The 57671-nt window shown below is 38.8% G+C and carries 48 protein-coding genes and 3 riboswitches (1 of these 51 running past the window's edge); of the genes, 15 read left to right on the forward strand and 33 right to left on the reverse strand.

Translation table 11 applies throughout. The features are described 5' to 3' along the window. The coding region (locus M3600_RS22105; protein ID WP_164849711.1) for an IS3 family transposase at window positions 1-88 on the forward strand (88 nt) is incomplete at its 5' end. Window positions 89-159: 71 nt separating this feature from the next. Here the strand turns inward: M3600_RS22105 and M3600_RS22110 are convergent. Together M3600_RS22110 and M3600_RS22115 are read right to left on the reverse strand one after the other, a co-directional pair. Further along, window positions 160-447 (reverse strand): YxcD family protein, encoded by a 288-nt coding sequence (locus tag M3600_RS22110; RefSeq protein ID WP_233316060.1) that lies wholly within the window; start codon window positions 445-447, stop codon window positions 160-162. After that, the gene (locus M3600_RS22115; RefSeq protein ID WP_237942359.1) at window positions 435-875 is read right to left on the reverse strand and encodes a hypothetical protein; all 441 of its coding nucleotides are present in this window, start codon (window positions 873-875) and stop codon (window positions 435-437) included. Before M3600_RS22115 ends, M3600_RS22110 begins: the two co-directional genes overlap by 13 nt. Before the next feature lie 513 nt (window positions 876-1388). On the opposite strand from M3600_RS22115, the gene M3600_RS22120 reads away from it, so the two are divergent. Then, on the forward strand, window positions 1389-2828 hold the full coding sequence (locus M3600_RS22120; protein WP_237942120.1) for an NAD(P)-binding domain-containing protein: 1440 nt from the start codon (window positions 1389-1391) through the stop codon (window positions 2826-2828). A 37-nt stretch (window positions 2829-2865) separates the two neighbouring features. Here the strand turns inward: M3600_RS22120 and M3600_RS22125 are convergent, their stop codons facing one another. The 3 genes from M3600_RS22125 to M3600_RS22135 all read right to left on the reverse strand — a co-directional run bounded on the left by M3600_RS22125 (window position 2866) and on the right by M3600_RS22135 (window position 6964). Continuing rightward, a complete protein-coding gene (locus M3600_RS22125) occupies window positions 2866-5343 on the reverse strand; it encodes a DEAD/DEAH box helicase (protein WP_251647643.1) in 2478 nt (825 codons plus the stop codon). 94 nt (window positions 5344-5437) lie between these two features. Next, window positions 5438-5881, reverse strand: coding sequence for a VOC family protein (locus tag M3600_RS22130; RefSeq protein WP_251647644.1), 444 nt, complete (start codon window positions 5879-5881; stop codon window positions 5438-5440). A gap of 117 nt (window positions 5882-5998) precedes the next feature. Continuing rightward, window positions 5999-6964 carry an iron-hydroxamate ABC transporter substrate-binding protein gene (locus tag M3600_RS22135; RefSeq protein WP_233316064.1) on the reverse strand — a complete coding sequence of 322 codons (966 nt, stop codon included), beginning with the start codon at window positions 6962-6964 and terminating at the stop codon, window positions 5999-6001. A gap of 213 nt (window positions 6965-7177) precedes the next feature. Here M3600_RS22135 and M3600_RS22140 point away from each other — a divergent pair, with 213 nt between their 5' ends. The 3 genes from M3600_RS22140 (at window position 7178) to M3600_RS22150 (ending at window position 9990) form a co-directional block, all read left to right on the forward strand. Beyond that, entirely contained in the window at window positions 7178-8209 is a 1032-nt protein-coding gene (locus tag M3600_RS22140; protein ID WP_233316065.1) for a FecCD family ABC transporter permease, read from the forward strand. Continuing rightward, window positions 8209-9216, forward strand: coding sequence for a FecCD family ABC transporter permease (locus tag M3600_RS22145; RefSeq protein ID WP_233316066.1), 1008 nt, complete (start codon window positions 8209-8211; stop codon window positions 9214-9216). Before M3600_RS22140 ends, M3600_RS22145 begins: the two co-directional genes overlap by 1 nt. 510 nt (window positions 9217-9726) lie before the next feature. Continuing rightward, window positions 9727-9990: a hypothetical protein gene (locus tag M3600_RS22150; RefSeq protein ID WP_251647645.1), complete on the forward strand. Its 264-nt coding sequence runs from the start codon at window positions 9727-9729 to the stop codon at window positions 9988-9990. A 109-nt stretch (window positions 9991-10099) separates the two neighbouring features. Here M3600_RS22150 and M3600_RS22155 read toward each other — a convergent pair whose 3' ends face one another. Next, window positions 10100-11707 (reverse strand): glycosyltransferase family 2 protein, encoded by a 1608-nt coding sequence (locus M3600_RS22155; RefSeq protein ID WP_251647646.1) that lies wholly within the window; start codon window positions 11705-11707, stop codon window positions 10100-10102. Window positions 11708-11889: 182 nt separating this feature from the next. After that, complete coding sequence (locus M3600_RS22160; protein WP_251647647.1) at window positions 11890-12564, reverse strand: DUF975 family protein; 675 nt, start codon at window positions 12562-12564, stop codon at window positions 11890-11892. 283 nt (window positions 12565-12847) lie between these two features. Here M3600_RS22160 and guaC point away from each other — a divergent pair, with 283 nt between their 5' ends. The 3 genes from guaC to M3600_RS22175 all read left to right on the forward strand — a co-directional run bounded on the left by guaC (window position 12848) and on the right by M3600_RS22175 (window position 17883). Next, a complete protein-coding gene (gene guaC, locus M3600_RS22165; RefSeq protein ID WP_251647648.1) occupies window positions 12848-13831 on the forward strand; it encodes a GMP reductase in 984 nt (327 codons plus the stop codon). Between the two features lie 240 nt (window positions 13832-14071). Next, window positions 14072-16744, forward strand: a complete 2673-nt coding sequence (locus tag M3600_RS22170; protein WP_251647649.1) for a DUF4084 domain-containing protein — start codon at window positions 14072-14074, stop codon at window positions 16742-16744. 236 nt (window positions 16745-16980) lie between these two features. After that, on the forward strand, window positions 16981-17883 hold the full coding sequence (locus M3600_RS22175) for a Gfo/Idh/MocA family protein (RefSeq protein ID WP_251647650.1): 903 nt from the start codon (window positions 16981-16983) through the stop codon (window positions 17881-17883). 31 nt (window positions 17884-17914) lie between these two features. Here M3600_RS22175 and M3600_RS22180 read toward each other — a convergent pair whose 3' ends face one another. Further along, complete coding sequence (locus tag M3600_RS22180; RefSeq protein WP_233316071.1) at window positions 17915-18910, reverse strand: DUF3231 family protein; 996 nt, start codon at window positions 18908-18910, stop codon at window positions 17915-17917. Window positions 18911-19142: 232 nt separating this feature from the next. Between M3600_RS22180 and acsA the strand changes: the two genes are divergently transcribed. Beyond that, the gene (acsA, locus tag M3600_RS22185; protein ID WP_251647651.1) at window positions 19143-20852 is read left to right on the forward strand and encodes an acetate--CoA ligase; all 1710 of its coding nucleotides are present in this window, start codon (window positions 19143-19145) and stop codon (window positions 20850-20852) included. A 46-nt stretch (window positions 20853-20898) separates the two neighbouring features. Here acsA and M3600_RS22190 read toward each other — a convergent pair whose 3' ends face one another. From M3600_RS22190 to M3600_RS29080, 5 genes are all read right to left on the reverse strand, one after another. Beyond that, window positions 20899-21639 (reverse strand): amino acid ABC transporter ATP-binding protein, encoded by a 741-nt coding sequence (locus tag M3600_RS22190; RefSeq protein ID WP_233316073.1) that lies wholly within the window; start codon window positions 21637-21639, stop codon window positions 20899-20901. A gap of 16 nt (window positions 21640-21655) precedes the next feature. Further along, window positions 21656-22402, reverse strand: coding sequence for an amino acid ABC transporter permease (locus tag M3600_RS22195; RefSeq protein WP_233316074.1), 747 nt, complete (start codon window positions 22400-22402; stop codon window positions 21656-21658). Window positions 22403-22466: 64 nt separating this feature from the next. Beyond that, on the reverse strand, window positions 22467-23300 hold the full coding sequence (locus M3600_RS22200; RefSeq protein ID WP_233316075.1) for a transporter substrate-binding domain-containing protein: 834 nt from the start codon (window positions 23298-23300) through the stop codon (window positions 22467-22469). A gap of 104 nt (window positions 23301-23404) precedes the next feature. After that, window positions 23405-23589, reverse strand: a riboswitch (Lysine riboswitch). A gap of 165 nt (window positions 23590-23754) precedes the next feature. Then, the gene (locus M3600_RS22205; RefSeq protein WP_251647653.1) at window positions 23755-29157 is read right to left on the reverse strand and encodes an OmpL47-type beta-barrel domain-containing protein; all 5403 of its coding nucleotides are present in this window, start codon (window positions 29155-29157) and stop codon (window positions 23755-23757) included. A gap of 84 nt (window positions 29158-29241) precedes the next feature. Next, window positions 29242-29341, reverse strand: a riboswitch (cyclic di-GMP riboswitch). 162 nt (window positions 29342-29503) lie between these two features. Continuing rightward, the gene (locus tag M3600_RS29080; protein WP_282581410.1) at window positions 29504-30328 is read right to left on the reverse strand and encodes a methyl-accepting chemotaxis protein; all 825 of its coding nucleotides are present in this window, start codon (window positions 30326-30328) and stop codon (window positions 29504-29506) included. A 129-nt stretch (window positions 30329-30457) separates the two neighbouring features. Between M3600_RS29080 and M3600_RS22215 the strand changes: the two genes are divergently transcribed. Further along, window positions 30458-31216: an SDR family NAD(P)-dependent oxidoreductase gene (locus tag M3600_RS22215; protein ID WP_233316077.1), complete on the forward strand. Its 759-nt coding sequence runs from the start codon at window positions 30458-30460 to the stop codon at window positions 31214-31216. A 151-nt stretch (window positions 31217-31367) separates the two neighbouring features. Further along, a riboswitch (SAM riboswitch) is annotated at window positions 31368-31467 on the forward strand. A 140-nt stretch (window positions 31468-31607) separates the two neighbouring features. After that, window positions 31608-32750 carry a 5-methyltetrahydropteroyltriglutamate--homocysteine S-methyltransferase gene (locus tag M3600_RS22220; protein WP_233316079.1) on the forward strand — a complete coding sequence of 381 codons (1143 nt, stop codon included), beginning with the start codon at window positions 31608-31610 and terminating at the stop codon, window positions 32748-32750. A 55-nt stretch (window positions 32751-32805) separates the two neighbouring features. Here M3600_RS22220 and M3600_RS22225 read toward each other — a convergent pair whose 3' ends face one another. From M3600_RS22225 to M3600_RS22235, 3 genes are all read right to left on the reverse strand, one after another. Next, window positions 32806-34080, reverse strand: coding sequence for a cation:dicarboxylate symporter family transporter (locus M3600_RS22225; protein WP_251647655.1), 1275 nt, complete (start codon window positions 34078-34080; stop codon window positions 32806-32808). Between the two features lie 139 nt (window positions 34081-34219). Continuing rightward, window positions 34220-35113: a response regulator gene (locus tag M3600_RS22230; protein ID WP_233316163.1), complete on the reverse strand. Its 894-nt coding sequence runs from the start codon at window positions 35111-35113 to the stop codon at window positions 34220-34222. Between the two features lie 10 nt (window positions 35114-35123). Then, window positions 35124-36386, reverse strand: coding sequence for an ATP-binding protein (locus M3600_RS22235; protein WP_233316081.1), 1263 nt, complete (start codon window positions 36384-36386; stop codon window positions 35124-35126). A 162-nt stretch (window positions 36387-36548) separates the two neighbouring features. On the opposite strand from M3600_RS22235, the gene M3600_RS22240 reads away from it, so the two are divergent. Continuing rightward, window positions 36549-37253, forward strand: coding sequence for a DUF421 domain-containing protein (locus tag M3600_RS22240; RefSeq protein ID WP_233316082.1), 705 nt, complete (start codon window positions 36549-36551; stop codon window positions 37251-37253). 29 nt (window positions 37254-37282) lie between these two features. Here M3600_RS22240 and M3600_RS22245 read toward each other — a convergent pair whose 3' ends face one another. From M3600_RS22245 to M3600_RS22255, 3 genes are all read right to left on the reverse strand, one after another. Further along, window positions 37283-37963, reverse strand: a complete 681-nt coding sequence (locus tag M3600_RS22245) for a YdeI/OmpD-associated family protein (protein WP_251647657.1) — start codon at window positions 37961-37963, stop codon at window positions 37283-37285. Between the two features lie 108 nt (window positions 37964-38071). Then, window positions 38072-39535: a protein adenylyltransferase SelO gene (locus M3600_RS22250; RefSeq protein ID WP_251647659.1), complete on the reverse strand. Its 1464-nt coding sequence runs from the start codon at window positions 39533-39535 to the stop codon at window positions 38072-38074. Between the two features lie 182 nt (window positions 39536-39717). After that, complete coding sequence (locus M3600_RS22255; protein WP_251647661.1) at window positions 39718-40746, reverse strand: polysaccharide pyruvyl transferase family protein; 1029 nt, start codon at window positions 40744-40746, stop codon at window positions 39718-39720. Between the two features lie 415 nt (window positions 40747-41161). On the opposite strand from M3600_RS22255, the gene M3600_RS22260 reads away from it, so the two are divergent. Beyond that, the gene (locus M3600_RS22260; RefSeq protein ID WP_233316164.1) at window positions 41162-41560 is read left to right on the forward strand and encodes a DoxX family protein; all 399 of its coding nucleotides are present in this window, start codon (window positions 41162-41164) and stop codon (window positions 41558-41560) included. A 38-nt stretch (window positions 41561-41598) separates the two neighbouring features. Here the strand turns inward: M3600_RS22260 and M3600_RS22265 are convergent, their stop codons facing one another. The 3 genes from M3600_RS22265 to M3600_RS22275 form a co-directional block, all read right to left on the reverse strand. Further along, the gene (locus M3600_RS22265) at window positions 41599-43524 is read right to left on the reverse strand and encodes an FUSC family protein (protein ID WP_251647663.1); all 1926 of its coding nucleotides are present in this window, start codon (window positions 43522-43524) and stop codon (window positions 41599-41601) included. A 200-nt stretch (window positions 43525-43724) separates the two neighbouring features. Continuing rightward, window positions 43725-44378, reverse strand: a complete 654-nt coding sequence (locus tag M3600_RS22270; protein ID WP_251647664.1) for a PspA/IM30 family protein — start codon at window positions 44376-44378, stop codon at window positions 43725-43727. A gap of 1 nt (window position 44379) precedes the next feature. Further along, window positions 44380-44787 carry a hypothetical protein gene (locus tag M3600_RS22275; RefSeq protein WP_237942144.1) on the reverse strand — a complete coding sequence of 136 codons (408 nt, stop codon included), beginning with the start codon at window positions 44785-44787 and terminating at the stop codon, window positions 44380-44382. Window positions 44788-44996: 209 nt separating this feature from the next. On the opposite strand from M3600_RS22275, the gene M3600_RS22280 reads away from it, so the two are divergent. Continuing rightward, on the forward strand, window positions 44997-46295 hold the full coding sequence (locus M3600_RS22280) for a globin-coupled sensor protein (protein ID WP_237942146.1): 1299 nt from the start codon (window positions 44997-44999) through the stop codon (window positions 46293-46295). 66 nt (window positions 46296-46361) lie between these two features. On the opposite strand, the gene M3600_RS22285 is transcribed toward M3600_RS22280, so the two are convergent. The 9 genes from M3600_RS22285 to M3600_RS22325 form a co-directional block, all read right to left on the reverse strand. Continuing rightward, a complete protein-coding gene (locus tag M3600_RS22285; protein WP_233316165.1) occupies window positions 46362-46784 on the reverse strand; it encodes a MarR family winged helix-turn-helix transcriptional regulator in 423 nt (140 codons plus the stop codon). A 71-nt stretch (window positions 46785-46855) separates the two neighbouring features. Continuing rightward, complete coding sequence (locus tag M3600_RS22290; RefSeq protein ID WP_251647667.1) at window positions 46856-47590, reverse strand: SDR family NAD(P)-dependent oxidoreductase; 735 nt, start codon at window positions 47588-47590, stop codon at window positions 46856-46858. A 223-nt stretch (window positions 47591-47813) separates the two neighbouring features. Continuing rightward, entirely contained in the window at window positions 47814-49619 is a 1806-nt protein-coding gene (gene cstA, locus M3600_RS22295) for a carbon starvation CstA family protein (protein WP_233316091.1), read from the reverse strand. Between the two features lie 193 nt (window positions 49620-49812). Further along, on the reverse strand, window positions 49813-50607 hold the full coding sequence (locus M3600_RS22300; RefSeq protein WP_233316092.1) for a tyrosine-protein phosphatase: 795 nt from the start codon (window positions 50605-50607) through the stop codon (window positions 49813-49815). Window positions 50608-50632: 25 nt separating this feature from the next. Beyond that, entirely contained in the window at window positions 50633-51406 is a 774-nt protein-coding gene (gene phnC, locus M3600_RS22305; protein WP_251647680.1) for a phosphonate ABC transporter ATP-binding protein, read from the reverse strand. Window positions 51407-51416: 10 nt separating this feature from the next. Next, window positions 51417-52262 (reverse strand): PhnE/PtxC family ABC transporter permease, encoded by an 846-nt coding sequence (locus M3600_RS22310; protein ID WP_237942149.1) that lies wholly within the window; start codon window positions 52260-52262, stop codon window positions 51417-51419. Between the two features lies 1 nt (window position 52263). Further along, complete coding sequence (gene phnE / locus M3600_RS22315; protein WP_237942151.1) at window positions 52264-53061, reverse strand: phosphonate ABC transporter, permease protein PhnE; 798 nt, start codon at window positions 53059-53061, stop codon at window positions 52264-52266. Window positions 53062-53073: 12 nt separating this feature from the next. Beyond that, complete coding sequence (locus M3600_RS22320) at window positions 53074-53856, reverse strand: phosphate/phosphite/phosphonate ABC transporter substrate-binding protein (protein ID WP_251647669.1); 783 nt, start codon at window positions 53854-53856, stop codon at window positions 53074-53076. Further along, a complete protein-coding gene (locus M3600_RS22325; RefSeq protein WP_251647671.1) occupies window positions 53828-53992 on the reverse strand; it encodes a hypothetical protein in 165 nt (54 codons plus the stop codon). The genes M3600_RS22320 and M3600_RS22325 overlap by 29 nt, the downstream gene beginning before the upstream one ends. Before the next feature lie 274 nt (window positions 53993-54266). Between M3600_RS22325 and M3600_RS22330 the strand changes: the two genes are divergently transcribed. After that, window positions 54267-54908 carry a GntR family transcriptional regulator gene (locus M3600_RS22330; protein WP_233316098.1) on the forward strand — a complete coding sequence of 214 codons (642 nt, stop codon included), beginning with the start codon at window positions 54267-54269 and terminating at the stop codon, window positions 54906-54908. A 282-nt stretch (window positions 54909-55190) separates the two neighbouring features. Here the strand turns inward: M3600_RS22330 and M3600_RS22335 are convergent, their stop codons facing one another. After that, the gene (locus M3600_RS22335; protein WP_251647673.1) at window positions 55191-55907 is read right to left on the reverse strand and encodes an FG-GAP repeat domain-containing protein; all 717 of its coding nucleotides are present in this window, start codon (window positions 55905-55907) and stop codon (window positions 55191-55193) included. Between the two features lie 790 nt (window positions 55908-56697). Further along, window positions 56698-57671, reverse strand: the 3' portion of a protein-coding gene (locus M3600_RS22340) for a PQQ-dependent sugar dehydrogenase (RefSeq protein ID WP_251647675.1). It continues 433 nt past the right edge of the window; 974 of the gene's 1407 nt are visible here — the last part of the coding sequence; its start codon lies beyond the right edge, outside the window; it ends in the stop codon at window positions 56698-56700.

The following is a 57671-nucleotide window of genomic DNA, read 5'->3' on the forward strand; positions in this document are numbered from 1 at the left end:
GATTTATTACAATTACTATAGATATCAGTGGAACTTAAAAAAGATGACCCCTGTTCAATACAGAGATCATCTTCTTAAAACTGCCTAGGCTTTTTTTAAATGTCCTTTACAAAGGGTACACTTTAAATTTCCTTAACGGCTTTTTACTATTTTTTTTGCTTATCGCGTTACAGCAATGATTCCTTGCTCGTCATCCAGCACTAATTTAATTCCGATATAAGGATCAATATTTAAATACTCATCCATCCATAGGCGCAATGCTTCAATGATATTTTGAGCAATCAGCACTTGCTTTCGGTCATGAACATAGGATTCAGCAGAAAAGCCGTAATCATCATCGTACATAAGCTCCACTTCTACTTCATCCGGACGGACTTGCTTCTTTCTTGAAATATAAACGCAAATTGCATTTATAATATCCTGCTCTGGAATGATTAGTTTCTCCAATTATTAGCTTCCTCTCTTTTTTTCTTTTTGAAATAAACAAAGATTTTTCTGATGACGCTAATTAGAATTACGATAGCCAAAACATTAATGATTAGACCTAAAATAGACCCAAGTACACCCATATTGGCAAAAAGGCCGCCAAACAGCAATCCTGCAAGTCCACCAATCATTAAGCCTCTCATCAAGCCGCCTGAAAAGAATCCTCTGTTGTTTGATTTAGAAGTTGTTGTTGTTGAATTATTGTTCTGCTTCTTTTGAAAGAAGGAGTTCGTATTTGTGTTTGTATTGCTGTTATTATTGTTAAAGCTTCGTTTTCCAGATTTATAAGATTTCGCTTCAACCGTTGTTGTCTGTTCATGGAACACTGCATTTCCGATAGGTGAAAAGATAAGTCCAAGTGTTAATACTGCTGTTAAGAGTTTCTTCATCATTATTTGTTTCCTCCACTTTTCTATTTTTTTTGTTATGACTCGCAATATATACAGTGATTATCTACCGCTTATATTACTATTCCCCCTTTTTTTAAAAACAAAAAACCTTTACCGGATTGGTAAAGGTTTGAAAATAGTCATATTTATCCCTTTACCGTTAATGGCAAAGGTCTCGCAAACAACATTCAAGTTGCCAGTTTGGCCGGTGGCATGTAAATTGCCACGTATTGACGACGTAACTGTTAGCTACTCCCCTTTGGAGTATTCAAATGTTCATGAGCTATTAGCTCTATGATGATTCTATTTTACTAAAAAGATAGGCTACAGTCAACACTTTCGGTAGTAAAGCGAAATAACTAAAAAAAGAGTGAAAATTTAGATATTTTATCCATACAATAAACATACAAAAATGATACCATTATTTCATAACGCAACTATGTAATAAAACCTAACATGAAATTATATTATTTACTATATTTACATGAAAAAGTAAGGAAGGGATGAGGATACATGAGCTTAGAGGCACTAAATGAACGAGTAAAAACGGATTTATCTTATATAAATTTTGGCGGACCAGATTGGATGAAGCCCCGTTCTCATAAGAATGGTCATGTTTATGACACAGTCATCATCGGCGGTGGACAATCAGGATTAGGAATTGCATTTGGTCTGCTGCGGGAACGGATCAGTAATATTCTCGTCCTAGACGAAAACCCTGAAGGCTATGAAGGTCCTTGGGATACGTACGCAAGAATGATTACATTGCGCACACCGAAAAATTTAACATCCATTGACCTTGGCATCCCTTCCTTAACCTTCCGGGCATGGTGGGAGGCTCAGGCAGGAGTGGAGGGCTGGGAACAGCTTGATAAAATCCCTCGGGGAGATTGGATGGATTATTTACGCTGGTATCGCAGAATCTTAAATCTACCTGTTATTAATGACACAAAGCTCCAACTCATTGAACCGCTTGGTGAGGGATTGCATTGCCTCCATGTTTGCAAACAAGGGAATGTTCAGGAAAAGCTGTTGGCGCGAAAAGTCATCCTTGCAACTGGAATTCAAGGCGGCGGTGAGTGGCATGTACCTTCCTTCTTATCAGAATCTTTGCCAAAAAGTCTTTATGCCCATACTTCTGAGTCCATTGATTTTACTGAACTAAAAGGGAAAAAGCTGGCTGTATTAGGAGGAGGAGCATCTGCTTTTGATAATGCCAATTACGCGCTCCAGAAAGGTGCCGGCGAGGTACATGTATTTGTCCGCAGAAAAGAGCTGCCTCGCATTAATCCAATCCGGCAAATGGAAGTTTCAGGGATGATTGAGCGTTACCCTGCCTTTTCCGACGCAGAGAAATATGCAGGAATGGCACATTTCTTTAAGCTCAACCAGCCGCCTACAAATGACATCTTCGAGCGGGCTAGCAATTGGCCAGGATTTCATCTTCATTTAGGGTCCCCGTGGCTTGAAGTTAAAGAGGAGCAAGGTGCAGCTGTTGTAACTACACCTCAAAGTAAGGCGAAGTTTGATTTCCTTATTATCAGCACTGGCCTGATAACTGATCCAGCGCTTCGCCCTGAGCTTAAATTAGTGGAAAAGCATATTACACGCTGGAAAGATTATTACCAAGCACCTAAAGATATTGCTAACCCGACTATTGATGCCCATCCATATTTAAGTAATGGTTTCTCCTTCATAAGTAAGGATAAAGCTGGAGAAGCGCTCCTTTACGGTTTGTTTGCCTTTAATTATTCGGCGCTTATCAGCTGTGGTTTGTCTGCTTCTGCCCTGTCCGGCATGCGCTACGGAATCCCAAGAATCGTTTCGGCTGTAGCAGATGAGCTGTTTCTTGATGATCGAAAGCAAAAGCTACATGATTTTCTCTCCTATGATGTAGAGGAGTTTGCAGGGGTTTGGCCTAAAAAAGAATCAGCAGCATCTACATTAAATTAAAAAGGAAGCCAAAGGCAAATTTGCCTTTGGCTGTTTTTTATCTGATGAAAAAGCACTCATTGCATATTTTATGTTTAAACCGGTGCGGCAGTTCTTTCCCGCAAGTTTCACATACATTTCTGCGTATTTTAACGCCAGATTTTAATTGTTCATGAATCAAATCACTTATTTCTTCACGAACTCTTTCCCAATAATAGGCTTCTGTCGCTTTGCCTATCTTATATAAAAAGAGAAGATGCAGGCCAACAGATTTGTATGAAAGTTCAAGTTCTTCTAAGCTTGATTTATTTATAATAGGATCAGGCAAATCGTTGTTTTCCACTATGGAAATCATTTTGCTTTTCCACTGTGCCCGCAAAACAGGCTCATTCGCAGAGAATGGAAGACGCAAAAACCCGAATAGATCATCTAAGGACAGCCTCGCCTCAACCAATGTGTCCTTAATCATATCATATAAGAGCATTTCATCAGCTAATGTTGCTTTTCTTGTACCTTCTGGATTTTTGAAGTTCTCCCATAGATAAAAAAACAAGCTTAAGCTGTTAGAATATTTTTGGAACCTCTTCAAAACAGCAGAAGTCGGCGCAATTGTGAAGCCAGTGATATCCTCATCCTTTTTCTCAAGCAGCACCTTCATCATTCTCGGCTCACTTGCGAATGCTACTCTGCCCACTTCATACAAACCTCTGCGTCCTGCTCTCCCTGCAATTTGTTTTACCTCTTGGGATGTGAGTATCCTTCGTTTAGTTCCATCGAATTTATCATTTTCCAGGAAAACAATCCGTTTGATCGGTAAGTTCAACCCCATTCCAATCGCATCCGTACAAACAATAACAGATGTTTCTCCATCAATAAATCGGTGCATCTGTTTTTTTCTCGTTTCTGGCGGCATACTGCCGTATATCATGCTCGTCTGCCGTCCCATCTTTTGAATTTGTGAAGCAGTCTCTAAAACGCCTCTTCTTGAAAAGCAGACAAGTGCATCACCTTTTCTCGTGTCGCTCAGCTTAAATGGCGAGGACTCTACCTTCAATGGGGTATCTCTTTCATATTCCTTCACTTCCACATCCGAATCTCCAAGCAAATCCAAAATCATCGTTTTTGCATGAAAGCTGCAAATAATATGTACTTCCTTTGCATTTGCTTTCGTGATTGCCTTATACCATGAGAAACCTCTGTCTTTGTCAGCAATCATCTGGGCTTCATCAATGACCACTACTTCATAAAAGTCCTTTTCACGAAACATCTCGACGGTACAGGAAAGATGCTTTCCTTCCTTCGCAAGTTTTTCTTCCTCTCCAGTTATTAACGAACAAGGGACGCCATCGTCATTCAGCCTTTCATATATTTCCAATGCTAATAAGCGTAATGGCGCAAGATACAGACCGCTTGCTGCTTCCTTCATTTTTTGGATAGCACGAAAGGTTTTTCCCGTATTTGTCTCACCCACATGGAGTTTATACTGAATATCCCGGCCAGTCGGAGGACTATATTCCATTCCAAAAATATCTTCAAGCATCTTTTTTTCTTTTTCTTTGCGCTTTCTTTTTTCTTCGCGCTCTTCCCGTTCGCGCCGCTCTCTCCACTCCTTATCTTTTATATAAATATCCCTATGGATTTCTAAATCAAAAGGAATATCAATCAGCTTCGTTAAATCTGCCAGCCTTTCTTCAAGAAGATCGGCGAAGAAGTCTGAAGCAATATCTTCAAATAATTCACTGGCTATTTCCCGTAAATAGGAAAGCGGAACTGGTTTCTCCGAGTACTTAAGATACTCGTCAAGCAGATGTTTAGGAAGATGCTGTTTCAGCCAATTTGGTCCAAAATCACCTAAATAAGCAATGATCATGTCCTCATAAGCCGCTGTTCTGTCCTCTACAAAATAAAACTGGTTATATGGCATGTCTAGTTCATTGTATAAATAATCTTCAAACATAATATCATCTGAAGACAGAATAATGCCATTCCCTTCTATTTCCACTTCTAAGTGACAGCCAATCAAGTAGCGAACATATAAATACAATTCCTCATAATGCTCTCCAAGCTCCTGTTCTATATAATAGGCAAATTTCCTGTTCAGCTTGCGGTTTTTTTCCTGTATTTCTTGCGTTGTTTTCCATTCAAGATATTTTTCCCGTACACTCGTATAAAGGGCTTCCCATTCCAGTTCCTTTCCTGCGTACAGCGTATCCAGCCATTCTTCAAACTTATAGGTTTTCGGTTCTCTTATTTCCTGTCTGAATAATTGCTTGATTACTTTCTTCGTTAAGCCCTCCGTCTCTATTCCCTTTTCCTCTAAATACTCTTTCTTTTCTCTGCCGGATGCCTCACTTCCAGTCATGTTAATCCACGTGTTAAGCCATATTTGGTGGATTAACTCTCCTCTTTCCCGCAAATATTGCTCATAGGAAGGCATTTTCTCTTTATCCTGCAGATATCTCTCTATATCCTCAATAATCAGCTTCTTTGTTTTCTCTACTGATTTGTCGTAATATCCTTCTAGTAGTTCACTCATTTAAACAACCTCTTCACATAAGTCTTTCCATTAGTCTCTTTCATTTAGGAAAATCAATTCAAAAAAGACCATTTTAATGGTCTTTCCCTTCCTCTTAGTTAATGACAAGCATATCCGATTCATCAAACTCCCAGTCTGACCCATATGCAACTTCCCAATAATAACCGTCCAAGTCCTTGAAATACCCGCTGTAGCCTCCCCAAGTTGTTGCTTGTGGCATTTTTGCTATTTCGGCACCAAGCTCAGCAAGCTTTGTGAAAATAGCATCCACTTCTTCAACAGATTTTGCATTATAAGCAAGCGTAAATCCGGGAAATCCTCCAGTCTCTACTATTGATGGCGGATTTTCTTCATTAATATCTTTAGCAAGCAGCTCAAGAGGATACAGCTCTAATTTAGAGCCTTGGTTTTTAAAAAACACAATGACTGGTTCTTCATCTGAACCGACGACAGATGCTTGAAACCCTATTGATTTATAGAATGCCAGTGAGTCTGCAATTTTTCTTACACCAAGTGCGATTAAATTGATTCTGTTCATATGTTTCCTCCTGTCATTTTTTCCTTGCTATATTATTTCGCTATGTCAGCAACATATCCCTTTGTTTACATCTCTTAAAAAAAGCACACTCCTGAAAAAGGAATGTGCCAATTTGGGTTATTTCGTTAAGCTTTCCACAACATCGTCAATAATTTGTGTGTTAGCAATAGAGCCCGAGTATAACCAGCTAGTATCAGGACTAAACTCGTAAACATTTCCGTTCTTCACTGCTGGGATATTAGACCATAGCGGATCTTTCAACGTTTCAGCAGCTTCGCCGTCACTGTTAATTAGGAATAAGTGATCAGCATCAAGCTCAGCAAGCTTTTCAAGTGAAACCGAAGACCAGTTGCCAGTTGCTGTTTTAGAAATTTCTTTAACTACTTCCGGTACTGCTAAACCTAAGTCACCGTACAATACTGCACCGCTTGATACATTTTCACCAACCATAAACAGCTGTCCGCCCACAAGCCAGATTGCTGCTGCTGATTCGCCTTTGGCAGCCTCTTGAATGCTTGCTTTTGCTTCTTCTGCTTTTTTATCATAATCAGCTAAAACCTTTTTAGCTTCGTCTTCTTTACCTAGCACTTCTCCAACTGTTTCCAGTCTTTTTCTCCAATCATTGTTGTTTTCTTCAGAAACAACATATGTTGGCGCAATATTTGTATATTGCTCGTATTTAGCACCTTCTACAGTAGCAGCTGATGTCATCAGCAGCAAATCTGGATTGAAGCTAGCAACAGCTTCGTAAGGAAGCTCTGAGTCAACTGTCGGCACATCCTTCAAGGAGTCTTGCAGATAATCCTGTACGCCTGCTCCATCTTGGATAGACCATTGTGCTGCAGGTGTTACACCTAGTGCAACAAGCTCATCTTCTAAATAAGAGCCAATTACTGCTTTTGGTTCAGCCGGAACAGTCACTTCATGTCCCATAGCATCTGTTAATGTGCGGTCTTTTGCTTCTTCCGCAGTATCTGTTCCTGTATCTTTATCTGAATCGCTTTCATTACCGCATGCAGCTAATATAGTAAATACTAATAATAAACTAGCAAACAAAAGCGATTTAACCATTTTATTGGACATCTATGTACCCTCCTGAGTGTTTATACAATCATTATAAGTGATAACAATTATCATTTTCAATAGACTATGTATTTTTTTATCATTTTCTAGTAAAATTTATTAAAGAAAACGACAAATTTTTTAACAGTCAATTGAAGATTATTATTATTTTGCACTAATTACATATTTTTATAAAAAGGAATTATGAAATCTGGTCGGAAAGTTGGTCCTTTTATGCAAAAAAATAAAACGGGTGTACAAAAAGATATTTACAGACCAAAAACAGCAACAGCTGTCATCTTTTTCGGTCTCGCCCTCTTGCTGGCATCGATGGGCTTATCCATCATATATGGTGCAGCTGATATCAGTATATCAACAGTGTGGCAAAGTATTTTCCATTATGACCCTCAGTCTACTCAGCATCAAATTATTCATCGTCTCCGCTGGCCGAGGGCGGTTGCGGCTGCTTTAATCGGAGCAGCTTTGGCAGTTTCCGGAGCTATTATGCAAGGGATGACAAGAAATGCCCTTGCCTCCCCTTCCGTTATGGGAGTTACAGCTGGAGCAGGCTTTATGATTGCAATTAGTTTTGCCTTTCTGCCATCCGCTTCAAATCTAGTACTTATGCTGCTTGCATTTTTAGGTGCAGGCTTAGGCACATTGTTAGTTTTTTCAATAGGCGCTTTATCCAAAAGAGGACTTACTCCAATTAAACTGGCGCTTGCTGGCTCAGCAGTAACAGCGCTTCTCAGTTCCATCTCAACAGGTATTGCCCTGTTCTTTGATATTGCCAAGGATATAAGCTTCTGGTATGCAGGCGGAGTTGCCGGTGTTCAGTGGATAAGCATTAAGCTGCTTCTTCCTGCTGTCATTGTCGGTCTGGTTATTGCCCTGTTTATCAGCAGGTCAATTACTGTTTTAAGCCTAGGCGAAGATGTTGCCGCAGGTCTCGGGCAGCGGACAGGTTTAGTCAAGTTTCTTGGCACTATCGCCGTATTAGTTTTAACTGGTGCTGCAGTTGCAGTCGGCGGAACAATCGGTTTTGTCGGTCTCGTGATACCGCATATTGTCCGCTTTATAGTTGGTCCTGATTACCGGTTAATCATTCCATGCTCGGCAGTAGTCGGCGCCCTTCTTTTAGTTATATCCGATGTTGGTGCGCGCGTCATAAACCCGCCGTTTGAAACGCCGTTAGGAGCCATCACCGTATTAATTGGGGTTCCATTCTTTCTTTATTTAGCTCGCCGTGAAGGGAGGGGGTTATAATGTCTCAGACAAAATGGACCACAAAGCGCTTTACTGTTACAGTTATAAGCTTAATTGCTGCGATTATTGTTGTTTTCCTTCTGAGCTTAAACTTGGGCATTATAAAAATATCGCCATCTGAGGTGCTGCAAGCCTTTTTAGGACAAGGCTCACCGCAAAGTGCGAACATTTTGTTCAACTTTAGACTGCCGCGAATGGTTATAGCCATTTTGATAGGTATAGGCATGGCTATTGCTGGATCTATCCTGCAAAGCGTCTCACGTAATGCCCTTGCAGACCCAGGTATCATTGGCATCAATGCCGGTGCTGGTTTTGCGGTTATTCTCTATATTTTCTTCTTCCAAGGATCTTTTGGCACTGCATCTGTTTTTATTATGCCTTTTTCTGCTTTGCTTGGGGCATTGCTTGCTGCTGGTCTTATCTATATGATTGCTTGGAAGGATGGCGTTTCGCCGGTAAGACTTGTGCTTGTTGGAATTGGTATTAATTCTGCATTTGGCGCGTTAATTATTATCTTCCAATTAATGATGGACCCTCGGGACTTCACACAAGCAACTATTTGGATTACAGGAAGCATCTGGAGCGCAAGCTGGGATTATGTCTTTGCAGTGCTTCCTTGGATTTGCCTGTTTGTACCTTTAGCTCTGTATAAGTCCCATAAGCTGAATTTATTACAGCTTGGTGAAAACACTGCTGCAGGGCTTGGAGTAGCAATTGAACGTGAAAGAGGCATCCTTCTCTTTATTTCAGTAGCTCTTGCAGGAGCTTGCGTATCTGTCGGCGGAGGAATCTCTTTTCTAGGCTTGATTGCCCCTCACTTGGCAAGACGAATAATCGGTCCTAGACATCAGACACTCCTCCCTGTTGCCGCATTAATAGGTGCCTTATTGCTTTTGACTGCTGACACAATTGGCAAAAACTTAATGGCACCGACTGAAATACCAGTAGGTCTTGTTGTCTCCTGCCTTGGCGCACCGTATTTTATTTACCTTCTTATAAAAGATTAAATCAAAAAAGGAAAAGGCATTCATTAAACTGGTACCTGTAGGTTAGGACTCTTGAAAAAGAGAGTGTTTTATCTACAGGTATTTTTTTTATATACTTAAATTTCAAGTTATGGGGATTAGGAGAGACAATATGAGTAAGATTACGTTTTCAGCTAAAGAAATCACAGTACTTGAATCCAAATGTTCAACGTGTTAGTGAACAGGCTATTACCTATACTGACTTCTTTAAAATAGATTTATGGATGAGTATCTAGCCGGTAAATTTCCGCGCCAAATTTTTAGGAGAACGGTTTCGATATAGAGGTTATAGGACAAAAGATAATGGAACAATCAGCTTATAGGTGAAAGAAGGCCTATGAAAAGAATGGGATAATTGGACTGACAGACACAAGGAAAACGAGTTATGGTAGACCATTAACTCGGGAGCTAACAACATCTGAAATTATCGTAAGGCAGGAAGCAAGAATTAAGCTTATCAAAGGGCAGGTAGAGCTATTAAAAAAGCTAGAATTGACCGAAAGAGGGCTACTAAACACAAAAGAAAATTTAGAACCGAGTAAAGTATATCAGCTGATTGATGAAACCATTGAAAAGAATCATTTTAAAGGAATGACCAGGTATTTTTGTGATCAACTAGATGTATCCCATTCGGGATATTATAGGTACCTAAAGGCATTCACTAGCCGAGAAGCAAGAAAAAAAACGGACTTAGAAGCAAAAGAAGTTATATTAAAAACCTTTAATCGTCGTGGATATAAAAAAGATGACTCCTAATCAGTATAGGAATCATCTTCTAGTTGCTTAATCTCTTTTTTATAGTGTCATTGACAATGGGTACCAGTTTACACCGCATTGCCCTTTTTTATAACCTAAAAAAGCACCATCAAGCTTTCATCATTCGCTTAATTTTATTAATAACCCGCTGTTTTCTGGTTAAAGGCTTCGTTTTCTTTTTAGCTAAAACTTGTAGCTCGAATGACAAATTTCCATGCTTTGTATTGTAGGTTGTAACCTGAAATGCACAGTTCTTCTTTCTTGTCGAATTAAATTTACTTTTATGGTGATTAGGAATTTCACCTAAAATACGAGCAAATGCAGTGTAGTTCTCAATTCTGCTTACAAGATGCATATCCACTATTCCTTTTTCCGCTTCAAGCCACTCTAAAAGTTCTACTGGTATAACAACATGGAACATAGAAACAATCTCTGCTTCCATTATTTTAGAATTGACTGGTATTGGACTATCTGCACGGTATAACCCTTTATGAACTGCCAGAGATGTTGCACGTTCACTATCCCTGTCGCTAAGCCTGATAAACAGCTGTTCCGCTGATGCATCAACATGAGAATGATAATGATAACCTTCAAGAAGCAGCCCTTCTTGAACCTTGCGAATACGTGTTACAGCAGCTGTCAGCTTATTAGAGCGATGAAATGATAGTGATTCAGCTTTAGCCAATTCATATGCTTTTTCAGCTTTAGGATAAATAAGACCATGGAAAACCAACATATTTCCTGGATGACGTTCTGCATACCAAAAGTTAATCAAGTCCTCCAAATCACCTTGTTCTATAATCCGTAAAAGTAGCTTTTCCCTTGTGTTAAAATTAGCATAAATTTCAAGAAAATTATGCTTTTTAATTAATACTTTCAGAGATTCAAAAATGAACCTCTTGTCTTCCATCTGGAAGGATCGTACTATAGTAGTTCGAAGTTCAATGTTAAGAACACGCGTGAGATACTGATAGTATGTACGCAGTTTTTTCTCCTGTGGTAGGTTTAAACTTTCAATTGCAGCAAGTGTCTCTTCGAACTGATACATATAAACTCGGCCTGTGACTGGTTTTTTTGTTAGCTGCTCTCTTCCTACAGTAAGGTTGTTAGTCAAATAATAACATGGATAATCCTTAACAATGGATATGGAATTTGAATAGGCATAGGCCTGAATAATAAATGGCTGATCCTCACCCAATGAATAATGTTCCGGAAAACGAATATTATGCTCACGAAGCAACTTGACCCGGAACAATTTCTGTACACTAACTGTATAAAGTGCATTTGAACCATAAAAATTAAAATTGTCTTCGTTTTTAAATATAGCCTGAGGAACTCCTCTATTAACACCTACATATTTTCCGACTACTATATCGCTGTCATATTGAAGAATCCTTTTTTCCATCCGCTCTAAAGCCTCTGCTCCTAAGTAGTCATCTCCATCTACAAAAAATATATAATCACCTGTAGCAAGCTCGATGGCCTTATTGCGCGGACCACTTGGTGAACCGCTGTTTTCTTGGTGAATTATACGGATGAAGCTGTACATATCACTGTATTCCTTCAGTATCTCTGGACTCTGATCTGTTGAACCATCATTCACACAAATAATTTCTAATTTATCTTTGCTGATTGTTTGATTAATAATACTATCTAAACAAATTCTAATGGTATTTTCATCATTATATACAGGTATTGCTATAGTAAATTTCATCATTACCTCCGATATTTCATAGTACTTCTATATATTACAACTATTTTGCATAATATGTAATATTTTAATACACAAAATTACTATTACCAGAGGAATGAACCTTCTTTGTATTAATTTTACAAAGCGAGTAATTCTATAAAGGCATTTGTGTAACTATAGGTTATTCATGTTCAATAAATAGGATCTCATTTCTTATCCATAAAATTATGCTTATTTTTATCTGAAATATGATTGTCGTAAAATACTGCAAGCGTTGTGCTGATATATGGTGCAAGCCACAGAAAACCAATGCCAAGTGTTAGGATAGACAGCAATCCCCAGCCAATAAAACTTAAATATAGAAGGAAATACTTCCACTTAAAGCCGACCATTCGTTTACGGCTTTCTGTTATTGCTTCAAATACGGAATACTCCGGATGATCCTTTAGTAAATAGTATGTTTGGGAATAAGACAATGATTTGATAATACCAGGTATGAATAATAGCAAAAACCAAAGAAATAAGAATATGCTCTGCATAATGGATGTACCAATTATTTTCAAGCCTAACCCAAGGTCTTTATATGGAAGGAATATATCTGCTACTTTAGGCAGTTTTCCTCGCACTAAGTCCAAAAAGTACCAAAGTACGGCAATTGATAACGGAACGAGCAGCACCGAGATGAGAGTGCTCACAATAGTTGCTCCTAATGGCGTTGTATCCTGCAGCACCCAAGCCTCAAACCCGCCGCTTAATGGCACCTCAAAAACTAAAGGAACAAAAGCGCTAATAACAAAAACAATAAAAGTTACCAGTACTGCTGGTCCCCAATTCCCTCTTAGAGCATGTAAAGCTTCTTTTTTAATAGTTCCTATTTTCATGTATTTATCTCCTCCTAAAAGACAAAGTGCAGCAATATTTTACATTATTGTATATAAATTTCCCGGGAAATTTACACCCTTCGTCAATTTATGACAAAGGCAAACTACAATCATTTAGGTGTACCCCCATACATTGTATTCAAAAGAAACCAAGCTAGAACAAATTATCAGCTACATAATTATCAAAAAACTTTGACATACTGTTAAAAATGAGTTAAAGTACCATAGGGACGAACAATTTTAATTAAACATACTAAAATATTCGTATTTAGGAGTGTAAACTATGGATAACGTATTTGATTACGAAGATATACAGTTAATTCCCGCAAAATGTATCGTGGATAGCCGTTCAGAATGTGATACATCTGTAACATTGGGTGGACATACTTTTAGATTGCCAGTTGTTCCTGCAAATATGCAGACAATAATAGATGAAAAGGTTGCTGAATATTTAGCGGAAAATGGATATTTCTATATTATGCACCGCTTCCAGCCTGAAACTAGAAAGGCATTTATCCAGGATATGCAACAAAAAGGATATATTGCATCAATTAGTGTAGGAGTTAAAGAAGAGGAATATGAGTTTGTTGAAGAACTTGCTTCCGAGAACCTAGTTCCTGAATTTATAACAATAGATATTGCTCATGGTCATTCTAATGCTGTAATCAGAATGATTAAGCATATTAAACAGCATTTGCCTGCAAGCTTTGTTATTGCTGGTAATGTTGGTACACCAGAAGCTGTCAGAGAGCTGGAGAATGCAGGAGCTGATGCAACTAAGGTTGGTATCGGACCTGGTAAAGTATGTATTACAAAAATTAAAACAGGCTTTGGAACTGGCGGCTGGCAACTAGCAGCACTTCGCTGGTGTGCAAAGGCTGCGAGCAAACCAATTATCGCTGACGGCGGTATCCGCACACATGGGGATATTGCGAAATCCGTTCGATTTGGTGCTTCCATGGTCATGATTGGTTCCCTTTTTGCTGGTCATGAGGAATCTCCTGGAGAAACGTTTGAAAAAGACGGAAAGCTTTTCAAAGAGTATTTTGGATCTGCTTCTGAATTCCAAAAAGGCGAAAAGAAAAACGTTGAAGGCAAAAAAATGTATGTAGAGCATAAAGGTTCCCTGCAGGATACATTAATTGAAATGGAGCAAGACTTGCAGTCTTCTATTTCTTATGCTGGCGGAAAGAAACTGGATGCCATCCGCAATGTTGATTATGTTATTGTAAAAAACTCCATCTTTAACGGAGACAAAGTTTATTAATTAAGAGAGCAAGCTGTCGTTAAGACGCTTGCTCTTTTAATTTACAAAAGTTTCACATGAAACATTCCTCGCCGCTTTTTGACAGGCATTAGCATCCTTCTCCCCCTTGCACATCACAACACTGCCAATTATTACAATCACCTAAAATTTAGTATGCAACGCCAAGGAAATCTTATAAGATGAAGAAAGGAAAAGCTACTTATCAGTATTGCTTTCACAAGTTTATCAAGGAGTTACATTATGGAAAGACAAAATACAATTCCTTTATTAAGTTTTACTTTTACTCTGCTTATTACTGTTATCTATTATATCTGGTTGTATTTATTTCAGGAAAATCAATCTGTACTGACATGGGGAGCAAACATTCTCTGTGTGTTAGGCAGCTGTGCCGCATCCTTATGGCTTTTACATGCTGCCAAAAGAAGCGAACAGCCTGTAAAAACGTTTTGGTATTTGCTGTTCATCGGAAATATGAGCTATATGCTTTCAGAGGTTTCTTGGTTTTTCCAAGAAAACATTCTTAAGCAGGAAATTCCATTTCCAAGCTTTTTGGATGTTCTTTATTTTATACAGGTTCTTGCCTTCTTTGGCGCATTTTTATATCATCTATCACTAGTCAAAAGAAAATTGCAGGTTGCCCGGTTTTTATTTGATGTTGCTATTTTAATGACTGTTGCATTTACTTTCAGCTGGCATTTTATCATTAGCCCTATTATTAATTCAGCACAAATGTCACATTTTGCTTTAGCAATAACACTAGCATACCCGATCGGTGATTTAGCTGTTTTAGCTGGAGTCATTCTCGTACTGTTCGGTCCAAAGTCGTTTCTTTCCGGTCAGAGCATTTTTTTTATTTTGACAGGATTAATAATTTATATTTTGGCAGACAGCTGGTATTTCTATTTACAATATCATGATAGCTATCAATCTGGGGATTTTGTTGATCCATTATTCTTGTTAGGTACACTGCTTGTCGGATTTACTGGCAATTTATATAGAAATGCTCCGCAGAAAAAGATAGAAGTACGAAAAAGTAATTTCATGCAGCGGGATGTTCTTCGCACAGCCATGCCATATGTTAATGTCATCATCTTGTTTATTTTTATGATTACAAATTCAGAAGGCATGGACGCATTAACAATTGGGACAAGCGTTTCCATTCTGCTTGTTCTATTAAGACAAATCCTGATTATCACGGAAAACAGACGGCTTGTTAACAGCCTTTATGAACAAACAGAAAAGGCTGAATTAAATAAACAGCATTATCAATCTCTTTTTGATTACCATCCAGATGCTGCCTTTTCTATGGACTTAGATGGAAACTTTGTGAGCGTGAATAATGCTGGGACAAGAATGCTTGGAATGGCAAATGAAAATATTAAAGGCTTGGCTAGCACAACATTCTTAATGTCGAAGGAAGACGAAATTCTAAAACATTATGAAAAGGTGCGAAAAGGCATTCCTCAAGTTTATGAAGTTGCCATCAATAGCCAATATGGTCATGGTTATTACAGCATCACTAATATTCCCATTGTCGTAAAAAATAAGATTGTCGGTATCTTTGGCATCGGCAGAGATATTACTGCATTCAAAAAAAACGAGGCAAAAATTCAGTTTCTTGCTTTTCATGATCCATTGACAGGCTTGGCAAATAGAGCAAGATTTGAGTCCTATCTCCTTGAGGCAATCGAAAAAGCACAGGAAAGGAAGGAACAGCTTGCAGTCATATTTGTCGACTTAGATAAGTTCAAGAGCATCAATGATACTTTAGGGCATGATATTGGCGATAAACTCTTACTCTCTGTAGCAAGCAGAATTAAGAACAGTCTTCCCCTGGCAGATCTGGCAGCTAGACAAGGCGGCGATGAATTTACTATTGTCCTAAAAGAAACAACTAAAGAGAGTGCAGAGCAATACGTTAAGGAGCTGCTAAAATCATTAAAGCTCCCTCATGATATCAACGGCCACCAGCTCATAAGTACACCAAGCATTGGGGTCGCCCTCTACCCTGATCATGGCACGACTTCTGTTGAATTAATGAAAAAAGCAGACACAGCAATGTATCAAGTAAAAGAGAACGGCAAAGGCTGTTATTTATTTTATTCTGATGCAGCAAAAGCTTATACGAGAAAACTGTTATTAGAAAAGGATATGCCTTATGCTTTAGAGAACAAGGAGTTTTTCCTTCATTATCAACCATTAATGGATTTATCTGCAGGAAAAATTACTGGCACAGAGGCGCTCATCCGCTGGAAGCACCCACAGCTTGGTCTGTTGCTGCCAGGTGAATTTATCCCAATCGCTGAAGAGTCAGGCTTTATCCACAAACTCGGTGCATGGGTGTTAATGGAGGCTTGCAAACAAGCAAAAAAATGGCATGATAAAGGCTACTATTTAAAAATGGGAGTTAACCTTTCTCCGAAACAATTTTATCAGGAAAATCTTTTGACCGATGTAGAACAAGCATTAGCTATCTCTAAATTAGATTCCTCCTTTTTAGATTTAGAGATCACAGAACAAACTGCTATTAATAATTTACAAGCAGTTCTACCTAAACTACATGCATTAAAAGCATTAGGTGTAACTATCTCTATTGATGATTTTGGGACAGGCTATTCCTCCCTTTCCTATCTAGCTGAGTTTCCAATTAATACAGTGAAAATTGCAAAAGAGTTCATAAATAAGCTCGAGGAAAATAAATCTAAGGAAACCATTATCTCTTCCATTGTTGATCTTGCACAAAACTTAAACTTAGATGTACTTGCAGAAGGTGTAGAAGAAGTAAATCAAGCATTGCTTCTGAAATCAATTAATTGCCATGCAATGCAAGGCTATCTTTTCGGAAGACCTTGTGGAAGCAGTGAAATGGAAGATTTGCTAAACAGGCAGCCTGATTTATCTATAAGTGACTGATTCACCAGAGGACTGGGAATTAAGTATGTAAAGCGAATGGCTGGAGCGCAATGAAACGAACTAATTTTAAAGCCATATTCTATTTAGTCACAAGCTTCATTTTTTAAATTTAGCTGTAATTTTATTATTCGTATTTCGATAGGCTATATTTTATTTTGTCTCAAGCCTTTTTTGTTATAGTTCTATTTGTTTTATACTTAAAAGCAAAGTAACTAATTACTTGGAGGACGATGAAGATGAGGGTTGGAGTAATTGGATTAGGTGATATTGCTAAGAAGGCTTATCTGCCTGTTCTGACAGAACGAGAAAATATAGAATTAGTACTCTGCACTAGGAATGAAGCTGTACTCCAAAAGCTTGCTGAAAAATATCGAATTCAGGATAGAGTGCAAACAGTTGAGGAGCTGCTATTAAAAAACATAGAAGCTGCTTTTATCTCCACAATAACAGAGGCTCATTTCCAAACAGCCGAACTATTGCTTCAGCACGGAATCCATGTGTATATAGACAAACCAGTGTCTTTACATCTGCATGAAACAGAGAGAATAGTCGAGCTTGCACATAAATATGGACTAATTGCCATGGTCGGCTTTAATCGCCGATTTATTCCTATGGTGGCAAGCTTAAAGGAAAAAGGCAAAGCTAATTTAATATTAATGCAAAAAAACCGCTTTGCATTGCCCGATATCCCAAGAAAAGTGGTGGTAGAAGACTTCATCCATGTTGTTGATACCTTGCGCTTTTTAATGGATGAAGAAGTCATTGCAGTTAATGTCGAGAGCTCTAAGACTGATGAAACCCTCAACCAGCTCATCGTTCAGCTTATCGGCAAAAACTGCATTGCCATCGGAATCATGAATCGAAATGGTGGAGTAACAGAGGAAATAATCGAGTATCATACTGGTCTTCACAAATATGTTGTTAGCAGTCTTGTTGAAACCGTTCATTATCATCATAAACAAATGAATGTGACGAAATTTGGCGATTGGGAGCCTACATTATTTAAACGGGGTTTTTACCAAATTACCGATCATTTTCTTGACTGTGTAGCAAATGAACAGATACCTGATCCGTCGATAGAGGATTCTCTTATAACACATCTTATTTGCGAGCAAATTGTTCAACGCATTAATAATTAAAAGCAGACAGCTGCCAGCTGTCTGCTTTTAATTATTTTGTTTTTATTTTACTTGTTTGCGGCGGCTCTTCCATCCAGCCATATTTAATCATAAGCTTTGCACCTTCATGGGCATATTCAAATACATCCTTCATGACAATTGAAAACTTGACAGGCAGGTCATTTCTTAAGCTAAAGGCAGTTCCAAGTGAATTCCCACCTAAGGAAAAACTGCAAAATAAGCTGATACAATACATCATAATTTTATCTGAAAAAGGCGCTACCGTAGATGTTGTCACATTCCCTCCTGAAAGCCCAGGAAGCTGGGTGTCATTCTTTAAGATAATATCTCCCAGGCTTGTGGCAATTTCCTTGGCAAGCTCCCCTCCTTTAGCAAAGTACTGACTAGTCTCTTTTTCCTTCGCGCACTGGGAAAAACCGTTGATTACCTGCATTCCAATCAAGTTTGTTTCAACTGCATGGTACATATGGGAAATTTCCACTGTATTTAACGATCTTTTTTCATTAAACAAATTGCTTCCACTTAAATAACTCTTTTCATTTACAAATTCGACCCCTTCTTCGACAGCTACATATGGGGCGCGCGGAAGCAGACCTTTTTCAAGCAAGTAAGATGTGCACCGGTCATAGTACTTTTGTGTTATTATCGTCATCTCTCTAAACAGCTGCATGATGTCACTCCGATAAGCCATCGTCAGATTGAGTGTATGCATGCCCATGCTGATTTCTTTTATGAGTCTGATAAACATAATGTCGAACCCATTATCGAACAGCTTTGGGGCTTCAGGGTTCACATCTTCACTGTTAAACCCTACCGGTACAGGCAGCTTTTCTTTTTCGTAAATTTTTCTTATTTTTTCACAATACGGTTTTGTTTCCTTATATAAATCAGTCATTATATCTTTTGCCTTTGGATCCTCTGCTTTATTAATGAGATATTCCAGCATACTGATAATCATTGTTTTTTGTTGATATGTCATCCAAAGTACGCCAATTTCTGATGACGTAATCGAAGGGTTATTTTGCATTTCCATTCCTCCATTATTTAGTTTCCGCCTGCTGTACTCATTCTTAATTACTATCATTGTTTGCTGTTGAGCTAAAAAAATACATAAACTAGTTAATTTGGCTATTGAATCATTTTGATACTTTTTTATAAAATAGTCATAATAAAGCGTTTTCATCATTAAAATTGTGTATATGGTTTTAAACAGCATTTCCGAGTAAGTCCAAGACTTGAGAGGAAGGATGATTTATCCTATGAAAATGGAAGCGTTTCCACCTGTTGAAGGCAATTATAATCTTGAAAACTATGATGTGATGTATGAACAATTTCAATGGCAACAAGCAGAAGAGCATTTTTCATGGCATACAACAGGAAAAGTCAACTTGGCTTATGAAGCGGTCGACCGACACGCAGAAGGTTCAAAGAAGGATAAACCAGCCCTTTGCTACCTCAGCAGCACACGAAATGAGACATACACATTTGGCGACTTAAAGCAGCTGACCAATAAGGCTGGCAATGTTTTAAGAGATAAAGCAAATGTAAAAAAGGGTGACCGTGTTTTCATCTTTATGCCCCGCTCACCAGAGCTTTATTTCGCCTTATTAGGAGCAATTAAAATCGGTGCAATTGTCGGCCCTTTATTTGAGGCATTCATGGAAGATGCAGTTAAAGACCGCCTTTATGACAGCTCTGCGAAAGTCCTCATCACAACCCCAGAGTTAATTGAAAGGGTGCCTGTCAAAGACCTTCCTGCCTTAGAAACGATTTTTCTCGTTGGAGAAAATTTGGAGGAGCAGAATAATTATCTTGATTACCAAAAGTATTTCCAGGAAGCATCAGATCAACTTGATATTGAGTGGGTGGACCGCGAGGATGGCTTAATACTTCACTACACTTCTGGTTCGACAGGTAAACCTAAAGGTATATTGCATGTCCATAATGCAATGATTCAGCACTATCAGACAGCAAAATGGGTGTTAGATTTACAGGAGGATGATATCTACTGGTGCACAGCTGACCCGGGCTGGGTAACAGGTACATCATATGGTATTTTTGGTCCTTGGCTAACTGGGACAACAAATATTGTGGTTGGCGGCCGCTTCAGTCCTGAGGGCTGGTATAAAACCATTGAAACTTTTGGTGTAACAGTTTGGTACAGTGCACCTACTTCCTTTCGCATGCTGATGGCTGCAGGTGAACCTAGCCATGATCTTTCCTCCTTAAGGCATGTCTTAAGCGTGGGAGAACCATTAAATCCAGAAGTAATCCGCTGGGGGGCAACAGCCTTCAAGCAAAGAATTCATGATACTTGGTGGATGACGGAAACTGGAGCACAGCTTATATGTAATTACCCATGCCTAGAAATAAAGCTAGGGTCAATGGGGAAGCCGCTTCCTGGCATAGAAGCAGCTATTCTTGATGATGAAGGCAACATCCTCCCTCCAAATCAGATGGGCAACTTGGCAATAAAAAAGGGATGGCCTTCCCTTATGCACACAGTTTGGAACAACCAGGAAAAGTACGACAGCTATTTCCCTGTCTCCGATTGGTATATCTCAGGCGACAGTGCTTACGTAGATGAAGATGGCTACTACTGGTTCCAAGGTCGTGTGGATGATGTCATCATGACTGCTGGAGAAAGGGTCGGGCCATTTGAAGTTGAAAGCAAGCTGATTGAATATCCTGCTGTCGCTGAAGCGGGTGTTATCGGTAAGCCTGACCCTATTAGAGGAGAAATCATTAAAGCCTTTGTTGCCCTTGCCGATGGATATACAGAGTCAGATCAGCTAAAAGAGGAAATACGGCAGTTTGTAAAAACCGGTTTAGCAGCACATGCAGCACCAAGAGAGATTGAATTTTGCCAAAAGATTCCTAAAACAAGAAGCGGCAAAATAATGCGCCGCGTCTTGAAAGCTTGGGAGCTTGGTTTGCCTACTGGTGATTTATCAACATTGGATGATTAATAAAAAGCACCCCAATTGTCTGCAATTGGGGTGCGATTTTTGATTCTTAGGCTTCTTTTAATGTGCGCTTCAAGAATTCCTTTGTGCGCTCTTGAGTTGGGTTCAGGAAGATTTGCTCAGGAGTTCCCTGCTCTGCAATAACCCCTTTGTCCATAAATACGATACGGTCAGATACCTCTCTTGCAAACTCCATCTCATGTGTTACGATCAGCATTGTAAGTCCTGACTCAGCAAGCTCCTTCATTACTTTCAATACTTCTCCAACCATTTCTGGGTCAAGCGCTGAAGTAGGTTCATCAAAAAGCAGAACATCTGGCTCCATTGACAACGCTCTAGCAATAGCAACACGCTGTTTCTGTCCGCCTGACAGCTGTTTTGGTTTGGCATTTATATAGCGATCCATACCAACGACCTTCAAATACTTCATCGCTATCTTCTCTGCTTCCGCCTTTGAACGCTTCAACACCTTGATTTGACCTACCACACAATTGCTTAAAACATTATGGTTATTAAAGAGATTGAATTGCTGGAACACCATTCCTAATCTTCTTCGATAAGCAAATATATCATGTTTATCATCAAGGATATTCTCTCCATTAAAGATGATTTGACCACCGCTTGGCTTTTCTAAAATGTTGATACAGCGAAGAAGGGTCGATTTTCCGGAACCTGAAGAGCCAATAATGCTGACAACTTCTCCTTTGTTTACTGAGAAGTCAATGTCCTTTAACACTTCATGGCTGCCAAAGGCTTTGCTTAAATGCTGAATATCTATGACTTTTTCCATTGTCTCTCCTCCTTCTTTATTGCTTCATTCCTGGCTGTGCATCCAATTCCTCGCCAAGCATTTTGTAGTTATCTGGTCCTTCTAATTTTCTTTCGAAGTAAAGCAATATTCTCGTAACAATAAATGTCATCACAAAGTAGATGATACATGCTACAAAGAATGATTCAAAATATCTAAAGTTATTGCCTGCAACAGATTTTGTCATGAAAAACAGTTCGGAAACGGAAATAACGTTTAGTACAGACGTATCTTTAATATTAATGACGAACTGGTTACCTGTTGCCGGCAGGATGTTGCGGACTACTTGCGGCAAGACAACATTCATCATTGTTTGGAAATGATTCATGCCGACTGCTTGAGCTGCCTCAAACTGTCCCTTCTCAACAGACACGATTCCACCGCGGACGATTTCTGCCATATATGCTCCCGTATTAATGGATACAACAATTACCGCTGCAAACATTACATTCATATCGATGTTGAAAGCTAATGCAGAACCATAGTAAATGACCATTGCTTGTACAATCATAGGCGTTCCGCGGAAAATCTCAATATATATAGAAAGTATGATATTAATAACTTTTAGAATAAATTTTTTAAAGCCGCGCTCCGGCACAGGTATTGTGCGGACAATTCCAGCGACTAAACCGATAACTGCCCCAATAATTGTACCTATTAATGCGATGTAAAGCGTCATGCCTGCACCGCGAAGAAACATTGGCCAGTTTTCGGAAATAATTTTTACTATCCATTCAAAACTCATCGTTTTCCTCCATTATTCATCATAAAACCGACTGCACAAAAAGACAGCCGGTCTTATGTTATCATTATTTTGCTGCAGGTTGGTTTACAATTGCATCATCCATGATTTTCGTACGGTCTTCTTCTGAGATGCCTTTTAATATTTCATTGATTTTATCTTTAAGATCACTGTCTTTTTTAAGCCCTACAGCAATGGCTGTATCATCTTCTGATGTTTCAAAGCCATCTTTAAATTCAACCATTGCAAAGTTATCATTTGCATTGGAAGCACTAACTGCCTCTGGACGCTCTGATACATATCCATCAATTACACCTGACTCAAGAGCAACACGCATTGACGGGAAGTTATCCATTGCCGTCTGTTTAGAAACACCTTTAATTTGGTCAATAACAGAGTAATGGAAAGTATTCAGCTGTGCTGTCACTTTGGCGCCTTTAAAGTCTTGGATAGATGTTGCGCCATCATATTTACCACCTTTTTTAACAACCATCACCAAGTTGGACTTGTAATAGTTATCTGTAAAGTCAATTGTTTGTTTACGCTCTTCGGTAGGAGACATACCTGCAATAATTGCATCAATTTTACCTGAAGTAAGTGCTGGAACAAGTCCATCCCACTCCGTTTTGACAATTACTAGTTTTTTGCCTAAACCATCAGCGATTTTTTTCGCAACTTCTACATCATAGCCGCCCGCATATTCTGAAGTGCCGTCTATTTTGACTGCTCCGTTGGAATCATCGTTTTGTGTCCAGTTGAATGGTGCATAGCCTGCTTCTAGTCCTACTTTAAATGTATCTGCATCATCCCCGGATCCGGACCCATTGCTTGTCCCGCACCCAGCTAAGAGAATAATAGCTGAAAGCAACAATAAAAATAAAAATGGTGCTTTTTTCTTCATTTGTTTTCCCTCCACATGGTCTGTTAGGCGCCTAAACAAAAAGCGACCTGAGATACACTCAGGTCGCAATATTATAGTTGCCCTAAAGTCCTCTCTTTGTTTCCAATTGAGATAGCACAACTCAATAAACTGGGAGTTTATTGAGACAGTCCTGCAGCTATTAACTGCAGACCCAGCAAGCAATACCTGAGATCTATTGCTCACTTCGGCGATATTTCCTTCTCTTTAGCATCATTGCATTCTCAAGCTCCGCTTAAAGACTGTTAAATATCGCGCCTCTACCTCACTGAAAAAAAGTGAGGTCTAATTCATTCAGTTATATCTTTTAGGCTACATGATGCTGCTAAATCTGTCAACCTCGTTTTCCCGTGAATATATTGGAAATTCTGTGACAGAACGCGTTTTCTGCCTTTTTTACTATATCCATTTCTGTTTGATTTATACATCTAAAGACCTACTTTATACACCAGAGCCAATCGAAGAAACAACCGAAAAGACAATTGCCCTTATAGCTGCAATCTTTCGCTTCTGCTGTTGTCTGGCCAACTACATAAATCTTATTATTTAGATAGCCGCTAAGCACAAGTTCTACATCCCCTGATTCCCAGTCAAAATCCTCTCGATCAAATTTGAACTGGCCTTTTTCTGCCTGCAATATTAGGCCTTTGCTGTCTAATTTAGGAGCAATTCCATTCAGTCTAATCGATGATACATCAAACTTTAAGGATTGATATTTTTTCGGCAAAGTTGCCTTCACCGTAAAGGTACCTTTATTCCCTTTAATCACTTTTGGCAACACTTCAAGTGATATAGGGACATAAACTTTAATTGTCTCTTCCTTTACAGTTGTCAGCCCAGCACCGTTTGTCAAACTTACACTTATCTTATATTCGCCAGGCTCGTTAAGTTGAACGGCATCACCTTTTTTATACGTTTTCCCATTAATAACAGCAATTTCAGTCGTTATTCCTGATAGATCATCACTGGCATCATAATCCAGTACAAATTTTGTGCCAAGTTCATAAAGAGATTGTTTATGGATTGTAAGGTCTGGTGCTGACTTGTCTATCTTGACTTCTGCTGTTTGCACTTCTTCATTATTGCCAGCAGCATCGACAGAGTAATAGGAGATTTCATTTGTTCCTTCTTTCTCCACTGTAAAGTCTGTTCCCTCCGCATACTCTGAGCCGTTGATAGAGTAGTATGTTTTTACAACTCCACTCATTTCATCTTTTGCAGTTAATGTGACTGCTACCTCTTTATTTGCCCAACCATCTTTAATATTGGCTTCAGTGGCTGGAGTTGACTTGTCTATCTTTACTTGTGCTGTTTTTACTTCCTCTTTATTGCCTGCAGTGTCGACAGAATAATAGGAGATTTCATTTGTTCCTTCTTTCTCCACTGTAAAGGCTGTTCCCTCCGCATACTCTGAGCCGTTGATAGAGTAGTATGTTTTTACAACTCCACTCATCTCATCTTTTGCAGTTAATGTGACTGCCACCTCTTTATTTGCCCAACCATCTTTAATATTGGCTGCAGTAGCTGGTGCTGACTTGTCTATCTTTACTTGTGCTGTTTTTACTTCCTCTTTATTGCCTGCAGTGTCGACAGAATAATAGGAGATTTCATTTGTTCCTTCTTTCTCCACTGTAAAGTCTGTTCCCTCCGCATACTCTGAGCCGTTGATAGAGTAGTATGTTTTTACAACTCCACTCATCTCATCTTTTGCAGTTAATGTGACTGCCACCTCTTTATTTGCCCAACCGTCTTTTATATTGGCTGCAGTAGCTGGTGCTGACTTATCTATTTTTACTTGTGCTGTTTTTACTTCTTCTTTATTGCCTGCAGCGTCGACAGAATAATAGGAGATTTCATTTGTTCCTTCTTTCTCTACCGAAAAGCTTGTTCCCTCAACATAATCAGAGCCATTGATTGAATAGTATGTTTTATCAACACCGCTCAATGAGTCTGAGCTTGTCAGCTGCACATCGACTATTTGTGCATATGCAGGCATTTCACTAATTGTAGTTACAGGTGACGTCTTATCCAGTTTAATATAGACAGTTTTCACTTCTTCCATATTTCCTGCTTTATCCAATGAATTAAAGCTAAGCTTATTAACGCCTTCTTGGTCGATATAGACTGATGTACCTGCCTGAATAATGCCCTCATTTAAGGAGTAATAAGTATTCGCTACTCCGGTTTCATCATCTTCAGCTTCTAAAAGGACAGAAAAATTTTCATTAATCCAATGAGCAGGTGCATTGCTCTTTGTCTCAGGTGCCTGTGTATCTACAATAAGCTTTGCGATAACCGTCTCTGAAGGTTTAGACTCTCCAAAGGAATTGCTATATGAAGTGACATAATATTCATGATTAGCAAGAGTCAGGTTTTTCAGTTCGTACGATAAATTATTCAAGTTCTCAACAAGCAAAACTGGCTTGCCATTTATAATTTCGTAAATATTATAGCCATTAGCATATGTGACAAAGTCCCAAGTAATTCTCGCACTTGTCTCACTCAGCAATGTTAGTGATGCCTTTGGTGCTTCCATTACTGGATAGACAATTGTCTGAACGAACGATTCAGACGGTAAAGACTCACCGAAACGATTGCTGTATGCTGTCACTTCAAAAGTGTGCGTATCTTCTGAGAGATTATAAACTTTATACGTAAGCGCCGTTCCGCTGTATAAAAGCTTTCTTTCCCCCTCTATCACTTCATATACTTTATAGCTATTAGCCCAATCCGCTGCTTTCCATGAGAGAGTGATATTGTTTGCATTAAAGACACTGCCGCTGACCACTGGTACTTGCACAGTCGGCCATGTTAAATTGAACGTAAGCGTACTCTCCTCTGGTGAATCTCCAAAACGGTCGCTGTACGATTGCACAATAAATGTATAGTCATCTTCAGCCATATCTTTATATGTTACTGATGTTCCTGTTACTGTGCTTTGCAACACTTTCTCACCATCAATAACTTGGTAGATTTTATAATTTTTTGCATAGGCAGATGCATTCCATTTCAGAACAATGTCATTGCCGTTTGCGATTGTTTTCGTTAAATTTTCTGGAGCCTGCATAATCGGCCACACTACATTAAATGTAAGTGTGCTTCCTTCTGGTGATTCCCCGAAGCGGTCACTGTATGAATATACAACATACTCATAATCGCCCTCTGGCATGTCTGTGAAGGACGCAGATGTACCTGTTGTCTTTTTGACTAAGGTTTTCTCCCCTTCAGCTATTTGGTAAATCCGGTATTCTTTTGCATAAGTAACACTATTCCATCTTAAAGTAATATCATTTCCATTGCTGATCGTTTTTGTTAGATTCCCTGGTGCCTGCATAACCGGCCAAGTTAGGTTAAATTCCGCTGTACTTCCTTCTGCTGACTCTCCAAAACGATCGCTGAAGGAATGAATAATATATAGATACTCCCCTTCAGGCATATTGGAAAATACAGCACTTGTGCCTGTTACTGTGCGTACAAGCTCTTTCTCGCCATCTTTGTATTGATAAATATTATAGCCCTTTGCATAAGTAACAGCATTCCACTTCAATGTAATATCATTTCCGTTAGTAACAGTTTTCGTCACGTTTTGGGGCTGTGCCATTTCTGGATAGTTGAGTGTATCCTTTGCTTCTCCGCCAACAGGTGACTCTCCAAACAGGTTGGAGTAGGCTTTTATAACATAATGGAAATCCCCTTCTGATACATTAGTGAGGGTTACACTTGTGCCTGTTACTGTGCGTTCTAACGTCTCTTCTCCGTCCAATAATTTATAAATCTTATATCCATTTGCATATTGAACCGATTTCCATTTCAGAGTAAGATCATTTCCATTTGCAATAGTATAAGTGACATCCTCAGGAGCTGCGAGTACCTGTCCGCTAAGCGTCACCTCAAGTACTTTTCCTTCTTCTGATTCACCAAAACGAGATGAATAGGAATAAACTTCATACTTATATGTTCCTGGCTGAATATTAGAATAGGTTACACTTGTTCCGTTCACATTGCTCTTCAATACTTTCTCGCCATTTATGAGCTGATAGACTCGATAGCTAGAGGCATATTCTGCTTGATTCCAGCTGAGTGTGAAGGCAGAAGGATTTAATATTGTCTGCGCTAATTCTGATGGTGGCGCAAGCTTCGGATAAATAACCGGAATGCTGAGCACTGCTGCTTTTTCTGACTCACCAAAGCGGCTGTTGTAAGCATATACCTCAAACGAATTGTCTCCTTCAGGCAAATTCGTAATTGTTGCTGTTGTGTTGGAAACCGTTGCTTTTAATGTTCTCTTCCCATCAATGACCTGATAGACTTTATAGCTGGCTGCATTTTCAACCTGCTTCCAAGTCAGCACAGCGTCATTCCCATTTTTCAGTTCATAAGAAAGCTCCTCAGGTGCGGCAAGCTTCACTTCATCTAGCTGTATCGACACTAATGTTCCGTTTTCTGATTCACCAAATCTTGTACTGTTTGTATGGACCTCAAACTGATAGCTTCCCGCTGCTAGATTCGTATAGGTAACAGTTGTTCCTGTCACAGTGCTTTTTACTATTTTTTCTCCGTCTATGATTTGATAAATTTTATAATTAGTTGCATTCTCTGCTGCAGACCAATTTAAAACAATATCGTTCCCATTTTGGACTTTATAAGTTAGTCCTTCCGGAGGATTCACCGCTACTGTTTCTATGCTGAATGATAGTTTTGAGGCTGTTTCAGACTCACCAAATCTATCACTGTATGAATATATTTCGTATTCGTGACTGCCACCGGCAAGCTTTGATAATGTTGCTGTTGTGCCCTTTACCGTTGTCTTTAATATTTTTTCACCATCTACTATTTCATAGATTTTATAAGCATTAGCATATGGAACTGTATTCCAGCTAAAGACAACATCATTTGTATTTTGTATTTTATAGGCAGCATTTTCGGGACCTGTCATAACGATAGAACTCACTTCTACCTCTGCTTGACTGCCCTCAATCGATTCCCCAAATCGGTCACTGAATGCAAAAACTTTATAAATATAATTTCCCGCTGGCAAATTTGTAAAAGAAGCACTTGTACCAGCAACAGTCTTCAGCAGTTCAAGCTGACCGTCCTTTACTTCATAAATTTTATAACTTGTTGCATAATCTGATGCTTGCCATTTTAGGTTAACATCTGTTCCATTTGTGATAGTAAATGTCAGATTTTCTGGTTCCTTTAACACAGGATGAACCAACTCAACACTCACCGGCTCACTTTCTGGAGATTCTCCATAAAGGGAATTATAAGCTGACACAGAGTAAGAGTATGCTCCTTCTTCTGCCTTTTCAATTGTATATGACCTTGCTGTCGTTGATGTCAGCAAAGATTTCTGTCCAGATTTTGTTATATAAATATTATACTTTTCTGCATAAGTTGCTGCTTGCCAAGAAAGCACAATATCATTCCCATTTTTCACTGTTGACACAATGTTTGTCGGAGTCTGCATATCTGGATATATTATTTCTGTACTCACTGGTGCAGAAGGCCCTGACTCGCCATCATTCGTTACTGTGGCAACAACGTACCTGTATGCTCCCTCAGGAAGATCGTTTACGCTGTAATTTACTGCTGAAGTCGTGCCAAGCAATGTTAACTGACCGTCCTTAATTTCATAAACTTTATATCCAGTTGCACCGTATACTGCACTCCATGTCAATTTCCCATCATCTGGTGAAGATGATTGATAAGCAAGATTGCTCGGAGGCAAGATGGTTTCATTTGCGGCTGCCTTTATTGCTCCAACTGGAAAAGCCAACTGGTATACAAGGAGCGTTAACAATAAAAAAGACTTTAAAAATATAGATTTTCCCCTCATCCGATATTCCTACCCTTCTTGTAAAAAAGGACAATAAAAAAAGACCCGCAGAAGGTCCATAGAAAAATGCCAACTATGACTTCTTGTGGTAACCGGCTGCCATCATATCACTTTTGAACAAATGATATGTATTAGGCCCATAGCTTTGCGTCTCACAGTTTCCCATGATTTGCCCTTTTCACTTTTAATTTTTTATTACTAAAATGTTAAAAAAGTTTGTTAACCAGTACTTTTTTACCACCTCTTCACCTAAATAGTATAATAGGACTATTAAATAATACAAGAAAATTTTTCAGCAGATTAAAAGAAATAAAAAGCCTGGAACTATAAAGTCCCAAGCCAGCGGTTATTGCATAATAAATTCTTCCATATATTTCTTCAGTTTATTAGATGTAGCCGTCAAATTCTCGATTTCTGACATAAATTCTGTAACAAGAGCTGCTTCCTCATGAGAGGATTTCGCTATATCAGTAAAGTCATCCTGCATTTGCTCAATTGATTCTTTGATCTTGTTTAATGTCTCTTCAATGTTGACAGTTGCATTTTTTGAATCGATAGCAAGACGTCTCACTTCTGTTGCTACAACACCAAACCCTGCACCAGCGCTGCCTACTCTTGCAGCCTCAATTGCTGCATTAAGTCCAAGTAGATTTGTCTGTTCACTGATTCCTTTAATCATTCCAGTAACACCAGTAATTTGTGTGGACTGCTCTACTGTTTCCTTTGTATTCTCGGAGATTTGTTCAGCTGTTGCTGATAATTCTTCTGAATGAGCAGCAATCTGCTGAACTTTCCCTAATAAGGAATCAGCAATAGTATCCATGTCCGTGACTATTTGCTTAAACATTTCTTGCTTCTTCGTGCTGATTGCGGCATTTACCGCTGCGACAACTGTACCATTATCATCTTTAATTGGAAAAGAAATGCTGTCAAAAGGAATACCAAACTCAGCTTCTGGTACTTTCACTATTGTAGTACCTGACTTGTTCACCATTGCATAATTTAAATATGACGGTGGCAAGGAATCCCCTGGTTTGTGATGAAAGTTTAAATCAGAACTCGGAGAGTAGTATAAGTATTTTTCATGATCAAAAACAGTAATCATTACTTCTTCTTTCATAATAATTTTCCAGTATGGTATAGAAGCTATAAATGCCTGTACGTTATCCAATTATATAAAACCCCTTTATTTAAACAAATTCTATGTATTATATCGGTAAATTTACCCAATAATAAAGCAGATTTGTTTATTTATAAAAAGTTTTTATGCATAATTAACTATGAAAGGGGATTTTTACATATGACAAATTACACAGATAAAGCAGTAATAATTACAGGCGGAGGCAGCGGCATCGGCCGTGAAACAGCACTTCTACTTGCTGCAAAAGGAGCTCGTATCGCCGTAGTCGACATCTCAGAGCAAGGCGGTAACGAGACTGTAGACCTTGTTAAAAATTTAGGTGCAGAAGCAATCTTCATTAAAGCAAATGTTGGAGCACGTGAGGATGTAAAAAACTATGTTGATAAAACAGTAGAGGCATTCGGCACAATTGATATGTTCTTTAACAATGCTGGAATTGAAGGAACTGTTACACCTTTAGCAGATTATCCAGAGGATATGTTTGAGCGAGTTGTGGACATAAACTTAAAAGGTGCTTTTTACGGCATGAAATACGTTCTGCAAGTCATGCTTAAAAATGGCGGCGGTTCTATCGTTAATACTGCATCAAATGCAGGCCTAGTTGGCTCTCCAGGTGTTAGTCCATATGCAGCAACTAAGCATGGCGTTATCGGATTAACTAAAACAGCAACTGGCGAATATGCAGCACAAGGCATTCGTGTCAACGCAATTGCTCCTGGTCCAACAGCAACTGGCATGATGGAGCGCTTTACACAAGGATCTGAGGAAGCAAAAGCAGCTGTTGAATCCGGAATTCCTGCTGGAAGATACGGAACTGCTAAGGAAGTTGCTGCCCTAGTTGTATTCTTGCTAGGCGATGAAGCAAACATTATCAATGGGGCTGTTTATCCAATCGACGGCGGTTTAACTGCACTATAATGAATGAAAGGAAGGGTAGCTCCTTCCTTTTTTGGTGTGTAAAATATTTTTAAATTTATTCTGAAAATTCAGTTGACAAATACCCCTTTTCCATTTAAATTAATATACAAGATTAGCAAACAGTTAATCTATTTAAAGTGAATAGCAAAAAATCTTATCTAGAGAGGTGGAGGGACTGGCCCTTTGAAGCCTCAGCAACAGGTTACTTTAACACTGTGCTAATTCCAGAAAGCAATGCTTGAAGATAAGGAGAGACATGAGTTCATTCAAACCCTCTTCTTATGATAAGAAGAGGGTTTTTTACTAGCTAATTTTTATTATGCAGTTTCCTTATCTGATAGAGTTCAACCGTTATAAAAAATACGAATCATAAAAGAAAGAGGGTAATTATATGTCAAATAAAACAATCCCATTCCGTGCAGATCATGTTGGTAGCTTACTTCGTCCGGAAACACTTCTTCAAGCAAGAGCAGATTTCCAGGATGGCAAAATTACAGCTGAAGCATTGTATGAAATTGAAACAAACGAAATTAAACGAATTGTTGATAAGCAAATTGAAGCTGGACTAGACGTTGTTACAGATGGTGAATTCCGACGCAGGTTCTGGCATACAGACTTCCTAGAGCAGCTTAATGGAGTTGAAGGCTTTATTCCTGATAAAGGATATCCTTTCAGCAGAGGGGAAACGGAGCGTTATACTATTCGTAACAAAGGGAAAATCTCCTTCAATCCAGATCATACTCAAATTAAGGATTTCGTTCTTTTCAATGAGATTGTTGGCGGACGTGCGGTGGCAAAACAAACTATTCCTAGTCCGAACCAGCTTTTTAACATTGGTATCCGCGATCAGGAAACTTATCCTACTATTGAGGAATTTGCAAAGGATGTTATTCAGACATATAAAGATGCCATTCAAGCCTTCTATAATGCAGGTGTCCGCTATCTTCAGCTTGATGATGTCTACATAGCAGGACTTTCTTCCCCAGATATTCCTTTCAATGATGGTGAATATTCACGGGAAACGCTTATTGAACTTGCTCTTCATGTTATCAATGAGGTATTAGAAGGAAAACCTGAGGATTTAGCTGTAACTACTCATTTATGCCGCGGAAACTATCGCTCTGACCATGCTTTTGCGGGCAGCTATGATATTATTGCCCCAACCTTGCTTGCTAAGGAAAAGGTTGACGGCTTCTTCTTGGAGTATGATGATGAGCGTTCTGGAACATTCCAGCCTTTAAGCCATATCCCTAAAGAAGGCCCGAAAGTCGTGCTAGGGCTTGTTACTTCAAAAACAGGAGAGCTAGAGGACAAAGAGGCCATTAAAGCCCGCATTAAAGAAGCATCGCAATATATCCCGCATGATCAGCTGTGCTTGAGCCCGCAATGTGGATTTGCATCAACTCATCACGGTAATGAGCTGACAGAAGAACAGCAATGGGAAAAGCTGAAGTTTATCGCTCAAATCGCTAAGGAAGTTTGGGAAGATAAAGAAGAGAATTTAACTGCTGCTGCAAATGCAGACAGAGCATAAAAATATATATAATAAAAAAACAGGTCTCTGTTTTAGAGACCTGTTTTTATCTAACTTATGCTGTTTTTTTGAAAGTAGCATAATACTTATCTTTTTGTTTTGAATCAAAACGACCTTCCCATTTGGACATGACAACCGCTGCTAAAGAGTTACCTACTACGTTTACAACAGTGCGGGCCATATCAAGAAGTCTGTCAATACCTGCAATAAATGCTAAACCTTCTAATGGAATGCCGACAGTCCCTAACGTTGCCAGCAAGACAACAAAGGAAACGCCTGGTACACCAGCAATACCTTTTGATGTGACCATCAAAACGAGCACTAATGTAATTTGCTCTGTTATGCTCAATTCAATCCCGTACATTTGGGCAATGAACAAGGCAGCCAATGCTTGGTATAAAGTAGATCCATCCAGATTAAAGGAATAGCCTGTCGGTACTACAAATGATACAATATCTTTTGGACATCCGAATTTTTCCATCTTCTCAATAACCTTTGGCAAAACACTTTCTGAGCTTGATGTTGAATAAGCCAGAAGCATTTCATCCTTTAATACTTTCATAAGATGGAAAATGTTAATACCAACTAATTTTGCGATTCCGCCCAGTACAACGATGATGAAGAATATCATTGTCGCATATACTAAAATCATTAATTTCCCAAGCGGGAGCAGTGATTCAACACCGAACTTGGATACAGTAACACCAATTAATGCAAATACTCCAAATGGAGCAAATTTCATGATAAAGTTTGTTACCCAGAACATCGCATCTGCTACACCTTCGAAGAAGGCAAGCACAGGTTTACCTTTATCCCCGATTGCAGCAACACCTAAGCCGAATACAACGGAGAAGAAAATAACCGCAAGCATATCAGCTTCTGCCATCGCTTGGAAAATATTACTTGGAACAATGCTGACAAGGATATCCAGCATACCATGGCTTTGCACTTCCTCCGTCGTCTCCACATACTGGTCGATATTTCCTTTTGAAAGGGAAGACATATCAATACCATCACCTGGTTGGAAGATATTTGCAGCAAGCAAACCTACGATAATAGCAATTGTTGTAACAACCTCAAAGTAAATTAAGGATTTTCCGCCAAGCTTACCTAGTTTTTTGAGATCACCAGTGCCGGCAACTCCTATTACTAATGTAGAGATAATGATAGGTACAACAATCATTTTGATCATGTTAAGGAAGACAGTTCCGATTGGCTGTAAATATTTCTCTACACCAGGATTTCCGTAAAAAACTGCCCCAACAATGATCCCCAGCACCAGACCAACAAGAATCTGGTAGGCTAAAGTAAATTTAAACTTTTTCTTCATTAATTTTCACCTCTTTTGTGTTAACCTTAACGAAAACAGTCAGGATACTACACATTATAAAGGCTACTTATAAAATCCGACAAAATCCTAAATTAATCGTAAATTTAATCTATCTAAATTTTTAAAATTATTAAATATTCTAGTGAGTTTTATTATATTTTTCCAAAGTTTCTAAGTACAGCACTTGAAGGAATTTCTTTATGTTTACCTTCACTTTTGCTGAATCGCCTTTTCCTTCTTGAATATGAATCATATGATTTCGTATTTCCTGAAAATCAAAATAGCGGGGAGCATAATACTCAAACTCTGGATTCGTATAATCAATGGCGCCAAGTGATGCCAAATTATTAATAGCCGTTAAAATGGTTCTGCGGATACGCTGCTCAATCGCCTTTGTTTCTTTCTTAACCTCAATGCCGGCTGCATTTCTTGCAGCAATCTTTTCATATAATTCCTTTAAAGGCGGCAGCTGCGGTGAATGTCCTCTTTCATTTACCAAATATTCAATGATAGAAACGATATCATCACTGCCTGCTTCTCCAATTATGCCCATATAGTTCAAAATAGATAAAACGATTTGGTTAACGCTTTGCGGCTTTTGCAAGGATGTGTTCGCAAGGCCAATATTCGCTAAAGACTCCTGTATTGTTAGCAGAGATTCCTTTAGCTTGCACTGCTCAACTAATTTCTTCAATATACTTTGCACTTCAATTTTGTTGATTGGCTTATGTATGAAAAATTCTACTCCCTTTTTGTATGCCTCACCAACCATTTCTTTGTTTACAACTTGGGATATCATGACAAACTGTCCTTCAAAACCTTCTCTTTTAAGTTGATCTATTGTTTCTATTCCGTCCATTTCCGGCATCAGCAAGTCTATTAAAACAACATCTGGATGCATGGTCATAATAGCAGTCAAGCATTCCTTTCCATTATCAGCCTCACCGATTGCCACACCGAGATCTTCCTCTTCAATAATATTCTTTAGCATGGTTCTGCTCGCCTTGTCATCGTCAACAATATAATAACGCAGAAATATCAGCTCACTTTCTTAAACATTGCGTTGGAATAGAAACCCGAAAAACCGCGCCATTTTCCGGTGCTTCTACTTGTATTTGTCCATTCAGTTTTTGGACTATTTCTTTAACATGGGATAAACCGATTCCTGTAGCAGCTACTCCCTTTTCATTGAATTTTGTTGTATAACCTGGTTCAAAAAGAATAGGGATATCCTCTTTTTTTATGCCTATTCCTGTATCCTCAATAACGAAGCAGGTTTGTCCTTCTGCTTCATATAAGTGAATTTTAATAACACCTTTGCCTTCAATTGATTCAACGGCATTTGCTGCAAGATTATTTAAAAGCGCAAGCAAAGGGATATGCTTATCTGTTTCATAGTCTGAAGACAGCTTAAGCTGAAAGCTTATTGCTTTCTTTAAAAATTCCCCGTATTTTTCATTTGCCAAAATAACTAGCCGCAATAACTCGGAAAGGGTAAGACTCGTTTCCTTTTTCTGAGAAGTAACTTTCGAGATTCCTGCCAATACTCGCTGGGAGTCTTTTTTGACCTCATGGATTTCCTGGGCAATTTTCAATGCTTGAATACTTAATGACAGCTCTTCCTTCTTCTTTAATTTCTGGTAAAGTTCATAGCTTGATGCGGTTATCTTTTCAATATGATTCATTGATTTCTGCAAGTATAATGCTTCTGCATATAACTCTGAACCGACACCCAGCATTTCCTCTACTCGCTTTTTTTGTTCAGAAACAGTGATGGACGCAATTAACCCCGCAACAAAATAACTTCTGAATAAAGCTACTCCACTCATGAGTGCCCAGCTCCAAAAATCGACATTGATATTTGTTTCCATCTCATGACGAAGAAGCTGTTCAGCGCCATTACCTAGAAATTCAAAAAGAAAGGCCCATGCCCCCAAATGGAAGGGCATTGTTTTATATCTTTCCACTTTTATAAGATGAAAGCCAAAAGCATAGGTAAAATAAAAAAGAAAAGCAGGAATATGGCTAATTATGCTGTGGAAAAATAGCTCATCTCGAAAAACAACATCTTCCAATGTCCTAATAATTACAACTGTTAATCCTGTAATTGCCCCCGCCTTCAAAATGTTTTTAGGCAACCATATTAAAATAAGCATAAAAAAAGTAATACTGCCTAAACCGAAACGAAATGCTTCTCCTTGGAAAGGGACAACTTTTACTTCACTTGCTATTGTAGTAAAAATCGCGATAAGTGCCACTACTGCCCAATTAGATGGGGGTTTGCTGAAAAGTTTAGTTCCAAACATGGATATCTCCTAAAATATATCTAATTTATCTTTGAAAATGTTAATTATAGCATTCTCCAATATCTTTGCTGTTATTGCTATTATGGAATTTTTTTACGTCTCTGATTATGAAGGAGACATCCGTGTAACACTAAGAATATGAACCATAAGGAAGTGTAATTAATGGATTTTTACCAAGGGAAAGAAACACTAACTGCTATTGAATGGATACTCCGCGCCATTATTGCATTTATATTCTTAGTGATAATTGGAAGAATCTTAGGGCAGCGTACTATATCCCAATTACGGCTGATGGATTTTGTCATTGCATTGATGATTGGAAATATAGTTGCCCATCCTCTTTCAGATGAAAAACTAGGACTTAAAGGTTCCATGCTGACAACGCTCGTTCTTGCTGTCCTTTATCTCGGCGGAACAAAATTAATACTGAAATGGCAATGGTTTCAAAAAATAATCAACAAAGAGCCCATTGTAATTGTTCAAAATGGAGAAATCGTCTATAAAGGGTTGAAAAAAGCAAGAATCTCCATTGATGTCCTTCTTGAAGAACTGCGTGGAAAGCAAGTGGAAAACATAAAAAAAGTAGCATTAGCAGTCTGGGAGCCTAACGGAAATATGTCCGTGTTTCTTGAACCGTTATACGTACCTCTTACCCAAGCTTCTCTCCAAATGACAACAGCTTCTTTTGACCTACCTAAAACGATTATACGGGATGGTCACATTTGTGAAAAGGAACTGGAAATACACGGAAAGAACGAAGACTGGCTGACGGACAATTTAAAAAGCTTATATCAAGCAGAGGTGAAAGACATCCTGCTTGCTACCATTGATAATAAGGATAACTTAACCATCTTCTTCTATAGATAAAGGCCAGCTTATACTGCCTTTATCTATCTTTATTTGCTCGCCTTATCCCTTCGGTACAGGTCACGGCTTTTAAATCCTGCACCTAATATGACCTTCATCTCTTCCCGTCTCTTCTCCTTTGTTGTCTCCTGCTTTGCACTATAAACATAGCGGGCCCAATCCTTTTTGTATCCAGGTGTAAGAGATTGATAAAACGCAAGCAGATTTGGATCATCCTTTAAGTCTTTTTCAATTTGTGCCATATCCTCTATATAATCATCCACACATTGACTCGCCTTTGTTGATGGTTTATTTTTTATTTTAGAGTCTTCCTTAAGGCCAACGACAGTAAATGTTTCATCCATGCCAACCATTCGACTGAATTTAATATTGCTGCTGCCGATAAATCCATCCGCATCCGCTCCAAGTCCGCCCAATATTTCATCACGATGAATATAGGTTGAGTAAAGCTTATTGCCCTTTTTTGGATAGGCAAAGAACAAGTAGCCGCCTTTGTTAAGATAGCTGTTCTTTACAACTTCCAAAGCAAGCTGTTTCATGGAATCCATATTAAATACGAAGGCAAATATCAAGTCGTAAGATTCCTCAGGCACCAGCTCTGTCCCATAACTTTTAAGCTCGTCCAAATACGCGCTATCTTGAGGCATATGCAGCACTGCTTTTTTTTCGTATTTATGTAAGTTAAGTTTATCTGTAATCGATTTAGCCACTGCTTTCTACACTCCTTACTTATAAGAATAACTACAATTAAACAAAAGAAGTGATGCTGCCCTCATTATAGGCAGCATCACTTCATATATGCAAGGCATTACAGATGTTTAAGTGCCGCAGTAAGTCTGGTACGGTGCTTTCAGCGCAGGCAGCTCTGCATACTCAGCCTGCTCTGGAGTATGCGCATATGGTTTGGTAATGACAGCCACAAGCTTCTCCATAACTGTGTAATCACCACGCTCAACCGCTGCCTCTAACGCTTCCTCCACCCGGTGATTTCTAGGAATAACAGCCGGATTACTTTTTCGCATCAGCTCATCTGATTGAGCCTTTGTTTCCTCCTGCCTGTTGAGCCTTTCCTGCCAGCGCTTATGCCACTGCTCGTATTCCTCGCTTACCAGCAATGCAGAATCATCCTTATTAGAAAAGGTAAGTGTCAGGAATGTATTTGTGTAATCTGCTTGATATTTCTCCATTAAATCAAGAAGACTGTTAACTAAAGCTTCGTCTTCCTTCTCCTCATTAAAGATTCCAAGCTTTGCCCTCATCCCAGCAAGCCAATTCTCTTTATACATATCCATATAGCCTGATATTTTTTGCTGCGCCATCTCAAGTGCAACAGCATCATCTTCATGAAGGAGCGGCAACAGACTTTCTGCTAACCGGGCTAAGTTCCAGCCGCCAATTACCGGCTGGTTTCCATAAGCATAGCGGCCCTCCACATCAATCGAGCTGAATACGGTGTTAGGATTATAAACATCCATAAACGCACAAGGTCCATAATCAATCGTTTCGCCGCTGATTGTCATGTTGTCTGTATTCATGACACCATGTATGAAACCGACAAGCTGCCATTGAGAGATAAGCTTAGCCTGCCTCTTAATCACTTCCTCAAGCAAAGCCAGATATCGGTTCTCTTCTTGTTCCAGCTCAGGGTAATGTCGTTTAATTGCATAATCAGCAAGAGAACGAATATCGTCTACAGTTCCCCACTGAGCAGCAAATTGGAAGGTCCCAACACGAAGATGGCTTGCTGCCGTTCTCGTTAAAATGGCACCAGGCAGCCTTGTTTCACGAAGGATGCGCTCATCTGTTTTCGTTACCGCCAGACTTCTCGTTGTCGGGATTTCAAGCGCATGCATTGCTTCGCTGATAATATACTCCCGAAGCATTGGTCCGACTGCTGCACGACCATCCCCACCGCGGGAATACGGTGTCCGGCCTGAGCCTTTCAGCTGAATATCAATCCTCTCTCCAGCTGGAGTAATCTGCTCTCCCAAAAGGATGGCACGACCATCTCCAAGTCTGTTAAAATAGCCGAATTGATGACCTGCATAAGCTTGAGCCAGTGGATCTGCTCCGTCAGGACTGACATTTCCGGCGAAAACCTCTGCGCCCTCTTGTTTTTGAAGCTCTTGAACATTTAATCCTAAATCTGCTGCTAGTCTTTCATTGAAAAAGATAACCTTGGGAGCTGCTACTGGGGTCGGCTTTGTTCTAGTAAAAAACATTTCTGGCAGTTGAGCATAGCTATTATCTAAGTTCCATCCAGCTTCATTGCTTTTTGTCATGATATCTCCTTTTTAACGAAGTAATATTCTTTACTAATGTTTACATCCATACACTTATTATACTGTTAGCTAGGAGTGTTAGCTTTGATTCTGGCTTATTAATTGAAATAACTTACACGGATGCTTTATTCCTATAATTCACCCACCAAAGAGGCCGCCTTTTGGCAGCCCCCTTTTTTATGTTAGTTCGCGAAGAAATCCTTTAAAGGCTGGAAATCGTCTGTTAGCTGAACACGATTCGGCTCTGCCTGCATAAGCTGCTCAACCAGCTTTTCCAGCTCACTAATATTCTGTGTATCTGTATATTCAATGAAGTTTAGCCCATGAAGCCAGTCTGTATAGGAATGCTTTGCTTTGCCGTAACTATTACCGAATACTAAGCATGGGGTTTTGGTAATGATGGAAAAAATCATCGCATGTAATCGGTCTGTTATTACTATTTTGCTCGAACCGATTTTCTCGAGTGTTTTCAGAAAATACTTCTCTCGTTCATCATAATCAATCATATCTACTTCTGAGAGCACAGTATCTGTTCGCTCCACAGGACCCTTTTTTTCTGCCCATGCCATCAATTCAGTAATAAAAACCTCATCGGTCACTTTTTCCTTATCTGCCCTTAATATAAACAATACTCCATCTCTGTCCAGCTCTTTCGGCACGATATCAAGGGAAAGAACCATATCTGGTGTATAAATAACATTCGAATCAAATGTTTCTTTAACAACATCAAGAGTTTGTGACTCTCTTGCCGCAATCGTTAAATTTCGGTTTTGATGATAGGCATCTTGGGATTTTTTCTTTTCCTCATTACCTGCCTCGTTGTCTTCAAAATAAACAGATTGTGGAAGGGAAATGGTTTTATAGTCCTTAAATACTTCAAATACCTTCCGTCTGTCTTCTTCAATTTCCAAATACAGACTGCCGAGATTTCCTCCGCCTGTAAAGCAAACTATATCATCTTCCTTGATTATCTCTTTGACTAGCTCTATCCCTTCTTCTGTTGCATAATCCATAATTTCAATATACTCATAATAAGGGAAATGATTTTTTATAAACTTTTCCTCCGCATAAGCAATCGCCTGATCACCAATGTTTGTATAGCTTGGTGAACCGAATAAGAACACCTTTCTTTTGTCATTTAACAAAGCTTGCGGATCAACATTCGGTGCAATTCCCTTTACTAATTTTCCTGTTAAAGTTTCTGTATTCATTGTTGCTACCTCCAATCAAACAAGTTGCTCATAGAAGCTCTTTACCCTTTAAGGGAGGAAGTATGCATTTTTTTAAGAGGTGTGCTTTACTCGTTTTGATAATATATTAGTAAAATGTATCTATTTCCGACTAATTTTATTTACTTTCAAAAAAAGGAATGTTTATAATTACAACTGGTTATTTAAATAGCTTTTTGATTATGGGTATTAATGTGATTAGATTAAGGCTTATTAGGGAAAAGAATGGTGAATGGATTGCTTTTCTCAACTGGCGGAACATATTTTAGAAGAATAATGTTCTCCGGTCTATTAGTCGTATAATCTTGACCATTTGTCCATATACTAAGCTATCAGATCATTCTATAACGATAAACATATATTGGAAGAAGGTAGAGGCATGGCTCATAATATCGCAATGGTAAATATCGGGCTTTTAATTATTCGCCTTGTAGTTGGCTTGACCTTTGTCGGGCATGGTGCCCAGAAGCTGTTTGGCTGGTTTGGCGGTACAGGCATCACTGGAACTGGAAACTGGCTGAAGACGATTGGTCTTGAAAAAGGGGCGAGAGTTTGGGCAACCTTGGCAGGATTGTTCGAGCTTATCGGCGGACTCCTGTTTGCTTCAGGTGCTCTTACATGGCTCGGAGCAGCAATGATTGTCATCGTTATGATTGATGCCATAATCGCTGTTCATGGCAAAAATGGCTACTGGATGACGGAAGGTGGATTTGAATACAATTTCGTCTTAATTGCAGTCGCTATTGGTGTAGCTTTAACTGGACCTGGTGACTACGTTTTATTCTATCAACCATAATACATAAAAAAAGCTGGCAGCCGCCAGCTTTTTATTTATTACTCAATATGTTGAAGCCCCTTCTGTAAATCAAGCATCTCGTTGCGCAGCTGAGCAAAGCCTGCAACAACAGGAAGTTGCTTTTGTGCCGGCACCATATTATTCTCAATAGACACTGCCATTGTTTCCATGACATAAAGCCATTGAGCGAGCTCCTTCTCAGGAAAATCCTCTTTCTGCTCAGACTTTAAACATACAATTAAATAATGGCTAATCTGCTTTATAGAGAAAATGACAGGCCATAATGCTTCCAGCCTACTTTTGTTTATAAACACTTCCCCTAATGCCGACTGGTAAACTGTCATTAAGTTTGTAAGATTTGTCTGCATTTTACTTCTCTCTTTGCTGTTTGCATATTCAAGCCCGCTGTTTTCAGCAAACAGTGCCACCAGTAATTGATTTTGGCTTCTGATTGTTTTGGCAATAAAGTGATTCAATAAATTTGAAGCTGATTTCCTGCCAATCAGCAGTGCCCCAGCAAGACCAATAAGACTTCCGATTAAAATATCAGTGGCTCTTACAACTGCAAAATAGGAGTAATCAAACATTTGAGAAGAATATTCTGCCATAGTCAGAGCTGAAGCTGTAAAGAATATGGCAGCTAATCCATAATTACGAACAATAAACAGTTCTGTTAAAAAGGTCAGACAGAGGATAAGAAGAGCAACTATATAGCCATTATGGACCGTCAAGAGAATACTTCCTGCAATAAACAGACCAAGGACTGTTCCAATCATTCTTTGGACTGCGCGATGAAATGTTGCAATTATTGTTGGACCTGACATGACTGCTGCACAGGACAGTGGAATCCAATAAGCTCTTTCAAAAGGAAAAGCATAAGCAATAAGCGCTGCTATCATCAAGACTGCTCCATATTTTATGGAGGATAGAAATACAATAGAGTTCTTATCAAAGGCTCCTAAAAGTACTGTCCTTAAAGGTGGTTTCACTAGCTTTACGTCATGCTGTAACTTTTCAACTGTTCGATTAAGGATACTATTGGCCTCATTAATTTTATGTACTAATTCCTCGAACTCTTGATTCCTATAATCAGGAAAATCTAAATTATTGCTGCTTCTCCCAGAACCTATCATTGCACAGATAGACTGCACCGCTGCACTAAATTCAGGTGGAATTTTAGTTTGTGTAGATATACTGGCAAGATGGGAATAAATTGCGTTGGCATGCTCATTTAATAGAAATAATTGATTCCACAATAATGTCGCCGTCTTAGAAGAATAACCAGCAAACAGGACGGATTCCGCCTCGCTCAAAGCAGTAACAGCTTTATGCTTGGCATTATTAATACCACTTGTGCCGACAGTTTCCATTAATTCTGCAAGTGCACTATAAACTTTTTTCACCGCCTTTATTTCAGGGTCATGAGGCTGAAAGAACCAGCCAAACATTGCAATAGCCCACGATAAAGCACCTCCTAAAAATACAAAGCCTGCACGCATTAGAGCTAAAGACGGATCTACAGGCATGCCAGTTGCCATCGCAAAGCAAAGTACAAAAAACAGCGCAGATGGTCCGGTTATTTTCAGTGCACCAAAAATAAAGACAGAAACGGCACCGATTATACCCAGCATTAGCACAGACAAAGCTTGATATGGTGCTAATATGGTACCGATAAACACGGAAAATGTGATTCCTAACAGGGCAAAAAAGATTTTTTTTGCTCGCTGGACATATGGAATATCAAATACATATAAATAGGTGAATCCCCCTATTCCTGCCAGTAAACCATATTCAAAGCTGCCGAAAAGGACACCAATGAATACAGGCAAAGAAGCGGCCAAGCCGGCACAAAAAGCCTTCAGCCATGGAAATGGGTTTTTGCTCACCTTAAAGGATTGTTTAAAAACTGCAAACACCTTCTGAAAATAGATTTTAGAAGAAACTTTTTCATCAGAATTATTCATTTTTGCAAAACTCCTTTGTGTAAAAATACATATAGAAAGGATTATTAGAGGATTAAAGAGGTTATATTTAGTGTATCATAATGAGCGGCGAGCATATGGGTGAAAGCTTTGTGCCATGAGCTTAGTATTCCTTTTAACAGGAACGATATTCCAAAATAATAAGGAAAGACCACTTCAAAATGAAGAGGTCTTTCCTTATTTTATGCCTTTAATTTCGCTAGTTCTTTTGAAACTTCCTCATCACTGACATTTGTGAAGCTTGTTGCAGCAAAGCTGTTAAGCGGAGCTTTTGTAATGCCTCCTGCTTGTACTTCCGCTTCCATAAACAGGATTTTCTCCTCCGCTCTTGTAATGCCTCTAACTACATTGTCTGCGTTAAAGGAACTTGACACCTGTTGGATTTTCTTAATTGATTTTGCCACATTTGCACGGGATGCCAGCAGAATCTTTTTATGCTGAAGCTCATTATATGTTACTTGCAGTTCATTGTACTTGTCTTTGAGGATAATTGTTTGCTCCTTTATTGCTTCTAGCTGCTGCTCATACACACTAAGCTGGTGCTCATGGTTGATTTTTTCCTGTACAGCAAGCCTCGCAATCCCTTCCTCTCCCTTTTCAAGAGCAAGCTTAGCTTGATGTGTTCGTTTTTCTATTAACTCTTTCGTTTGTCCAATTAGTGCTGCTTGTTTATTTTCTACGAATATTTGGCGGGATAGTGCTGCTTGCGCCTTGCCAAGCTCCTGCTCCATTTCCCTCGTATATTCATTTAACATTGCTATTGGATCTTCCATATTATCCAGCAATCCGTTAATATCAGCACTTGCCATTGTTTTTATTCTTTTAAAAATACCCATTTTATAGTCTCTCCTTTGAGTTTGTGTTATTTTTTTCCCATTCATCTAAGATAGAAGCATTATTAACGTTCACTGACGGTTTAGGTGTACTCATAGCTGATGTATTAATGAAGTGCTCAACAGATGATGATTGTGATTTCTTTTTGAAAAGTTTAATCACAAATGTGATCACTGCAGCTGCTATGATTACGAAGAATAAAATGCCCAGCCAAGAAAAACTCGGTTCATGGTGGAAACCACCCATCATTTGGCCATGACCAAACCCGCCTTGTCTCATGCCTCCGCCGAATCCATAACCGTGTGCAAGTGCGGCGGCCCCTCCAATCAGATTTTTGATGATGCTAATTGCCAATAGGATGGAGGCAATTAACACACCCCAGAAAATACTTTTTTTAACTCTAGCATTCATTGTTTTCTTTCCACCTTTCCTGTTGATAGTTTGTAGTTTAATAGTCTTTGGTGAAAAGTCGGTGAAAGCAAAAAAGAATGTAAAAGTTTTTTCCGTTGATAGACAGGAGCAACGAGCTACTATTTAAAAATAATTATTTTTACCGATATATTACATGTAAATAATTCCTAATAGTTCGGACACATTTAATTTTCACAGGGGTGGTATACATGAATATTTTTGCAAAAAAACAAAAAGCAAGCAGTTTAAGAGAGGCTGCTGAGCAGGAACGGGACAATGTTTTAATAGATATAAAAAAAGAAGCTAATCTTCTTAAGCAGCTGGAAGTAATTAATCTCACATTAGACGATTTAGCAGTAGCAAGAGTACTGCAGCCGTTCATTCGAGAAAATATTGAGGCCATCTATAATCCTATTTATCATCATGCTAATCCAGGCATACGCAAGGTAGTGGACATGACATCAATCGGTGTAGACTTGGCTGGATGTCAAGAATATGTAATTGGCTTTTTTGATGGAATCATAGATGACCAATTCGCAGAACGAAGAATGAACATCTCAAAATATTATTTAGCGGTAGGTGTAGAGGCTCGTTGGTATCTTTGTACAAATGCTGTCTTTGTTAGCACCATTCTTGACCTTTTAAAGGAAGTTTATAAAGATGATGTAGACAGCCTTATCTTAGCTGCTAATGTCACTACAAAAATTTATAATCTGGAGCTGCAGTTGTGCCTTTCTTATCTACAAGAGCTGCAAAACGAAGCTTCTGCGAAGAAGGAAATGGAAGCAAAGCAGCAAGTAAAAGAAACAATTGGGTCTATTACAGAGGAGCTTGCAGCAATGTCAGAGGAAGTTGGCGCATCTGTTGCCGATGTGGTTGTCCGCTCTGAAAACATGAAAACAGAACTGGATGAAGGCTTGAAATCCTCTATCATTACATCCGAATCTTCTATAAAAGGAAGAAAGCAGCTCGATCAAGTTATAGAAGAAACGGTGGCATTGAAAGATAGTGTCAATGAAATTAAGACTAGTGTAGGTTCACTTGAAGCTAACTCAAGGGAAATTGGTGATATCGTGGCCGTAATTACATCCATTGCAGAGCAAACAAATCTTCTTGCTCTAAATGCTGCCATAGAAGCTGCAAGAGCTGGGGAACATGGAAAAGGATTTTCTGTCGTAGCAGCAGAGGTAAGAAAACTTGCTGAGCAGACTAAATTATCTTCAAGCAATATTACTAATTTAGTTCTTTCTACTACAAAGCAGATTGAAGATGTGGTGAAACAAATAAATGAAGTAAACTCTAAAACCTTATCAGCCAATCAGAATGTTCAAGAGACAGTGAACAGCTTTGATGAAATTCTGTCAGCAAGCATCGTAAGCACCGAAAAAAATGAGCAAAACAATAAAGAAATGAGTAATTTCTCTAATATTTTAAAAGAAATTGGCGAAGCCGGCTCTAAAGTAGCTGAACTGGCAGATGATTTAAACCAGACAATGCAAGGGTATTAATCTATATAAACAAAAGGAATAAATCAGCAGACGAATAATTGACTTTTATTCGTCTTTTCCCTTTCTCTAAGCTTGTGCGTCATTCAGCTTCTCAAATATCTTTAACATCTGTAATCGTTCTTCTTCTGTCAGTTTTTCAAACAAGTTTCGGCGGAGCATTTGCCCTTCTTGGTGGGCTTTAACTACTATCTCACTGCCTTTATCTGTAATTCCTAAATAAATGATTCGGCGATCCGTTTCATCTACAATTCTTATGGCCAATCCTTTGTGCACTAGTTTTTCTGATAAATGTGTCAAGGTGGGCGGAGTCAAACCTAGAGCCTTCGCAATATCAGATGGACGGCTATTTCCCTTTTTCTCCAGATGGCTGAGAACAAGAATATGGGATATGCCAAGATCCTCATTAAACATTTTATTCCACTGAATGATTAAATTATTGGTAACCTTGTCCATGTTATGAATAATCTCGAAAATAGTTTGTTCTTCCATCAATCATATCCCTGCTTTCGATAAGTCTAAAAGCTCCTGAATTTATTCAGGAGCTCTCTTATCATACATTACTACTGAGCTGAGAATCCACCGTCAATCACTAATTCTGCACCTGTAATGTAATCCGAGTCGTCTGAGGCAAAGAACAATGCGGCTTTCGCGATATCGTTAGGCTGTCCCAGCCGTTGAAGAGGTGTTGCCTGGATTAATCGGTCAAGCAATTCTCTAGAAGTGCTCAAGGACTGTGTCATTGGTGTTTCAATGATGCCCGGAAAAAGTGCATTTACACGTACACCATCATGTCCAAAGGTTGTAGCCGCTGCTTTAGAGAAAGCACGAACTGCCCCTTTAGATGCAGAATAATGATTAAAGCCTTGACCAATTTGAGCTGTATAGGATGAGATATTGATAATAGAACCTTTCTTTTGAGCTGCCATGTATGGAGCAACATGCTTAATCCCTGCAAAAGGACCATATCCATTAATGGAAAGCATTTTATGCCAGTCTTCAAAATTAATATCCTTATACATTTTTTCAGAAGAAATACCCGCATTATTTACGAGAATATCAATCTTTCCAAACTTGATTATCACTTCTTTCACCAACGCTTGCCAATTTTCATCGGAAGCTACATTTAATTTCAGCCCATACACATTTTCCTTTTGGCTTACCTTTTCTAGTGCTGCCTCATTAATATCTGCAGCAATTACCACCGCACCTTCTTGCTGGAATAAATCGACCATGCATTCACCAATGCCTGATGCTCCACCAGTGATGATTGCTACTTTATTTTCTAATCTTCCCATCTTTATATACACTCCTAACTGTCATTTGTTTTTTATTTAGACATCTAAATATTATTTCTAATCTTCTTTAACAGCGGAGATTAACTGCCTCCGTATTATTATTTAGATATCTAAATAATAGACATCTAAATAATAACAGAATGACTTTTTTTCAGCAATTAATTTAAACTAGCCAAATAAAATGAAGAGAGCCTGCTTAAATGAATGCAGGCTCTCCTCTAAATTAAGCAGAAAGGTATTTATCTCCTCTTAAACTTGGAGTCTTCCAAATTTCCACCCACTTCTTAATGGCTGCCACTACAATTATAATTCCGAGAATAAGCATAATAATCGACAAAACACCGTTGACGACATTATAACCAGCCGCTTCTGGGTTCAAATAGACATTAGTAATCATCCAGTAGCCTGCCACATTTACTGTAGCAAAAAGATAAGCAAGCGGGATAAGACATGTAAGCATATAAGAGCGTTTATCAGCTATTTTCAAGATAACAGTAGCTCCAACAATTAAGCCAATTGATGCCATCAGCTGGTTAGACACACCAAATAATGCCCAAACAGAACCGATATCCCCTGAATACAATAAGTACCCCCAAGCTACACATGCTAATGCACTGGCAAAGATATTTCCAGGCATCCAATCGACCCTTTTCAGCGGCTTATAAACTTCACCGAAAAAGTCTTGAATTAAATAGCGGGCCACACGAGTACCAGCATCAATAGCGGTTAAAATGAATACCGCTTCAAACATAATAACGAATTGGAAAAAGTGCGGTGCTAAATTATCAAACCAAGGAATGCTGGTGAAAATATAGGTCATTCCGACAGCTAACGAAACAGCCCCTCCCGTTCTGCCTTCCAAATCCAGACCAATTTCCTGGCTCAATTCTGGCAAATGAACGGCAGACATTCCTAATGTTTTAAAAACCTCTGGTGTTGAGTTAATGGCAAAATAATCTCCTGGATGCAGGGAAACGGCTGCAATCAAAGCCATAATTGCTACTAAGCATTCAACAAGCATGCCGCCGAACCCGACTATTTTTATATCCTGCCAGCGATCAAGCATTTTCGGAGTCGTTCCAGAACCTACGAAGGCATGGAAACCGGATATGGCACCACAAGCAATGGTGATAGAAATAAACGGCCAAACAGGTCCTGCAATGATTGGACCGCCGCCGTGAATAAATTCAGTAAAGGCAGGCATTTGTACATCTGGATTTATAATGAACACACCGATAATTAAAGCGATAAAAACACCAATTTTCATAAAGCTGCTTAAATAATCCCTTGGAGCCAACAGCAGCCATACTGGCAGAGCAGCTGCAAAAAAAGCATAAATCGGCAGGATGATTGCCAATGTTTTTGAGTCAAATGTCAAGAACTCTCCTAATGCAGTCTCTTGGATAGAGGGACCGATAAAAACACCGATCATAAGGAGAATAAAGCCCACTGTGCTGGCCAGCTTTAAATTTCCTGTCTTTTTATAAAATAAACCAACACCCATCGCAATCGGAATAGTGATACCTACTGCGAATGTTCCCCACGGATTTCTCTCAAGAGCATGAAGGACAACCATTGAAAGACCTGCCATCGTAATTGTAATAATGAACAGCATGGCAAGTCCTGTACAGAAGCCGGCAACTGGACCTAGCTCCTCTTTGGCAACCTCGGACAAAGACTTTCCTTGCTTACGCATGGAGGCCATAAGCACAACTGCATCATGAACCGCTCCCCCGATAACTGCCCCAATTAACAGCCAAAGCAGTCCTGGCAAATAACCAAATTGAGCAGCCAAAATGGGACCAACAAGGGGGCCAGCTGCCGCAATTGCCGCAAAATGGTGCCCAAAGGTAACCCACTTATTTGTCGGCACATAATCCTTCCCATCATTGAGCTCATGAGCAGGAGTCTTTTTTCTTTCTTCCATTTCCTTTAGCTTCATTACCTTAACCGCCATGAAAGTACCATATAAACGATACGCAATCATTAAGAAACACATCGTCCCAATTACAATCGTAATTGCATTCATTTCATTTCAGCCTCCTTCAGTAATTATTGCTATTACATGTATATACTACCTTATAGTAAACGTTTTCATTTTTTATTTCAATATCGAGTATTGTCATATTTTAGGGATTAGGACAAACGGACTTAAGACTGCTAAGACAGAATAACTAATCAACAAAAAAAGGCCCTTTTAAAGCGCCTTTTTTCAGAAACTCTTATTCTAACCATAGATTTTGCAGTGCTACTCGGTCTGCTGCAGTCAAGTTCAATTCCTTCTCAAAGTAAATGTCCATGTTTCCATAAGTATCCTCAATAACCGTAAATACTGCTTGTAAATATTCTTCTTTCGCCGCCATCATTACATCAAACAACAAGAGTTCTTCCTCTGTCAGCTGTCCAGACAGCTCTGCTTTGATTATTTCCTGGAATTCTCGCATGGTTTCGTTTGTAATTAAGTAATCCTCTATGATTGTTTCTTTAGGAACACCCAATGCTGATAAAATCAAAGCAGCTCCTACCCCAGTCCTGTCCTTGCCTGCTGCACAATGATGAACAATCCCTAGATTTTCAGGGTTTTGGATAACTTCGAACAATCTTTTGTAGGAAGAATTATTTAAGGTCATTTTTCCGTACATTTCAGCTAATCCAGTTATATTTATATTTTTAAATAATTCACTTTTTACTATATCCTCCATTGATTGAACAAGCCCCTGTACTTCTCCAGCAATTGCAGGAATTCTCTCGTTTATGATTCCCTCTATAACAGGATCTGGTTTGACGGAAGCTTCCCCATCATCACGATAATCAAATATATACTTTATTCCCAGTGTGCTGAAAATCTCTTTATCTCTTTCCGTCATTCCCGTCAATTCGGCTGAACGGTAAAACACTCCATATTTAACTGTTCTTCCATCCGTGGTTTTATATCCACCCATATCGCGAAAATTGCGGATTCCTTCAAATGGAATAATTCTGCTTTTTGGACTTGCTGTTACTCCTTGTTTCTCCATTTACAACTACACCCCTTCTTTTAGCTTAATTGGCTTGCTCCAACATCTCTTGCTCTTTTCCTTCATAAAGGTATTTAATCATTGCATCTGTTAATTCACTTGCCTCTCCATCAAAGATAATGGTGCCTGCTTTTACTGCTACAATTCTAGTTGCATATCTTTTGGCCACATCGACTTGATGGAGGTTTACTAAGCAGGCAATTCCTTGCTCCTTACAGTTTTTATAAATAGCGTCCATCACAACAGTTGATGATTTAGGATCTAGGGAAGCGATTGGCTCATCTGCCAAGATAAGCTCAGGATTTTGCGCTAAAGCACGGCATACGCCAACGCGCTGTTTTTGGCCACCTGACAGCTCGTCCGCCCGCTTGTAAATTTCAGCTTCTAATCCTACCTTTTCAAGGAGCATGATTGCCTCCCTTTTATCCGCTTCCTTATAGCGGTTAAAGACTCCTGCCAGTGAACCCATATATCCTAATCGGCCATGAAGAACATTTTCGAGGACACTTGATCGGTAAATCAGGTTATAATGTTGAAAAATCATGCCCATTTTTGATCTGATTTTTCTCAATTCATTTTTATTTACTTTTTCAATATGCTGATTAAGGAACTCAATCGTCCCTTCTGTCGGTTCAATTAAACGATTGATACTGCGCAGTAAAGTTGATTTTCCAGCACCGCTTGGTCCAATTACGGCTATAAATTCCCCTTTTTTCACCTCAAGATTAATATCTTTTAACGCTAATGTGCCGCCATTATATGTTTTTGCTAGATTCGTAATTTTAAGGATGGTTTCCATCATATTCCTCCTAATTAGACATGCGCTTGCGAATTTGAGTTGTCATGAATTCAAGCATAAACATTGTGATAAAGACCATTACTATTCCTAAGCTTAGACTGCTGAAATCATAGAAGGATATATATCCTTGAATTAATAGTCCTATACCGCCAGCACCAACCATTCCCAAAATAACAGATTCAGCTACATTCATTTCAAATCGAAAGGCTGTAATAGCCAGAAAGCTAGTGAGAAGTGTAGGAATTAAGCCTCTAAAAACAATATGCCACCATGTTGCCCCAACTGATTGCAGTGCTTCAATTGTTTCTTGGCCCACTTCTTCAATTTGAGCAGAAAAGGATTTCACTAAATAAGAGCAGGTTGGAAAAATAAGACCTAACACACCTGCCATCGTTCCAAACCCAATGCTGGCTACAGCAATTAAGACCCACACAGTTGCTGGGATAGCACGGATAACCATAAAGAGGAAACGGAGCAGCATTCCAAAGTATCTGTTCGGAGTAGTGTTTCTTGCTGCGAGAAATGCAAGTACAGCTGCAAAGATAATACTAAGAACAAGACTTAAAAAGGCTGTTACTAAGGAAACTACCATTTCACTTGCCAGCTCAGGAAATTCGGCAAAAGACATTTGCAGCATCATGGACAGAACAGATGGAATTCTTGCTACTCCCTCTTGAAACTGGGAGAAGCTTATATCTATCTGAAAAACACAAACAATAAATAGGATACCGACTGTTGTGAAAAAGTATTGTTGCTGCCTCTTAGTCTGTTTATGTGCTATTGGTATTTTTTTCTTCGTTAGCATACTTTCTTTCATTACTAATGTATTAGGGATCGGCATTTGGCTTTTTGACATGTTAAATTAATCTCTCCCTTACCCGGTTTGTTACAAACTCGACCATTAAAATCAGGATGACCATTATGGCAATGACGGTAGAGGTTTTGCCATATTGAAACAAATCCATCGTTTGCTTTAAGATGCTTCCCATTCCCCCTGCTCCTACCAGCCCAAGAATGGCGGAAGCGCGGATGTTAATTTCGAACATAAACAGCGTCCATGAATAAAAGCCCGGCAGGAACTGCGGAATAATTCCATGTTTAATCTTTTGGAAATAGGAAGCACCACAAGCATCAAGAGCCTCGATGCCTTCCTTGTTCAGCTCTTCAATCGATTCTGCATAGACACGGGATAAAAAGCTTGTCCCAAACAAGACTAGCGCAAACAGCCCTGGCATTGTTCCAACCCCAAATATTACTACCAAAATAGATGCCCATACTAAGAAGGGAATATTTCTTAAAAAGGCAATTATCCCTCTGAAAAACAGCCGAACAGCTGAATGCGGCGTCGTATTGTGCGCCATACAAAATCCAATGACAATGCCCAGTACGGAAGACAAACATGTTGTCACTACCGCAAAAATAAGTGTATCGACAACAGGACCAAGGTATGTGCTCAGATCACTAATATTCGGTGGAAAAAAATCTGTAAATAAAAACTGAAAAAATAAAGGGATGCTTTGGATTAGCTCAAATATATCCATTTCTACAAACCAAACGGAAAAAGCAATCAGGATGGCGAAGAATATAAGGGACAATGTCCCTTTCATTTTGCGCATTTCAGCTGTTTTCAGCGCAGGGTTATTGTGTGCTGGCATATCAGTTCCTCCTTAGCTTTCCAATAGTTGCTCAGGACTTAAGTTAAGCATTTCAGCTATATCACGCAATTGGTCATAATCACTATCAGATGCTTCCATAAACTTTGCATTTTCCGTACCCAAAATATTTTTAAAATACTGCGGATCATCGTAGCTCAATAAAAACTCTTTAATATTGTCTTTCATTTCTTGATCTAAGCCGCTTCTTACTGCAAATGGTGCTCCAACAGGAATTGCTTCAGACTCTGCAATAACACGGTAGGAACCTTTTTCAATTATTCCTTTTTCCTCAAGCATTGCCGGCATCATCGCAGAAACCCCGGCAGCATCATATTGGCCGCGCACAACACCTATAAGGGCCTTATCATGTCCTCCAGCGAATTGCACGCTTTTAAAGAAACTTTTTTCTAGTTCCTCTACACCAATGCCCAGCTCTTTAACAATCGTTGATTTAGGAAGCAAATGCCCTGTTGTGGATACTGGATCAGCAAATCCAATTGTTTTGCCTTCCAAATCGGCAATTGTTTGAATGTCTGAATCTTTAGGAACAACAATAACAGATGGCGCCTGTCCTTCTAATTCTGGATTATTTAGATTAGCAATAAGCTCTGCATCTGCTCTTTCCTCCGCAACTATGTAGGAGAACGGACCAAACATAGCCATATCTGCTTTATTATTCTTCATCGCTTCGATTGCAGCATTATAGCTGTTGGCCTGATAAGCCTCCACTTTAACGCCAATTTTTTCAGAGAGTTCCTTTTCAAAATTACTGTATGTTTTTTTGCATTTGTTCATCAGACTCCTGTGGCAGATAAGCAATAACAAACTTATCCTTTTTTGCAGAACCTGACGAACTGCTTGTCCCACAGCCAGCTAAAATCCCCGATATGATAAGCATGAACACTAAAAATGAAAGAAGTTTTTTCATCATTTCCTCCTGAAGTTATCGATTTTTTTCCTGTATGGCCACATCTTTATTTTTATAAGGACTAAGAACATCCCTTCAAACTACCGGAAAGAAAACCTCCTTTGAATGCAACTTGTATACAACTTGAATGCAATAATAGAATAACGCCTTAACGTAAAGTCCATATTAACGAACTATTAAGTTAATGTAAGTAAATCACTTAGCTTTTGTTTGTTGCGGTTGCATAAAGTATCAGGTAAGATAAGTGTGCAATCCTATTTTGAAAGGAAATGGAAATATGTCCTCCTTAGTTGACATCGCCTACAACAAAATCAGGGAAAACATTATGACTGGTATTTATATGCCTGGATCCCTTTTATCAGAAAATGAACTAGCTGAACTGCTGAACATGAGCCGGACACCTATTAGAAGTGCCATCTCCCGTTTAGAAACAGAAGGGTTCGTCTCCTCACTAAAAAACAGGGGCATTTTCGTAAAAGAAATATCTTTCAAAGAAATGTTAGATGTAATGGAAGTATTCCTATTTTTAGAGGAGTTTTCCGTGGATTCCGTTAAGGAAAAAGGCCTCACCTTTAATATAGAAGAATTAAAAACCCATTTAGATCAGCAACTTGAAGCGGAAGAAAGAGATGATTATCCTTCCTATGTGCACTCATCCATGATGTTCACACGAAGTATGATCACTTCAGCTAATAACCACAGAATGCTGCAAATCATGGATTCTGTTAAGGATAAGCTTATTCATTTCGGCATTATCAATTGGAAGCTGACACCTCATCAAAAACATTACTCTGCCAATCTACTAAACAAGGCTATTTATGAAGCGGTTTGTGCCGAAAATTATGCGGAGGTCAAGCGGTTATGTAAAGAGGCTTATGGGAGAAATCGGGAACGATTTATTCGATCTGGAATTCAGTAAAATCAGGAAACGGCCGTTGTTGCGGCTGTTTATTTTTATTTTGGAACAAACAAAAAGAAAAGCTATTCTAGCTTCTCTTGTACGGCACTTTTTAGTTTTACCCATTAACCTTCAGCTTTCTCTTTAATCGAATTGCAACTGCAATGACTAACATCCTTAATATTGCACAACCCTTATAAAAGCAACCACTCCTATTATCACAGTTTTAAGGGTAACTTGGTGCCAAGTTGGTTGTGTTAATGGGGTATAAATTGTTTGTAAAAGGGAGGGAGAGATGCTAGTTTAAAATCCCAGAATAGCAACATATTGATTTTGCAGCGCAAATCTATTATTTGACCAGCCTAAAGTATTCAGCACATAACCTAAAGAATCGGCATTATATCTGCCTGCGACTTTTTGATAGGCTAATAGTTCATAAACATTATTTAAATCAAAATCTACAGGATACAAACCGCTTAAAGGATTTACAAAACCAGTGATAGGACTCTTCAATTTACCATTAGGATCATAAATTTCATTTAAATAATCTGCATCTCTTGTTGATATATCGATTATATAATTTTGATTATTAAACTTGCTGAAAACCTTCACTTTATAATGATCTAAATACGTAACCTCGTACTGGTATTGTTCATTATAGACATTGAAATCAAATAACAGTTTTGCAGTATTCCCTTCCAAAGAATATATATAATGATACATAATTCCACCGCTGCCGCCGGTGGCAATACTTATAAAAATATCGTCGATGCCATCTCCAGTGAAATCTCCTAAAAATAACACAGGATTGTAGCCTGCATTTTCACGTAGGGAAACACTTATTACCTGGCCAGTTCTTCCATCTTGAACATGAAGCGTAATATTTTGAATAAATGGACTGTCTGCTGTCTTCGTTCCAGTTAAATAGACATTATCAGGCATTCCATCCCCATTAACATCACCACGTGCAAAGGAAACAACTTCCGGCTGATTAACCCCAGTCCTATAATAATGATACATACTATCCCTCTTTTCAGCTTGGCGATTCCTTATATATCCCGTTTTTACTTCGTTCCTACAGTCTATGGTGTTTGATGACAATAGAGTCTGTACGATAAAATATATCTCCTAAAATAACGAAACTAAAAGGAGGCAAATGTCTCCTTTTAGTTTCGTTTATTAATATTAAATTCACCTCTTCTATATAATGTATAGACGAATATAAAATGAGGTGAAATTGTATACCATTTCAAACCTGTTTCTAATGAAGTTCGTTTAGCTCAAAAAACATTTAAAACCTATAAAAAGACGAAAAAGCTTATTTTAGGAGCGATTTTTGCTTGTATAGCAGCTGTTCTCCAATCTGCGGGCGGCTTTATTCCCGGAATAGGCTATCTTTTAAGCCCCCTTGCCACAGCACCTATTCTGTTATATTCGATGCTTTCTACTCCATTTGGAATTCTGGCTTATTTTCAAACAATTTTATTGCTATTCATCCTTCAGCCAACAGAACTGATTGTATTTCCTTTTACAACAGGATTATTAGGGCTTGGCATTGGGGCAGCCTTTTACTTCTTTAAACACAGATTAAGTATTATTGCTGCTGGAACTTTGTCTTTAATGCTAGGCATAAGCACTCTGTTGTTTTTACTGCACTATCCTATTCTAGGGCCAGCCTTCTCAAACTCCCTTTCCTATCTTACTATTGGCCTTATTTTTTTCTGTTGCTTCCTTTACAGCTGGATATGGGTCGAAATTGCTTTAATTATTTTTAAACGATTAAAAGTGTTTGCTAGCTAGCTATATAAGGTTATGGAATTATTTCAAAAACAGTGCCTTGGTTATAATCAGCTACCTTCATAGACCCATATACTCCTAAATATAAGGTAGTTTGATTTAGATTTGATCCTAAGCTAACATAGTATGCTGACTGCGGCCCAAAGTCATAATTAATATCAATGACATGAAAATCATTTTGTTTCCCATCTGGTCTTGCACTTGTATATGCTAAAGCACCTCTTTTTCGTGCAGAGTTCTTCCGCATAACATCAGTAAAGATAACTCTTCCCGTTAAACTAGGAATTTCATTTCCTAAGTATGGCTGAACTCCAGTTAGTGCTGTTCCACTAAATTTATCCGGTCTAGGGTCTTGATGAAAGTAACTGGTTAAAGGCGGAAGTCGACTCCCTGAGAGTGTCACAGCTTCCTTATAAAAGCTCCATATTTGCTCCTTAGTTTCTGGGTTAATCGTACAATCTCTTATAATGGATGTAGGAAAATCTCCTTCCCAACCCCGCCAGCCGAAATTTATCAGTCCTTTTTGGCTTGATTTGATATTTCTATCATAAGCTTTAACAAGCTGAGTAACCGCTATTGGCTTATAATGGACAAATGCAAAAATAGACTCTACCAAATCTTGTCCGACATTTCCTGCATATTTAATAAACTGTTGATAATAACTTTGAAATGAAATACCTGTTATATTTCGAACTCCTTTTGCCATAACAGTGAGCATCTCCTGAATGTCTGAAGGCAGTTCATGAAAACGAGTAACGACAGGTTGATTATTGGTAGATGTATACTTATTTATATCCACTTCAATAATTTTACCGGCGATTTCCATATCATCTTGACTTAAATTATATGGGTCATAACCTGATCCACCATCCCCAGTTGTTAAAATAAGTTTGCCTGTTTCAGGTGAAAAGTTTAAGCTGTTGACACCATTATGATTTGAAAAAGGCCTTCTTAAGTTAAGCAGTGTCCGTCTTTTTTTAGGTTGGC

The organism is Niallia sp. MER 6 (genome assembly GCF_023714395.1).
Taxonomy (GTDB): Bacteria; Bacillota; Bacilli; order Bacillales; family Cytobacillaceae; genus Niallia.

What these genes read in the sequence shown, in the direction of transcription:
- M3600_RS22115 (WP_237942359.1), bottom strand. Translation starts at nt 875, where the DNA reads ATGAAGAAACTCTTAACAGCAGTATTAACACTTGGACTTATCTTTTCA.
- M3600_RS22120 (WP_237942120.1), top strand. Translation starts at nt 1,389, where the DNA reads ATGAGCTTAGAGGCACTAAATGAACGAGTAAAAACGGATTTATCTTAT.
- M3600_RS22125 (WP_251647643.1), bottom strand. Translation starts at nt 5,343, where the DNA reads ATGAGTGAACTACTAGAAGGATATTACGACAAATCAGTAGAGAAAACA.
- M3600_RS22130 (WP_251647644.1), bottom strand. Translation starts at nt 5,881, where the DNA reads ATGAACAGAATCAATTTAATCGCACTTGGTGTAAGAAAAATTGCAGAC.
- M3600_RS22135 (WP_233316064.1), bottom strand. Translation starts at nt 6,964, where the DNA reads ATGTCCAATAAAATGGTTAAATCGCTTTTGTTTGCTAGTTTATTATTA.
- M3600_RS22140 (WP_233316065.1), top strand. Translation starts at nt 7,178, where the DNA reads ATGCAAAAAAATAAAACGGGTGTACAAAAAGATATTTACAGACCAAAA.
- M3600_RS22145 (WP_233316066.1), top strand. Translation starts at nt 8,209, where the DNA reads ATGTCTCAGACAAAATGGACCACAAAGCGCTTTACTGTTACAGTTATA.
- M3600_RS22155 (WP_251647646.1), bottom strand. Translation starts at nt 11,707, where the DNA reads ATGATGAAATTTACTATAGCAATACCTGTATATAATGATGAAAATACC.
- M3600_RS22160 (WP_251647647.1), bottom strand. Translation starts at nt 12,564, where the DNA reads ATGAAAATAGGAACTATTAAAAAAGAAGCTTTACATGCTCTAAGAGGG.
- guaC (WP_251647648.1), top strand. Translation starts at nt 12,848, where the DNA reads ATGGATAACGTATTTGATTACGAAGATATACAGTTAATTCCCGCAAAA.
- M3600_RS22170 (WP_251647649.1), top strand. Translation starts at nt 14,072, where the DNA reads ATGGAAAGACAAAATACAATTCCTTTATTAAGTTTTACTTTTACTCTG.
- M3600_RS22175 (WP_251647650.1), top strand. Translation starts at nt 16,981, where the DNA reads ATGAGGGTTGGAGTAATTGGATTAGGTGATATTGCTAAGAAGGCTTAT.
- M3600_RS22180 (WP_233316071.1), bottom strand. Translation starts at nt 18,910, where the DNA reads ATGCAAAATAACCCTTCGATTACGTCATCAGAAATTGGCGTACTTTGG.
- acsA (WP_251647651.1), top strand. Translation starts at nt 19,143, where the DNA reads ATGAAAATGGAAGCGTTTCCACCTGTTGAAGGCAATTATAATCTTGAA.
- M3600_RS22190 (WP_233316073.1), bottom strand. Translation starts at nt 21,639, where the DNA reads ATGGAAAAAGTCATAGATATTCAGCATTTAAGCAAAGCCTTTGGCAGC.
- M3600_RS22195 (WP_233316074.1), bottom strand. Translation starts at nt 22,402, where the DNA reads ATGAGTTTTGAATGGATAGTAAAAATTATTTCCGAAAACTGGCCAATG.
- M3600_RS22200 (WP_233316075.1), bottom strand. Translation starts at nt 23,300, where the DNA reads ATGAAGAAAAAAGCACCATTTTTATTTTTATTGTTGCTTTCAGCTATT.
- M3600_RS22205 (WP_251647653.1), bottom strand. Translation starts at nt 29,157, where the DNA reads ATGAGGGGAAAATCTATATTTTTAAAGTCTTTTTTATTGTTAACGCTC.
- M3600_RS22215 (WP_233316077.1), top strand. Translation starts at nt 30,458, where the DNA reads ATGACAAATTACACAGATAAAGCAGTAATAATTACAGGCGGAGGCAGC.
- M3600_RS22220 (WP_233316079.1), top strand. Translation starts at nt 31,608, where the DNA reads ATGTCAAATAAAACAATCCCATTCCGTGCAGATCATGTTGGTAGCTTA.
- M3600_RS22225 (WP_251647655.1), bottom strand. Translation starts at nt 34,080, where the DNA reads ATGAAGAAAAAGTTTAAATTTACTTTAGCCTACCAGATTCTTGTTGGT.
- M3600_RS22235 (WP_233316081.1), bottom strand. Translation starts at nt 36,386, where the DNA reads ATGTTTGGAACTAAACTTTTCAGCAAACCCCCATCTAATTGGGCAGTA.
- M3600_RS22240 (WP_233316082.1), top strand. Translation starts at nt 36,549, where the DNA reads ATGGATTTTTACCAAGGGAAAGAAACACTAACTGCTATTGAATGGATA.
- M3600_RS22250 (WP_251647659.1), bottom strand. Translation starts at nt 39,535, where the DNA reads ATGACAAAAAGCAATGAAGCTGGATGGAACTTAGATAATAGCTATGCT.
- M3600_RS22255 (WP_251647661.1), bottom strand. Translation starts at nt 40,746, where the DNA reads ATGAATACAGAAACTTTAACAGGAAAATTAGTAAAGGGAATTGCACCG.
- M3600_RS22260 (WP_233316164.1), top strand. Translation starts at nt 41,162, where the DNA reads ATGGTAAATATCGGGCTTTTAATTATTCGCCTTGTAGTTGGCTTGACC.
- M3600_RS22265 (WP_251647663.1), bottom strand. Translation starts at nt 43,524, where the DNA reads ATGAATAATTCTGATGAAAAAGTTTCTTCTAAAATCTATTTTCAGAAG.
- M3600_RS22270 (WP_251647664.1), bottom strand. Translation starts at nt 44,378, where the DNA reads ATGGGTATTTTTAAAAGAATAAAAACAATGGCAAGTGCTGATATTAAC.
- M3600_RS22275 (WP_237942144.1), bottom strand. Translation starts at nt 44,787, where the DNA reads ATGAATGCTAGAGTTAAAAAAAGTATTTTCTGGGGTGTGTTAATTGCC.
- M3600_RS22280 (WP_237942146.1), top strand. Translation starts at nt 44,997, where the DNA reads ATGAATATTTTTGCAAAAAAACAAAAAGCAAGCAGTTTAAGAGAGGCT.
- M3600_RS22285 (WP_233316165.1), bottom strand. Translation starts at nt 46,784, where the DNA reads ATGGAAGAACAAACTATTTTCGAGATTATTCATAACATGGACAAGGTT.
- M3600_RS22290 (WP_251647667.1), bottom strand. Translation starts at nt 47,590, where the DNA reads ATGGGAAGATTAGAAAATAAAGTAGCAATCATCACTGGTGGAGCATCA.
- cstA (WP_233316091.1), bottom strand. Translation starts at nt 49,619, where the DNA reads ATGAATGCAATTACGATTGTAATTGGGACGATGTGTTTCTTAATGATT.
- M3600_RS22300 (WP_233316092.1), bottom strand. Translation starts at nt 50,607, where the DNA reads ATGGAGAAACAAGGAGTAACAGCAAGTCCAAAAAGCAGAATTATTCCA.
- phnC (WP_251647680.1), bottom strand. Translation starts at nt 51,406, where the DNA reads ATGGAAACCATCCTTAAAATTACGAATCTAGCAAAAACATATAATGGC.
- M3600_RS22310 (WP_237942149.1), bottom strand. Translation starts at nt 52,262, where the DNA reads ATGTCAAAAAGCCAAATGCCGATCCCTAATACATTAGTAATGAAAGAA.
- phnE (WP_237942151.1), bottom strand. Translation starts at nt 53,061, where the DNA reads ATGCCAGCACACAATAACCCTGCGCTGAAAACAGCTGAAATGCGCAAA.
- M3600_RS22320 (WP_251647669.1), bottom strand. Translation starts at nt 53,856, where the DNA reads ATGAACAAATGCAAAAAAACATACAGTAATTTTGAAAAGGAACTCTCT.
- M3600_RS22325 (WP_251647671.1), bottom strand. Translation starts at nt 53,992, where the DNA reads ATGATGAAAAAACTTCTTTCATTTTTAGTGTTCATGCTTATCATATCG.
- M3600_RS22330 (WP_233316098.1), top strand. Translation starts at nt 54,267, where the DNA reads ATGTCCTCCTTAGTTGACATCGCCTACAACAAAATCAGGGAAAACATT.
- M3600_RS22335 (WP_251647673.1), bottom strand. Translation starts at nt 55,907, where the DNA reads ATGTATCATTATTATAGGACTGGGGTTAATCAGCCGGAAGTTGTTTCC.